Raw genomic sequence first — 48,007 nt, forward strand, 5'->3', positions numbered from 1 at the left:
TATCAAGATAAGACTTCCAAATGGCAAGGTGTGCTTCAGGACGCTCTACACATCTGCCCAGCACAAGGCCGTGAAGTCGCTGGTCGATGCCCTCGCGTGCGCGTATGAGCGCAAGGGTGACGCATAGTCAAAGTCAGGAAATGATGCCAAACGACACTGAAAGTGGTGCTACGAACCATAACACCACCGACAGTATCATTCTTGAAAAGGTTATGATATTTGCTAAATTTCTGAAAATCATCGAGTTTTTTGGCTAAAAGCTAGCTAACGGCTAATGGCTAACAGCTAACAGCTAAAGGCCAATAAACTCCGTAATCAGCTTGAACAGCAACTCGTAAGTCTGAAAATAGAAATGCTCAAAAGTGTCGTTGGCGGTGTGATAATACTGGAAAGCGTCGCCTTCTTCGTTTTCGTAGAAAATGCATGGAACGCCTTGCACGGCAAAAGGATAATGGTCGCTGTTGGCAGCCAAATCGCCACGGTTAAGCGACTGGAAATAATGCCTTTTCGCGTTGATGGCTTCCATTTCGGCAAAACCTTTCATGCCTTGCTCGCTGACTTCGCAATACTGCACGGGATTATTGTCGCCAATCATGTCGAGATTGAAAAGATATTTGATGTTGCTCAGCGGAACAATCGGGTGGTTGACATAATAGGTCGAGCCGCGCAGATTGGCATCTTCGCCTGAAAACGCGATGAAAATCATGTCGTATTTCGGCTTGTGCTGGGCATAATATTCAGCCAAAGTGATGATGGCGGCAGTGCCCGAAGCGTTGTCGTTAGCACCTGGGAAATAGAGTTTTCTGCCCAAATTGCCCAAATGGTCGTAGTGCGCCGTAAAGACAAAACAACTGTCATGGCTTTCACCATTGATTTTTGCAATCACGTTGCTGCTTTCGTAGTTTGATAAAAACTTGTTTTCAACATTCAGCTTGATGTTTTTCGCTCCTCTGACGGCTTCGGCAGTTGTCCAGACAATAGGTTTTGCGGCAATGTTTTCGCCGTAGGCCTTGTAGAATTTCAGGCCGGTTTCCCAAGTGTAGAGCAAACCTGCATTGGGGCAAGTCGTGTCGCTTTGCAGAATGGAAAACTCCTTGCCGTGTTTGTAAGGAAACCAGAAATCGCAGACGATGAAAGCGTTTTTGTATTCAGGCTTCTGCAAATCCTTGGAAATCTGTTCGAAGTCGAAGTTGGCCGTGTCAATGAAATAAAGCGGGAAGCTGCCTTTCACGCTGGGTGAATATTCGCGCATCACGAAATCATCGCCAGGAGTGAGTTTCCTGCCATCGACCCACATCTTCATTTTTCCAGGAAAAGTGTTAATGTTGATGGTGAAAGGTTGAAGAATGACTTCGTCAACGCCAGCCTTACGGAACTGTTTTTCAATGTAATCGCCCGCTTTCAGCACGCCATCCATAGCATAACCGCGTCCTTGGTATTTCTTTGAACTCAGTTCCTTTACGATTTCCTTGTAAAGCGGCGTGTTTTGCGCCGGCACCGAGAGTGCGAGCATCAGACAGACTAAAGTCGTGATTTTCTTGAATATGGAATTTGATAATCTCATAATGATAGGTTATTGAAAATGATTGTTTATTCGGTGATAGATATAATCGTCTCGTCGCCGCAGATGTTGCGGATTTTGAGGCGGAGGGGTTTCTCTTCGGTGCGGATGCAGCCGTCCCAGATGCGGGTGAACTTTTTGCCGTCTTCTATCACATAGCCTAAGCGGTCAATTTTGATTTCCTTGTCGCTGTGCCATGGGGCAGCCTTATCAGCTGTGGAGCAATCGGCCGAAATCCATTCTATAGTTTCCAAGCCCTCTTCGCTGATGCGGATAAGGCTGGATGCCTTGCCTTTGGCCAAGGCTTGTGCCTCGGTCTTGTGATTGTATTCGTCAATCTTGCGGCACACGCGGTCGCTGTGGAAGCTGTTGATGCTGACTTCCCAGCAAGGCAACAGTTCCTCGTTGGTTTGCCGGAGCGAGTAATCTACTTCGTCTTCCACCACCACATTGTCCAGCACCTGCTTCAAGTCGCGCAATTCCACTTCAGCCAATGAGGCATCGTTGTTCTCGCGGATAAAGGCCTCGATGTCCTGCTTGTCGGTGATGTCAATATAATACACCACCACCCTTTTCACATCTGTGGGCAAGTCGGGCATGGCCTCATGCAGAATGCGGTTCATCAGTGGGCGGTCTAATAGTCGGGTGGTGCCATCCATAAGGTTGGGCAGATACACAGGCATCATGCCATAGCGGCTGTCGTGGATGCTGCCCTCCCAGAACTTGTCGAGTTTGTCTTCGTTGCGCAGGCCTAGGATAAGGCTTTTCAGTTTCTCCATCGTCTGGATGGGATTGCGGTAGAGCGACACTCCATCCTTTACCTCCTTGATGTCGAAACTGGCTCCAACAGTCAACAGTCGATCGCGAGTAGTCTGTATGCTGTTGATGCCAATATCGTTGTGGATAAAGCGGCGACCCAACTTGTGAGCCACAGCAGCCGTTACGCCGCTTCCGCCAAAGAAGTCAGCCACCACCATACCCTCATTGCTGCTTGCTTTGATAATGCGTTCCAAAAGTGCTTCGGGTTTTTGAGTGGCGTAACCTACTGGTTCTTCCTTGTCTGCAGGCTGGAGCATAGACATTCTCCAGACATCATCAATTGTTTTTTCTTCAGATTCTTGGTATATTACTTTCCCATTTTCATCTTTTGCATTCACCAGTTTCTGAGTGGCTTTATCCCATACTCTTTTAATCTGTTTTACATTCTCTTCTCTTTTTTCTTTGACAGGACTGAAAACATAACTATCCGATTTTGAATATAAATAAATCGTGTCGTGATTGGATGCAAACCGATTCACATTGCCCTGCATTTTATTATAGTAATGCCACACTATTTCATTCCTGAAATTATCCTCACCAAAAATCTCGTCCATCAGGATCTTCACATAATGGCCGATATGGTAATCCAGATGCACATAGATGCTGGCATTATCGCTCATTACGCTCTTGATAGCCATCAGGTTTTCGTACATCCAGTTGAGGTAGCGTTCCTTGTCCCACACATCGCCGTACATCTTCTCCTCAAAGGCTTTCATTTCTTCCACATCCAACTCCGACTCGGCTTGAGAAATGGCCTCGGCCACTTTGGGGTTACGGCGCACATACACCTTCTTGGCATAGTCGGCTCCTGAAGCAAAAGGCGGATCGATATACACTAAATCCACCGTTATGCCCTTCTCCTTCAAGTAGGCACAAGCTGAGAGACATTCTCCCCGCATCAAGATATTGCCGTCAGGGTTCTCGCCCACACGTTCCACATCCTCCACCTCATACAGCGGCATTCCCCTCAGCACATGCTCCACCACCATATTATTATCTCTATAAGACAGCATCCTACGAGTTCGCACAAAATTATCGAGGATGGCTTGACCTTCCAAAGTGTTTGGGAAATAAGGTATATATTTTATTGCCATAGTATTAGTAACTTTTGCAAGTGCCAAATATGTTTTGGAAATTTCTTTCCCATGTTGCTTCGTTAACCACGAAAATCTTGTCTTGAGGTATTAATTCCTTTATCCACCGTTTAGGATTAGCTTTACCTCCAGGAATGAGCCTCTTTAGTTCCTTTTTGAAATAGGAATTTTCTGCATCGTCAAAGTTTGTCAAGCAAACATAAAGAATCGGTTTCTTTATTTTGTCTTCGCAATACCGATACAAGAAAGTATCTCGAAATTTTCCTTTGAAGTTTTTGACAAGATAGTCTTTAATATGATAATCATCACCAGCCTTTCTTTGGTCTTTTTCGTTTTTTAGATGCTGAATATCCTCTTCAGTGTACCCTTTTATTTCTATCCAAAGCTGGAACTTGTCAAACTCAGCCATAACATCAACCGCTTTCATCGGAGCACCATGGAATGTTGGAGACAAAGAATCACGCTCGTCAAATTTATACAGTTCTTTTGCCTTTGGGAAATCGAAACGATATCTTTCCTCTGTCAAATCCAATTTCATAACGTACTTAGCCCTTTCTGTATTTCATCGTCAACAATTCTTGCAAAAGTCTCATCAATAGCGTTGGGTTCCAATTGGTCAATATCGTAAGTCGAATTATGCTGTACAACACCTTCACTATCTTTGTAGAGTACATGGTAAAGTACGTTGTCATCTTTCGTTGCTGCTAATTCAAATTCTTTCAGAAGCACATAATCATGTGTAGAAATGAATATTTGAACTCCCATGCGTTGCAGTTCTAACAATATATTCACTACTGTTTGCATCAATTGGGGGTTCAAATTGGCTTCAGGTTCATCCCAGAAGAGCATAGTTCCTTTGGTTAAGGTCTCATTTTGAATTAAACGATATAAAAGTCCCAATTTCCTATAACCTTCTGCCAATAGAGAAAATTCTAATTGACCCGAAGCATTCTTTAGATAAAAAGTTTCTTCTTTTGTAACAACCTTTCCCGACATTGCCTTACTAAGTATCGACATTAGCTTCTCTCTTTCTGGACTTTGTTTCCCTTTTACCACTGGCGAATATGCTTTTGTGATAATATCTTGATACACTTCCTCAAAAGCCAACTTCTTCTGACTAACAAGAGAAAGAAAGCCTGGTGCGTTGGCCAGCATATCTTTGACAGGAATAAAAATAGCCTCTACTCGTTCGTCAACCCTCCAGTCATTCTCAATAGTTTCTGCTTTGTTTAACGTGGTAATTTCACATGTGATTGAACGTTCAATACTTTTGGGAGCATTTTTACGGAAAACGGAAACGCTACCAGAATTGCGCCCTTTTGCACGATGAACAAGTCGGCCTATTGTATTTGGCATAAAGACTCCATTGAGTTTTTGACCAAACGTCCGATCAATTTTCTTGTCTATTAAAGTACAGGCAGAGTACAAAGCTTTAAGTAAATGTGTCTTGCCAGTACCATTTTTCCCTATCAGTATGTTGATTCCTGAAGAGAACTCAATGTTCGCATCGGTGAACACTGTAAAATTTTGGGCTTTGATTTTAGTAATCATATTCTTGTGTTTAATAATTTATTTAGATAAACAACGGAGGAATCCTAGTCTGTTGCCGAGCATTTCTCGGTAACTTTGCACACAACTTTTGTTTTCCAAATGAACTTGTTCCGTTTTGGAACAGGTTGACATAGATTTTGCTGTTGTCCATCTGGTAGAGGACAATATTCTTCGGCTTATTATTTTGTACTTCTTTACTCATGAGTCTCTTGGTTTTTATTCCTCCTCTTTGAAAAAACTATTGATGGCATCGAAGAGTTTCTGCTTGCGTTTCTCGGGGTTGAGGGTGTCCTCAATATAAAGGAACTTGAAACGGCGGTAGCCGAACTTCTCGTTGTTCTGCTTGATGAACTGGGTTTCCATGAACTTACGACGGTCGGCAAACTTGGCTGCAAAGCCTTCGCCCTTGGTCTCAACGATGATGACCTTGTGGATGCCACCCTCGGCATTGCGGCTGAGGACGAGGAAGTCGGGCACATACTTGCCAATACGCACCCAGTAGCGACCATTGTGGCGGAAGCAGTCTATCTTGAACTCGGTGAGGGTGTCGTCGCCATTGTAATACACCTCCAACGGCTGGTCGCCGATGCAGGCCAACGCTTCCTTGAGATGATTTTTCTCCAGTGGGCTGTCGAATCGGTAAGGCAGATAATGGTAAGTATGGTGACGCTCAGGGTGATTCTCCTTGCCCTGCATGTAATCGGGGATAGGCATTCCTGCCGCCTTGAGGGTATCAATGGCCTTTTGCATTTCGGGCGTGATTGTGGAAGGCTGCTTGTCGTCATCCAATATGCTTTGCACTGTAGCCTCGTCGGGATGATAGCGGGTGTCGCCGAGATATGTGGTGACGGGCGAGGTGAATTTCTCTATCTGAAGAAGACTGGCCTCTGTGGTTATAACCTCCTCGCGGGTGGTGAAGTCACGACGAGGCACAAAGGATTGGCGCACGAGCGAGCGGATGCGCTGCTGGTCAAAGCATTCATTGTAATGGTGGCCGTCCTGATGAACTGTCGTAATTTTGTCGAAAAGTTCACGAAGCGGTGCTTCATATTTTTTCAACTGTGCCATTGTCAGCGTGCCAAAACTCTCTTTGGCGATGGTGTTGAGCCATTCGCGGAAAGTAACAGGGTCGCCTTGGTCAGGATTGATAGCATAGGTTTGGGTGATATTGCCTTCCAAGTCTTGCACCGAAACCAAGGTACTTGAACGCTCAACCAGGCAGTCTTCCTCCAAGCGACGCTGGGTGTCGGGCGACTCCTCTGTGGTAAGTGTATTATATATCACCTTGAGCTGATAAAACTGGATGGGCGGCACCTTCTGTACCTCCATGCGTGAGTAGCGGTTGATGTGGATAGGCTCTTCGGCCATCTTGGCGTTTAGCTCCTTGACCGAGGTGTTCTGTGTCTTTGACAGTTGGGCGTTGAGTGTATCGGCATTGAACTTGTTGAGCCAGATGACAGCCTCTTCGGCTTTGCCACGCTCTACTTGTCGGAGGCATCGGCAGCTGGTCTGCAGCACCATATTCTTGGGGCAGTCACCTTGTTGCGAAAGGATAACCCCCGTGAGACTGCGACAGTCCCAACCCTCCTTTCCAATCTGCACCAGCAACACCACTTGGATGCGCGACATGGCGGTGTCGAGTGCGGCAAAGGCGGCTTCGGCTCCTTCGGGGGCGGGGTACTGCTTGTTGCCGTCGTGGTATTTCAACACAGCCTCGGCAGGATTGATATGATGTGACTGAAGTATTTCGGAGACAAGTGGATATATACGTTCCTCCAGCGTCTCAATTTTGCCGCAATAGATGGCCAGCTTGGCGCAAAGACCACCGGGGTAGACCTTGTCCTTGAACTTGTCGAGGAAATGGGTCAGGCCGTTGCGGATGATAGTGTCGGCATCGGCATCAGCTGTGCGGATGTCGGGATATTTGAGGAAGTTGCCGATACCATCAATCAATGGATAGTGATACACCACATTGGAAAGGTCGGTATTGCTGACGGTGATGGTGTCGGTCATCTGAACCTTCTCGGCTTTCTCCAGATACGGTGTGCCGGAGAAGCCCAGCATACAGTTGAAATTCTTTGACTCGGCCCAATGTGTTACCACCTGACGCAACTTAATCTCACTGTCGGCGGCATGATGCACCTCGTCAACGAAAGTGGCAAGATGAGGAATCTGGCCAATGACATGTCGTAATTCATTGGCAATTTTCATCTTGTCAAGTTCTTCCTTGCTGAACGCTGTGAGGTCGGAGTCTTTGTCAAGCCTGTCAAGAATCACCTTCTCGGCATTGGTGACAGCCACAAGACCCATGAGACTCTCACCTTCAGAGGAGAGGTGCATGTTGATTTTCTGAGCATTGGGATTCTTGATACGGTTGCTCTTCATGGCACTCTTCTGCTCGTCCAGCACCTCAAATTTGATCATTCTGCGGATATTGGAAGCAGCAGGTTCTGGCAGTACCCATGAAGGGTCGAAATTCTGAATCTTTTTCAGCGATGGGATGATGGATGATTTGAGACCTGAAGGGGCTAGAATCATGAAGTTATGGGCAAAGATGGGATTTGATGGCTCGTTCTGCGCAAAATAGAGGTCGAGATAAATAAAGGCTGCCATCAAGTAGGTCTTGCCAGCACCCATGGGCAGGCTGAACAGATAGTCTGGATAATCCACCCCATAGAACAAATCGCGAAAGGCCTTTTCATAATCCACACTTGCTGGATTGCTCTTTATGGCCTTTGCCAACTCGGGGGCAAGCGATTTACCATTCTTGTTGGGCAGTGCGGCATACTGCATCAGGGCCAAGGCGGGGATGTTGCTGCCAATCAGCTCTCGTTCCGCACCAGTGAGGGCGATAGAATTGGGCGATGATAGTATGCCGTTGTGGAAAAGTTGCCAGAGCGATTTGTTCTGACAGCCAATCTTGAGAAATAGATATGTTTTGATAGCTTCAATCTGAGCATCACGCATCATACCCCTACTCTCCATGTAATCAACCACCGATTTGATGGGGCATGAGGGACTTTGTAGCCATGAGTTGCGCTTTATTTCAATCAGTTTGAAAAACATATCTATAAAAACAATTCAAATTGTCAATCCGATTGTCAATCCGACAATTTGCAATGCAAAAATAGAAAAATTGTTTCGACTTAAACAAATCAATAAATTGAAATTTATTACAGAGTTTGTTAAGTAAGCAACTGCTCAGAATTAAACAACACACTTTAAATCAATACAGGCTTCATTTGTTCTCTTCAAAACATGTCCTCATAACGCACTGAAAGTATGGAAACGCACAAATAATTTTCCCGTTTTTTTATATCTTTGCAGCGCAATTCCGAGAGACGCTAATCCCGAAGGAATCCCGAAAGCATCCCGAAGGCATCTCGAAGAAATGAGGCAAAGCCAAAACAAGAAACAAGGAAAATTATGGCAAGAGTAATACCTATCAACATCATCAAAGGCATCAGCGGAAAGTATGGAAAAGATGCCGACTTCTACTTTGCCACCAACACATCAAGCGGCAAAATACGCATTTCACAACTCCCCAAGCCGAGCCATCGGCCTCCTACCGAAAAGCAAAGGAAACAGCGTTCGAGATTCGCCGCCCGACATGCTGCAATCGCCGCATGGCTCAATGCGAACAAACCCAACGAGTTGAATGGACCAAAAGGAACCGAAGCGTATCGGCATGTACAGCGGCTGAAACGTCAATTGGGTCTTAGCCTCATGAACCAGGTGCTATTGAAATACATGGATGAAAACAATGTCATCAGGCTCCCCGAAATGAAGGAACAACAGAGTTACAATCCTCAGAAGCCCAAGAAATTATGGAAACAAATTTCTTTAGAAAGCACAAGGACATTCCATAAAGGAAAAAACAGACCATCTTTTCTGTCTCACAACAATGCGAAAACAAAAAGATTACCCACAGTCAATTGGTTAGCTAATTTTGTAAACCAAACATGCTCATCTGTTTATGAAGAATCGCACAGCATCGGGATTTTGACATCAAAAAACTTCTACAAATTCAAATCAGTTGAAACATTTCAAAAAAAACGAATCTGTAAAATTCAAATAATCCAATAGCTAACAGCTGAGACAAATCACTTACTCCCCATCCAAACCAATTCATATTTCCGGTTTCCGAGTCCAATTTTCTCACCATGAATGAGTTGTGTCTCCCATTCCGATTCGGGTGTCGTGTTTTTGAAATGATCGTGGTGGTCGGAGAAACCTTCCTGATGCAGATGGTCGCCAAGCACAGAATTGCGGATTGGTTCAGCTTTCAGACACATATCGGCGCAGGCTTGGTCGAGGGCGACTGGGTCGAAGGAAGCGAACATGCCAATGTTGGGCAGAATCGGGGCATCGTTTTCGCCGTGGCAATCGCAGTATGGCGACACATCAACGATGAGCGAAATGTGGAAATTGTCGCGACCCGAAATGACGGCTTTGGTGTATTCCGCCATCTTGGCATTCAGCACGCTGATAGCTTGGTCTTGTGCAAAGTCGACGGCATCGAAATTGCAGGCACCGAGGCAACGGCCACATCCCACGCAGTTTTTCTGGTTGACTTGCATTTTCTTGGTCGTTTCGTCAAACACGAGGCCATTGTTGGCACATTCGCGCAGGCAGCGTTTGCAACCACGGCATTTCTTGGCCTTGATGATGGGTTTTCCGTTGGAATGTTGGTCTTTCTTGCCGGCACGCGAGCCACAGCCCATGCCGATATTCTTAATGGTGCCGCCGAAGCCTGTCATTTCGTGACCTTTGAAGTGCGTCAAACTGATGAAGACATCGGCATCCATGACGGCGCGGCCAATCAATGCTTCCTTGGTGTATTCGCCGCCTTCAACGGGCACGGCAATGTCGTCGGTGCCTTTCAGGCCGTCGCCAATGATGACCGGGCAACCGACGGTGAGCGGTGTAAACCCGTTTTCCCAAGCACATTCAAGATGTTCGAGGGCGTTTTTGCGCGAGCCAGGATACATGGTGTTGCAGTCGGTGAGGAAAGGCTTCCCGCCCAATTCCTTGACGAGGTCGACGATGGCTTTGGCATAATTCGGGCGCAGATAACTAATATTGCCCAATTCGCCGAAGTGCATCTTGATAGCGACGAATTTGCCATTCATGTCGATGTTTTCAATGCCGGCAGTGCGTGCCAACCGCTTGAGTTTTGCAGGCATGCTTTCTCCGAAATAGCCCGTGCGGAAGTCGGTGTAGTAAACTTTTGAAGTGTTCATATTGAATTGAATTGATTTTTAATGATATTTAATATAGTTCAAAAAGTTCAAATTGCGCTTTGCGCGTTCAACCCTTTGAACTTTTTGAACTTTTTTGTCTTTTTCCCTTTCTTTTCAGCGAGTAAAAGTAATACATAAATCGCTACGGGCGGCAAATTGGCGTAGATTTTCGTCATGTAGACCAACGATGCCAAAATGTATTAAGGCACGATGTTATCCATTTGATTTGTAATAAACGGGTCCTTCCTCGCCATATTGTCCTGAAAAAAGGAATCCTGCCCGTTGAAGGACTTTTTTCGATGCTTCGTTTTCCTCGGTAGTCTCAGCAATGACTTTCTTGACCCCATCTTGTTTCAACGCCCATTCGGAAACCGACAGCAAAGCCTCTGTCATGTAACCGTTGCCACAAAAGCCTTCCCTGAGGCCATACCCGATTTCAACCGTTCCGTCATTGCCAACGCCCTTGAAACAGAAATCACCGACTATAGTCCCTGGATTTTCCTTTAGTTCCATGAACCACACGGCATACCACATCCGTTTTTCGGGATGGTCGAGGCAGCCTTGCAGCATCTCACTGTAGGCTTGCCGCAATTCTTCAATCTTTTCGTTTTCAATCAGATCGCGCATCTCATCATTGCTGATGGGAAACAGATTCAGTCGTTTGCTTTCAATGTTCATTTTCTTATTTGTAGTATTTTTCAATGCCTCCGTAACCTTTTATCAATTTGTTGGCTTTGGTCTTGCCGATGAAATTTGCAAGACGTTTGCGAAACTCATCGGGCCGTTTGCGTGCCGCATCGATGTAGGCAACCCGAATGCGGCGGTAGGAATCCGAAAATCGTTCGAAGTTTGTCCAAGTCTCTGGGTCTTTCTTGATTTCAGCCAAAATATCCTCCGGAAAAATGAATGGCTCATTGATGATAGGCAGCACCAATGGCCTGACTTTTGGATGAATCATTCCCTGCCCATCGAGCCAAATCAGGCGTTCGATGTTGGGGCGTGAATAAGGGCTTCCTTCCCGCCTTGGTGTGAAGCGTCGGATGCCGTGGGTGCTGTCGAGTGTGCCAGCCTGACCGTCAATCCAGCCGAAACAAAGCGCTTCCTCGACGGCATCATTGTATGAAATGCTTTGCTCGCCAGCTACCTTTGTAGGGAAAACGAACCAGATTTCTTTCTCCGTCTCGAAATGCTCGCTGAGCCATCTGCGCCATTCGGCGCGGTCGTTGGCTTTAAAAGTGTTCATCGTTTTTGCTCCCATTCTTTTCGTGTCAGCCTGGTAATGTGCTCGGTACGAATGTCGTCCATCAGTTTCCAATAGATGTCCTTGTTGGTGTGATGATAGACGAAACCACATTTTTCCTGCACGCGTTTCGATTTGGCGTTGCCTTCAAAATAGCCGCACCAAAGCGTTTCAAGATTTAAATCTACAAAGGCGTGACGGATCAATTCTTTCGTAGCTTCGGGAATTAATCCCATACCCCAGAAAGGCACGCCAATCCAGTAACCGATTTCGCCTTCCGTTTCGGGCAAATCGAGGTTGCTTTGTGTGCCAATCATCAAGCCAATGCTACCGATGGCCTTGTTGTCCGTTTTCAAGCAAACGGCGTATGTCTCATTGACAGCCAGTACATTACGGATAATTTCACGGCTGTTTTCAACGCTGGTATGCGACGGCCAGCCCGCAATAGGACCAACCGCAGGGTTTTTGGCAAAGGCAAACAGATTCTCTGCATCATCTTCGCACCACGGACGCAATATCAGTCTTTCCGTTTCCATGTTCATTTCATCAATTCGGCCCACACCTTGCCTTGGCGGCAAAAAACGGTGTAAATCTTTGTACCTTTCACTTGCGCCACGCGAGCTTCAGCAGCCTGCTCGGGAAAGAGGCGGATAAGCCCGACACGGTCGTAACGCTCCACCACGATAGCAGCAATGAAGTCGTCTTTCGTCATCGGGCATGCATATTCCAGAAGGTATTCGCCATCCATCTCGGTGATGGTAGGAACTACATTCAAGTTTTCAATAGTTACGGGTTCGATTTTGCTTCCGCAACATTCAATCGCCGGTTTGCCGTAGGCTATGCCGACATTGCCGCATTTCGGGCAATAATAAATGTTTAACTTATTCATTTTTAATTCTTCATGATTTTTGCGGCCAAACCTCCATATACGATATGTATCGGACCATTGGCTACAGGTTGCCAGAATTTGACCATATCGGTGAGCTGATTAGGAAATGCGTATGCCGGAAAGCCATGCCCCCAATCAAGTTCGCATGCGCGGAATTTGAGTTGGTTGTTGATGTAGATGGTCTCGGGATCTGAATTATTCATATTGGAGGCATCGAACATGAAATAAGGAAGACCATGCTTTGATGCACAAACCGAAAGCTTCAGCATTTCCTCAGGCAATCCGGATGAAACAAACTGCCTTGTTTGATTTGTAAATTCAACGGCCAGCTCTTCAACACTTTTTGACAAGTCAAAATCACCGCCGATTAGGAACGCCTGCGACACATTGCCCATGAAACGCTCGTCAATTCCTTCGCATCTGCCGCGCATATCCAAAATGGTTATATATTTGAATGTCTTGTGTTTGGGTAGGTGTTCATAGAACTTTTTTGCCGCAATGGCGGTGAGGATGCCATGTGTGCCTGCGCCACTTTTCTTTTTGTAAGTCTCAATTTCGTCTTGCGGCACAACGATGCTGAAAGTGTCCTTGACGGTTTCGTTTTTCCTTGCATACCACAGCATTTTCAAGATTTGCTTGAGGCCTATTTTCGCCCAACCTTGTTGGATTATTTTGGATAGTGTTTCTTCTTTTGACCATGCATCTGGCGATGGCAGCACACTTTGGTCAAGGACCATTGGAGTAATGTCGTTGCCTTTGCAAAGATCCGCCCATTGCCCGATAATTGTGTAAAAGGTATCGGCATCCATCAAGGCATGTGCGGCCTGAACGTAGAGCGCGAATCCATCACTGAGGTGCGCCAAAGTTACTGCAAACGGCTGGCTATTACCTTTTTTGAAGTTATTGATGTCAAAAGGTTTCACAATCGACCATGCGAGTTTTGGATTACCGCAAACATCGGCCATGCTGTGCCTTGTGCCGTCGATTTCTTCAAAAGGGATTGTGCCAACGGCATTTTCATCCCATTCCATTGCCTTTGTCTGAGGATTGTATCTTCCTGTAAGGTATGGGTAGGTCGCAGCAATCTGCGCAAGCGCTTCTTTAAGTTTGCCAACTTCAGGCATGTTTTCGTATATCCATGCTCCTTTTATCGTCAAGCCCAATGAAAACAAGTCTGAAGAAGATAATTTCCAAGTATTCATATTTCAATGTTTTCACATGTTGTTTTGAGAAGCTGTTTTGAATTTTTGTCAGGGATTGCCTTCGGCAAAAAATCTTCTGAAAATCGAATTCAAAAATCTTTGTTTTCCAGCCAAAATGGATATTCACGAGAAAACAAGCTCGGATTTTTGAAAGATTTTAAATGAAGATTTTTGAAACATTTCTCGGCGAAGCCGACCCTTTCGTATTTTCATTCAACAAAATCAAAACAAGCTATTAATTTATTGGTTTTCAAGATTTTGCTGTGCTTCGTCGCTGTTTTCCAAAACGGCGCTAATAATCTTGCAACTGTTCATTTCGGCGCATTTGCCGCAACTTTCAAGTTTCTTGCTCATGGCACACTTGCGTATTTCGCACAAGTCGCTGCAATAATAGGTTTTCGGGCTTTCGCCACGGCATCCCAAGCAGTTGATGTGTTCGGGCAGGATTTCAATGTTGTTCAATTTGCTCCACTTGTCAGCGACCTTTTTTCTCAAATTGTTGTCGTCGTTAATCGTTGCGATGCGGGCTTCGCATTTTTCGCAATCCAGTCCGCAAAATGCTATCATCTCTTTCATTTTCAATTTGTTATTTGGTTATTTATACTTGTCTTATTATTTCTTATTGAATGCAAATCGGCTTTGAAATGATTCCGGTCTCGGTCAATACACGGATGAGATAAATGCCTACATTTGAACTTTCCAGATTGACTTCATAAAGTTCATTTTCAGCATTTTCCGATTTGATGCATTGCCCCAAGGCATTGAATATTTCAATGTGTTTCATACCTTCCGCTTCAATGATGAAATGTCCGCTTGAAGGATTCGGATAAATACTGACAGAAGGTGACACTTTTTCGTTCACTTTGGTGTCATATTTCGGAATGATATTCAGGATGATGCCTTCCAATTCGGTGAGGTTGTAGAAGAAATCTGGGTCGGGAATGAGGTACCAGCCATCATAACTGCCGCCATAGCCGAAATTCATGTGGAAATAGCCGTCGTCGCGGTAGCCGTCAACCACCACATTGTGACCGTTTTGCCCGTCGGGACTTTCCACGGCGAGATGAGCCGGGTAACCGTTTTGCAGGTTGTCGATGAGCAACTCGTACATTTCATCACAAGGGTCTTTGTAGAGCACGCAGTCATCGAAACCGAAACGCTTGTAGGCATCGTAAGCTTGCTCAACATAGAATGTGCCCGAACCGCTTGAGGTATAGACTTGCGTGCAAGCCGTGCCACAAGCAAACACGATGGCAGCAGCCAAGTCGTTAGTGGCATCTTCGCCTATGGCAAAGAGTTCATCGGCTTGGTCAAGGTATTGGTTCAAAGTTTCAAATGATGGAAAACCGATAGTCTCCCAGTCATCATCGATGTCGTAGTTGCGTCCGGCATAGTTGTGACGGTAGTCGTCGCTGTCATCAAAGCGTGTGCCTTGCGTAGTGCGCAGATAGTTGATAATCTGTCCCATGGCAACGGCTGGGCAGCCGGCGTAGCTATTCGAATTGGTGAGAGGATCGCGAGGACACATTCTATTATAAGGCGCGTCTTGCGTCCAGTGTGAGGTCATCAGGAAGTCACCCCTGACATTTTCGGCTTTTGCCTCGGCCAAAGCCTTTGGAAGCGGACTGATGTTTTTTGCAGGTTGTGCATAAATGTTTAATGCACACAGAATCAATAGGAAAAGAAATGCTTTTCTCATTTTGATTATAATTTATTGTTGTTTTTCCAAATATTCGATAATGTTTGGTGTAATTTCGTTTTCGGCACGGAGATGTGGGGTCGGACTGACCAGTTTTTTCCCGGATTTGAGGAACGACAGCGTGGAGGCGAATTGCAACGAAATCATCTCGCTGACGACTTCATCAGAATAGAGTTTTGCATCATTGCTGCTCAGCAATGCCAGTCCGCAAACAAAGGCCCACAGTTGGATGAAGAGCCTATGGGATTGTTCTTTTGTGATGCCATAATCACTACAGATAAATTCCAGACATTCAAGGGCTTTGGGGTGAATCTTGTTTGCAACGTTAGCATCCCTGTGGAAGGCAAGGAGATCGAATAGGTTCTGCTCTTCGTGGGCGAAACGGACCAATCTCAATCCGAATTCCTTAAAGGCTGGCGTATAGTTGTTTACATCGGCGACATAGTCTGAAAAAAGTTGCTGTGCGGCTTGCTTGACCGCTGAGGCGACTTCTTCCATGCTATTGAAAACGGTGAAAATTGGCCGAGATGAACAGCCTAAGGCGGTGCCTAACTCGCGTGCTGTGAGGGCCTCAAAACCCTTTCGCCGCACCAAATCGAGGGCCTTTTCTACAATTTCTTCTTTCGTAAATAATGCTTTCCTTGGCATAAGATGTTGTTTTACAACGATAAATATAAAAACATTTGTTTTGCAACAAGTGTTGCAAATATAAATGTTTTTCTTTTATGCCAAGAAAAATTTGGGGGAATGTTTTTTGATAAATGCAAATTTCCCGATTTCTTTCCGATTTCCGCCGACATTCCGAAAAACATTTCTATTTTTGCAAAATTGAAAATAGAAACATTCAATTTACAATGTCGAAAAAGGACAAAGACATAACGGAATACTTGGTCGTGTTTGTAGCCGAATTTGCAAAACGTTTCGGATTAAAACTGACACAATCATTCAATTACCTGAACCAATATGGCGCCATGCTTTTGCTGGAAGAGCAATACGGCTATGTCCATACCCAGTCTTTTGAGTCGATAATCGATGAAGTGTCTGATTATTGCCAACGGAAAGGAGGAAATTTGAGATGATTCTGTATCATGGTACAAATCAGGAATTTGATGTAATCGATTTTTCGAAATGCCATCGAGGAAAAGATTTTGGCTGCGGATTTTATCTTTCCGAAAACCGTCATCAGGCTGTTGAAATTGCAGAAAACAGAGTGAAATTCCAAGGCGGGAAAGTCGTTGTTCAGGAATATGCTTTCGATGAATCGCTGCTTGGCGGCTTACTGTTGTTCCGCAAATTCGATTCCTATACGAAAGACTGGGCGGAATTCATTTATGCCAACCGCAAGAATCTTAACACCGAAAACATTCACTTTTACGATGTTGTTTATGGACCTGTTGCCAATGACAGAGTTGGGCTTCAAGTCCGCAATTTGATTGAACACAATATTAATAATGAGGTCTTTCTTGAAAGGCTCAAATATATGAAAGGCATCACTTCTCAGTATTTTTTCGGAACGAATTTAGCTGTAAACCAACTGCATAGATTATGATTAGCCAGAAAGACATCGATTACATGAACGAATGTACCACCCGTGATGTGATACAATTGCTTGTCGATGAAAAAAAGATGAGCATCAACGAGGCTATGGATTTTTTCTACAATTCAAAAACCTTCGGCCTTCTTATGAATCCCGAAACAGGGTTGTATTATCAAAGTCCGGTTTATGTTTTCGATATTTTGGAAAATTTAGGTTGATTTTGGCGCAATTTCTAAGAAAAAATGAAGAAATCAATGAAGACCAGATAAGACAATGCTTCAACGAGATCATTTTCTCGGAATTGGATAAATTCCAGCAACTTTACGACACGCTTTCCGAAAACCAGTCGCTGCTGCTGCGTGCCATTGCCAAGGAAAAGTACGTGAATGCCATTAATGCTTCCGGTTTCATCAAAAAATACAACCTGAAAACCGCCAGAGCGTCAACACGGCACTCAAACATTTGATTGACAAGGATTATGTGTACAAATCAAAAGACGGCTATGCAGTAAGCGACCACTTTATGCGGCTTTGGCTACCGACTTTGCCTTGACCTGTCATCGAAATCATGCTCTCCACTTCGGCTCCCGCTTCTCTAAAAACGCCTTCATGCCTTCCTGACCAGCCTCGGAAATGCGCTGGTCGGCAATGGCAGAGGCAGTGTAATCGAACAGACTGTCGTAAGGATTGGCCAAACCCGACATCAAGCGCAAAAGGCTCTTGCAGTTGGCCACGGCAGCGGGCGAGGCTTGCAGGAAATGAGCGATGTATTTTCGCTCGGCATCAATCATTTCCGATTCATCGACCACTTCGTTCACCAGTTTGAAAGCCTTGGCTTCGGCAGCCGTAAAAGCTCGTCCCGTAAGCATCAGTTCGCGTGCCGCAGCCATGCCGCAACGTTGCACCACGAAAGGCGAAATGGTGGCCGGCGTGATGCCCAGCTTCACTTCGGAAAAGGCAAATTTCGTGTTGGTCTCGGCAATCACGATGTCGGCGGCTGCCGCAATGCCGTTGCCACCGCCAATGCAGGCGCCGTGGACATCGGCAATGACCGCCTTGTTGCAGAAATAAACGGACTTGAACAGATCCGAAAGCCGTTTGGCATCGTTGAAATTCTGGTTGCGGCTGTAGGTCGCCATCTCCTTCATGTAGTTCAAATCGGCGCCGGCGCAAAACGACTTGCCATTGCCTTTGATAATAATGACACGGATGTCGTCGCGACTGTTCAACCAACCGAAAACCTCGGTAAGTTCGGCAATCATGGTGGGATTCATGGCGTTACGCACCTCCGGTCTATCCAGATTGATCCATGCCATGCTCTCGCCGAGTTGTATCTTTAGGGTTTGAAAATCCATAATCAATGCTTTTGAAAACTGCAATATTCGCAAATTTTTGCCAAATTGACACGCTTTTTCGCAAAAAAACATTTCCTTTGCATTTGGAACGGATTTTGAACGTAACTTTGCACACGCAAAATGAACAATTGATATGGAAGACGAAAATTTCAACAACGAATTAGAGGATTTGCTCAACATGCTGAAGAAACTGATGGAAAAACAGGACCTTTCGAGCGTCCCCGGCGTTGACCCGCAGCAATTGGAACAACTGAAAATGTTCATGTCGCAATTCGATGAACTGAAGGACGACATGAAGATTGAGATATACAAACTCGACCCTTTCACCAAGAAAATCGTATCGGTCATCGTGGGCGAAATGAAAGACAAATTGGGTCCCGACTTGGGCTTTGAACCACAAAAACCTACCGCCGAAGAAGTCGTCACGCGCAAGGAAAAGGAGCTGAAAGACATTGCCGACACCAACGAGCGCTACGATTCTCTGTTATCCACCATCGACGAACAACTCCGCAACCCGCAACTCTCGGAAGACGAAATCGACGCCCTGCTCGACAAACGCGCTGAGATTTTGGCACGTCGCAATGGATGATAAGAAAAGCAAATTATCACAAATGTCTCGATAATGAAACCGTTTGTTTTGCCGCGGTTTTTTGGCATGTAGAGATGCACGGCCGTGCGTCTTTACGTTCCATTGATAATTACCATCTATTTTGATAGACTTGCAAAAGTTTTCGATAAAATCGAAATAGTTACATACTCTAAAATTTACTAAGAATTTACTTGCTCCGCACCTTTACGGAACGATTTTTTTCAAAAGTACAATTCCATTAATTACCCGTTAATTATTTGATAACCTGATTTATGAATAATTTGTGAGAGATTGCGTTTACCAAACAAAATCACTTTTTTTCAGATTTTCCTTGACTCGTACCTAAGGGCATAGACTAATTTTGCAGCCTGATTCAGAAATAGCGCTATCATGAAAGTAAACAACAAGTTAAAAATCAAAGAGTTTTCCCTGCTCTGCGGAGTGACGGTCAAGACCTTGAGGCACTACGAGAAAATCGGCCTGCTGCAACCTTTTGATGTGGATGAATGGACAGGCTACCGTTATTACAACGTGAGCCAGATGCAAACCATGGAGAACATCCGCCGACTGAAGGAAATGGGGTTTTCGCTCAATGAAATCAGTGAGATGTTCGCATCGGGCAGCCTGAAACCCACCCTTCAGACCCTTGAAAAGAAGATTGCCGAAAGTGAGCGAGAACTTCGCAAGCTTCAGCAACGCTGCACCATGCTCCGCAACTTGGTTGACTCGCAAAACAAGATTCAAAAAATGGAACAAATTAGTATTCAATCTCTTTCGGAGATTATCGTCGCGTCGCACCGCGAAATCATCAGTTCGTACAACGATTTAGGCCGCCTTTGCTGCGAGGTCATCGGCCCCGAAATGGCACGTTTAGGCTGCAAATGCCCCGAACCCGGCTATTGCTTCACCCTCGAACACAATGAATACCGCCCGACCAACATCGACATCGAATATTGCGAACAGGTCGAGGAAATGGGCAAAGACTCCGAAATCATTCAGTTCAAGAAGATTCAGGCAGTCGAGAAAGCAATTTGCATGAAGCATTACGGCCCTTACGAAAGGCTCTACCAAAGCTATGTCGAACTTTTCAAATACATTGAACAGCAAGGCTATAAGGTCATCGGAGCGCCTCGCGCTAACTACATCGACGGCATTTGGAATCAGGAAGACCCCGAAAAATGGCTGACCATGATTCAGGTACCGGTTGAGAAGGCATAAAATCTTTAGAGACGTTGCACGCAGTGTCTCTACTGAAATTATTCAAAAATTTGCACAGAAAATAAAGAGTATTCTTATTTATTGTGCATTTTTTGTATTTTTGCAGTCCAAACGAACAATGAAATGATTATTGACAGACTGAAATCCATAGCAAACACACCGATTTATACTGGCGAACTTGCAGCTTTGCTCGATGGTTACAAATCTCCCGAAATGAAAATCACGGCCATGGAGGGGAACAACGAAATCATTCGGCTAAAGCGTGGAATGTATGTTGTCAATGGCAATGCTCCCATTTCAAGAGGACTTTGTTCGAACCAAATCTATGGGCCTTCTTATGTCTCGCTACAATGGGCTTTGAGTTACTACGGGCTTATTCCCGAAAGAGTGCGTGTGCTGACCGCCATCACCACCAAGCGAAGCCGCAATTTCAAGAATTCATTGGGATATTTCACTTATCGCCAAGTGCCGAAAGATTATTTCCCAATCGGAATCAGTTTTGCCCAGGAAGACGGAATCACATTTCTGATGGCCTCGCCCGAAAAAGCATTGTGCGACATGATTCTTGCCGACCCCTATTTGCCAGCTAAATCCATCATCGGATTGGAACGCTATCTTTTAGAGGATTTGCGTTTCGACACAGATGCTTTTGCCGATTTCAATATTTCCATCATTGAAAATTGTGCCGAGCAAGGCAAAAAGAAAACCATTCTTGAAAATCTAATCAAAATCATAAAGCGTTATGAACATTTTTGAAACCATGGTAGAGCAATATCATCCTGCCAATGAGGAAGAAAGAAGCAATGCGCAACGGGAAACCATGCAGAAAATTGCACTTGCAGGTTTGAAAAGAGGAGGATTTTTCGACCATGCCGCTTTTTACGGAGGAACTTGCCTACGTATTTTTCATGGTCTGAACCGCTATTCCGAAGACATGGACTTTTCGTTGACTGAGAAAAATGGCAATATCCATTTGGAGAACTATTTTCCGTCTATCATCGATGAGTTTCATTATGTCGGTCTTGATGTCGAAATTGACAAGAAAGACAAAAAGACTTTCGGCAGGGTAGAATCGGCTTTCCTGAAGGAGAACACTGAAGCATACGACATTAAGTTTCAAACACGCAAAATGATGAAGGTAAAAATTGAACTTGACACCGACCCACCACTTTGTTTTAATACCGAGCAAAAACTGTTGAATCAGCCTTATTCGTTTTCGGTACGTTGCTTCACCTTGCCCGATTTATTTGCCGGCAAAATGCACGCTTTAGTCTATCGCGCTTGGCAACGCCGCATCAAGGGTCGCGACTGGTATGATTTTGAATGGTATGCAAAAAACCAAATTCCGCTGGATTTCAATCATTTGCACGAACGCATCCTTGAATTTAGCGGAAACGACGTGAGCAAAGAAGAATTCATGGAAGCTTTAAAAGAAAAACTTTCATCAACTGACATTGAATTAGTAAAGCAAGATGTTTTTAATTTTGTAGATAATCCTCAAGACCTCGAAATCTGGTCCAACGATTATTTCCTGCGACTGGCTGAAACATTAAGATTCCAATAAAAAGAAAAATAGTTCAAAATGGTTCAAAAGCTAAAATCTGATAATCGCATTTTGGACTTATTTGTCAATTTTGAACTATTTTCTGTCGCGCAAAGCGCATTTGAACAATTTTTGAACCGCATTTAACAACGTTATTATTATGAAAAAAGTGAAAATCACCGTCATCAGAATGGCTTGCTACAAAGACCTAATGGCACAGTACGAAAACCCAATCGAACACGCCTGCGAACTGAAAGAAGGGCAAGTGTTTATCGCCAACGGCTGGCAACGTCCCGATGGACTTTGCGAAAGCGCCTGGGAGACCATGTCGCCTTTCGTGATGGCTCTCGCCCACGGCGGCGAAAACTTCTACGACGGCTGGATGAAAAACCCGAAGTCAGCCATGATTTCGTGCAACGACGGTTTCCGGCCAGTAAGTTTCCTTATCGAAGCAATGGACGAAAATGCCGATTGATTCTGATAATCTGGTTTTAGAGACAGGATTTATCGCGTCTGAAAAAACATTCCCTTTTTTGTGAAGTTGTTTATCGTACAATTCCAATCGGGTAAATCATATAATTTTTGTCGAAATACGGCGATTGTTCGTAGAACCAATTCATAATGGCGTATTGTGATGGTTTTTCCGTTTCAGGGAATGATGCCATCCAGTCGTCAAACTGGTTTTGCAGGAATGGGTCTTCGACGAGCATCTGCTTGGCGAGTGGTTCCATTTTGTAAATTTCAAAATATTCAACACGCTGTAATACAGTGTTGAAGAAACCCCATTCGAACAACGAACCTTGCATTTCGGGTTCCAAAAGATTCATCAGCAGACGAACACCATTTTGTGAAGTCTTCACCACGGCTGAACCTTTCGGGGAAGTCATTTCCTTGCTGATTTCTTCCGGCTCAAAACGGCACACACGGCTACGGCCTTCGTAAGGTGTCTGATAAAATTCAACATGCTTGAAATGATAGGTGTTAACCGTCATGGTCTTTTCTTTTTTCAAGTATTCAATTTCAAAGCCATGAGCCTTCACAATGTCAATGACTTTATCATATTGCGCCGGAATGATGTATTCCTTTGGCACTTGCAAAACCTTTTGGGGTTCGTCGTCACGGAATTTCATCACTTTACGCGTTTCGGGTTGGGTCGGGTCGTAGGAGTAATACCAGCCGCCCGTCAAGTCGCTTTGGATGGTATCGAATTTATAACCAAGGAAATCGACCCACAGCGTATCCTGATAAGATGGGTGCAAGTTGATTGGCAATTCCTTCATTTCCAAATCGTTCTGTCTTGCTTTTGCAATCACTTCCAGGAAACCATCCTTGTCTTCGTTGATGATTTTCATCGTTTCGAGAATCATGTAATAGGTTGAAAAAACGCGGTCCTTGTAAGGTTTCAGCATGTGCGTTTCGAGCAAAATACCGGGGCAATTGCGTGCCATGGCATAACTCTCGGAGAACATGGCTGAAAACGAATTTTCGCTCAAAGCCGCCGTAGGGTCGCCCCATGGATTGAATTCGATGTAACGTGTTACAGGCATATCGTGCCTTGCCATGGCTGTTACAATGCGCTTTTCCCAGGCTTCGCTCAGCCAAAACGAAAGGGCATGGTCGTAATTGCCGAAATCCTCAATGGAATAAGTCGTAACATATTGGTAATCTGCTCCATCAGTAGCGTGCGTGTCGAAGAAAATGTCAGGCTGCCACTGGTTGAAAATGTTGACAAGCGCACGCAATTCGGGTGAATCCAATTTGGTGAAATCGCGGTTCAGGTTCAGACCTTGTGCCGTGACGCGCCAACCCATTTGTTTCGGTCCATTCTGATTGATGCGGTTGTATGGCGAAAAATTGGCCAAGCCATCAGGACTGACGACAGGTAAAAACACTATTGAAATGTTTTTCAGTAAATTAGCATTCGTTCCATTGGCCAGCATATCGCGAATCATCATGAACATGGCATCTTTCCCGTTCGGCTCGCCAGGATGAATACACGACTCGACCCAAACAATGGCTTTGCCTTGCTTGCGGATTTTCTCAGGCTTTGTATAGCCGTTTTCATCCACGATGAGCATTGGAATGTCACGGCCAGCACCCGATTTTCCAATCACTTCATAATTGACTTGCTTGAAACACTTGGCCAGTTTTTGGGCGTAATCTATCGTGCCTTCGTAATTATCCGTTTCCAAAAAATCCGATTTTTCAAAAGTCGTTGGTTCCATTTCCTTTTTGCCGCATGAAGCTAAGACAAACAAAATCAATAAGAAAGACAAATACCTTTTCATCTGATTGCGATTTGATTGCGTACAAAAGTAGCGGTTTTTTCATTCCATAAAGCAATTTGTTTTATTTTAGCACTTTCAAATTCATCAAACTATGGAAACATATTCAATAGGAATTGACATAGGCGGCACCAACACCGACATCGGACTGGTGCGCAGCGACGGCGTCGTGATTGGCCGTCAGAACTTACCAACCAACAAATATTTTGATGCAGACGTTTATGTATCAGATATTTGTGACAAAATCAAGCAACTGATGGCAGACAACAAGGTTGCCGCCATTGATGGCATCGGCATTGCGGCCCCTGCCGGAAATTTCTATACAGGTTGCATCGAAAACGCCACTAACCTCAATTTCAAAGGCTACACCGACCTTCCGAAACTGGTTCACAAGCACCTTGATGTGCCGGTCGTCGTCTCCAACGATGCCAATGCAGCTGCTTACGGCGAACTGGTTTACGGCGGTGCCAAAGGCATGAAGCATTTCATTATGTTCACCTTAGGCACAGGTGTTGGCAGCGGCGTTGTCGTCGATGGCAAGCTGGTTCACGGTAAGACCGGCGGTGCGGGCGAACTTGGTCACGCCATCTTGATTCCCGAAGGAAGAGAATGCGGCTGCGGCCGAAAAGGCTGCCTTGAAACCTATTGCTCGGCAACAGGTATCCGTCGCACAGCTCTTGAAATGCTGGAAGAAAACCCTGATTACAACGGCATTCTTGCCCAAACGCCAAAAGATGAACTCACCAGTAAGACCGTTGGCGATGCAGCACAAAGCGGTGATCCATTGGCACTTAAAGTGTTTGAAAAGACAGGCTATCTGTTGGGCATTGCCCTTTCAAACGCTGTGACTTTCAGTGGTCCCGAAGCCATTTTCCTGATGGGCGGCCCTGTAAAGGCGGGCGAAGTTTTGCTGAAGCCTTTGCGCGAATCGTTCTACAAACATTTGCTTTTCACCTTTGAAAACAGTGTCGACATCCGCGTTTCGGAACTTGGTTCCAACGAAGTTGCCATTTTAGGTGCCGCTGCTTTGACGAAAGCAAAGATCTGAATATCATAAACATATAAAATAAAAGCGTTGCAATCTCATCAACTTGCAACGCTTTTTAGTTTTAAGTATCTATTCAAAATAAAACTTCAATATGGATTTCAAGGTTGCGAGACTGCGAGAATCTGCTCCCTGACATCTTTCTTCTAAGGTTCGATGACATCGCCAACTACCTAATATTCGCCTTTGCAAAGTGCTAAGTTACAGCAGAATCGCGCATTCAGAATGTTGTCGGTGACGACAATGTTGTCAAGTATAATCATGGGGCAAAAATAGCGTTTTTTATCAAAATGAGTTTCCGATTTTCCACAAACAATGACAATATAAACTGAATAAATCTGATTCATCAACCATAATTCCGAAAACATTTCTATTTTTGCAGTGTTAAAATTTTAGCCATGTCAGAGAAAACCATTTGGAAAATACAATATATCAACCTTTGCATCTCGGAATTTGGCCGAAAGCATCATCTTTCAGCCCAGTTGGCCTATCGTTACCTGATGACTTACCAAGGTTTGGCTTTCCTTGACAGAAATTATGAAGCGGAACACACTTTTGCTCTTCAAGATACTTTGGAAAGTTTGCAAGTCATTTGCCACAGAAACGGAGGCAGTATATGATATTGTATCATGGAACCAATATGGATTTTGAGACCATTGAACTCTCGAAATGTCAACCGAACAAAGACTTTGGAAGAGGCTTTTACGTAACTCCTATTCAAAGGCAAGCTCAATTGAGGGCTGCCGACAAATGTGAAAAAGAAGGAAAAGGCATCCCGACAATCATTTCGTATGAATTTGACGAAGAAAGACTTAAAGAATTGTCTGTCAAGACTTTCCAAAAGACTGATGAAGCATGGGCAAGATTTGTTTTGGCTAATCGAAACAGACGAAACAAAGAAAAACATGATTTTGACATTGTCATTGGCCCAGTTGCAGACGATGGAGTCATTGCTTCCATCAGTTTATACGAAAGTCATGTAATTGACATGCAAACACTTATCCAACGGCTGAATTATGCCAAGCCTAACATACAGTGTTGTTTTTGCACGGAACGTTCAATCAAGTTGCTGAAAAAGATATGACCCAGGCCGAATATCAATTTGTTATTAACCATTGCGTTGATGGGATGGTGCAGTTCCTTATGGAAGACTACCAAATGCCCATGTTAGAAGCTTTTGGCAAAGTATATGAGTCAGAAACTTATCAGAAACTGCAAAACAAGCGGACTGGGCTTTATTTGAGAAGCGCCGCCTACACTTACGAATATTTGAAGAAGGAATTGGGGTTGTCATAAAATCTCAAACAAAAACGAAGCCCGAGAAAATTCCCGGGCTTCGTTCATTCTTATCAAATTGTCAATTCTTATTTGAAAGCGTTCTCGCTCAAGCCTTTGCCGCTCAAAGCAAGATCCTTCATATAGCCTGGAACTGGCTTGCCAAGGTATTTATCTACATAAATCTTAGCAAGATACTGACCGAGCATGAAACCGTGGCCGCGCAAGCCTGTCAGCATACCGACTTCCGGGTCGACGATGTAGCGCGGTTCCATGTAGTAGCCTGACCAAACGGCGTGGAAGCCAACGGATGCAAGGTTTGGAATCCAGTCGGCGAAGACTTCGCTCACCACCTGCAGGAATTCCTTGCTGTTGTACTTCAGGTTCTGACGTGCCTCGAAAGCATCGCAGTCAGGCGAAGCGCAACCGATGATTTGTCCGGTGTGCAGGAACTGCTGTCCGTAAACGGCTGAGAAGCCTTTGTAATGACGGCGATCGATAATCATATCCAACGAATCGCCCTTGACGCCCATATTCGGCAAACGGCGTGTGATGAAAGCCTGGTGCTTGACAGGATACAATTGAGTATCAATGCCTAACATGTCGGTAAACTTTTCAGCACCCCAACCCATTGCATTAACGAAATGGTCGCAGCAGAATTCAATGTACTGCTTGTCGTGGGTGCGGACCAAAGCGTAATATTTGCCGCCTTGCTTGCTCACCGAAAGCAGTTCGCAGTCTTCTATCAGGCGGCCACCGTTCTGAATAGCGATGCCACGGATAAAATCGATGGTGCGGCCTGGCGTTGCCTGCCAGCAGTCGTTCGAAATCAAGGCGTGCGAATAGACATTGCTGTCCATGTTCCACAGTGGCGAAATCTCGTTGCGGAAATCCTTCTTGTCAATCATATAGGCATCACTCCATGCGCGAGAAGCATCCAAAGCCTTATAGGTTGCATCATCATGAACCAGATTGACATAGCGTGTCATCTTGAAGTTGATGTTGTGGACGGCCTGTATTTCCTTGAATATCTCAAGGTTATGGTTGGCAATATCGGAAATGTCAGGGTTGGAGAAAGCAGGACGACCACCGCCGATGCAACGCCATGACGAACCTCTGTCGTAGTTGACCAAAACAGGTTTCTTGCCCGCCTCGGCGAAATAACGGAAAGCACCGCTACCGGCAATACCGCCACCGGCAATCAGCACTTCAACCGTTTCCTTCTTGACATCGTTGTTGGTCGGGAAAACATAGACTTCCTTGGCATTAGGATTGTAGACATCGCCCAAATTCACCTGACTTGCCAAAGGAGCGCGCGGTGACGAATCGCCGATGACTTCAATGCCATACGAACGCAAAATCTGCTTGGCTCTCGGCACGCAGCGTTTGCCACGGCATGGACCCATACCCATACGGGTGATGTGTTTCAGTTCGTCAACGGAAATGTATTTGCGGTCACCAATGACATCAAGGATGGTCTTCAGATCAATGTCTTCGCAGTGGCAGACGTAAGTTTCGCTTTCCACATCGTGAACCGACTTGAATTCCAATGGTTTCGGATATCTTTCCTTTAAGATGAAGCCACGGGCGGCAACCAATTCCTCGCCGCTGATGGTGGTAGCCTTCACACGGACGACATTGGTCTTGTTATCTTTCTTCAAAACCTTTTCAATCATGCCTTCGCCAACTTTCTTGCCGTTGTTGTCAATCAGGAAGACTTCCTTGCCTTCTTCAACTTCATATTCGACAGGCAGGAAGAGCGTGTTCTTGTTCAAATCGTAACCGAAAATGGCCAAACCCGGGCAATGGTTGACGCACTGCATGCAGCCGATGCACTTCGTGTAATCGACGATAGGCGTGACATTGGTGCCTGCCTTGGTGATGGCACCTTGCGGGCAGCTGAACGAGCAAGGGTTGCAGGCAAAACCATAGAGGCAGTCGAGTTGGACAAACGGCTTTGCAAACATACGGTCACGGTCAGGCAGATTCGGCTTTTCGAGCACGCGCACCGGACGCTGTTGAGAGTCGATATATTGTCTTGAAATTTCAAGATATTCGTCATAATTGAAGCGGATGCCAAGGTTCTGGGCCACTTCGAAAGCAGCCTGCTTGCCGCGCAACACGGCACTTGTGCCTTCGCCGATGCGGATGGCATCGCCACAACCGTAAGTGTTCAGGCCAAATACCTGCTTGCCTTTGGTAAGCAATTGGTCGTCAGGAATCAAGCCGGTGCAGATGTTGATGATGTCGATGTCGTCGATGATTTTTTCAGTGCCTGGAATTGGCTTGAAGTTCTGACATTCGGCAATGACAGCACCCTTGATGCCGCTGTAATCTTCGTTCGGAATGGCTTTCAGCAAAACGTGTGAAGTCATAATCGGGATACCGAGACGGCGCACACGGTTGGCCTGAACCGGGAAACCGCCTTCGTGATCCATGCCTTCGATGATGGCCTTGATGGTTGCGCCAGCCTGCATACCTTGGTATGAGGTCAGATAACCGATGTTACCAGCACCCACAGTGAGGACTTTCTTGCCCAGCAAAGTATGTTCCTGATTCATCATCTTTTGGAAAACAGCAGCGGTGTAAACGCCAGGCACATCGTCGTTTTCGAAGGTCGGCATGAACGGAACGGCACCTGTTGCCACAACCAAATGTTCAGCATCGACATAACTGATTTCCTGCGTGCTGATGTTTTTCAGGGCAATGCGTTTGCCTTCGAGCAAATCCCACACGGTGTTGTTCAGCAAAATGCCTTCGCGGTTGTCGCCGGCCAAAGTCTTGGCGATATCGAAGCCACGCATTCCGCCGAATTTCTTTGCCTTCTCGAAGAAGAAGAACTGGTGGGTCTGCATGTTGAACTGACCGCCGATGGTGGCGTTGTTATCGATGACCATGTTCGGGATGCCGAGTTCGATGAGTTTTTCGCGGCAAGCCAAACCAGCAGGGCCGGCACCGATAATGGCCACGGTGGTCTTATATATCTTGACTTCCTTTTGCGGATTGGCTTCCACATCGGGCTGATAATCCTTTGGAATTTCGCGCACTTCCTTCACGCCATCGACTTTGGTAATGCAGATACGGCGAATCTTGCCATCGACAAGCATTTCGCAAGCACCGCATTTGCCGATGCCACATTCAAGGCTTCGGTTACGGCCATCGAGGCTGTGGCTGTGAATTGGGAAACCGGCTTGATGAAGGGCGGCGGCAATGGTCTTGCCACGCTGACCTTTTACGGTCTTGCCTTCGTATTGGAACTCCACAAGGTCTTCCTGCGGGATTTCAAGAATTGGATGTTTTTCGATTTTATACATAATACAATGAATTTGAGTTAGTCATAAATAGAAGCGCAAATGTAGAAAAAAACAATTTTTGATTGACAATATTTTTTTGTTAAAATGTTAATCGAACTGTAGATTTCTTATATTACGTTGATTGTTAATAAATTATGGATTAAACAGATTGCACTGAAACTATAAATGCGCAAGTGCATAAAATAATACAGATGGGCTGGCGCATAAAAAAATTTACTCTAAAATTTACTCCACATTTCTTGTCTCTCGCCAAGGGCGGAAAAGATTTATGGCAAGATTAAAGACAGCTTCCAATTTTACTCATCTATTTTATGAAAAAGAATATTACTTTTGCCACACGAATAACCGTCTTTTTGGCAGATGCAATTCAATGAAATTAGTAATGGTTTAATCTATTCATTATGAAGAAATTACATTTATTCATCATCATTGTTTTCTTGAGCAATTTTGCTTTTGCGCAAGCACCTCATATTTATGAACACACCTATCCGGCGGTGACAGAGGAAAATCCGCAAATCCGTGCTTTAATGGATAAGGTTTCCATCGACAGCCTTTCGGCCACCATCGAACATTTATCCTCTTATCACACGCGTCGTTACGACAGTCAGATGATTTACGAAGTGCAGGACTGGCTTTTCGACACCTACCAATCGATTGGCCTTGATTCGGTCTACAAGCACGATTTCAAGTTGGAAAACTTAGGCATTACCGAGACCGCCGATAATATCATCGGCATTCAGTGGGGCACGAAATACCCGAATGAGTTTGTGGTTTGTGGCGCACACTACGATTCATACAATGGCGATGGCTCTGACCCTGACACCATTTACGCTCCAGGTGCTGACGACAACGCCACAGGCTGTGCAGGAATATTAGAAACGGCAAAAATCCTAAGTAGCTGTTCCTTCGACCGTTCCATTCTGTATTGCGCTTGGAGTGCCGAAGAATGCGGTCTGGTTGGAAGCACTGCTTTTGCCAAGGATTGCGCCGACCAAAGAATGGATATTGTGGGCTATTTCAATATGGATATGAATGGCTATTTAAAGGAAGGTTCCGACATTCATGTGAACCTGATCTATGTTGACCAAGATTCGACTTTTGCACAATTTTTCTACGATATTTGTCACACATATTATCCTGAAATGCCTATTCGTCAGGCTTGGATGATTGGTGGCGACAGCGATTTTTCTTCCTTCAACCGCAACGGCTATCCGGCTTTGCATCCTTTCGAAGATGTCCATGCTCCGTCGCCTTACATCCATTCCAGATTGGATGTTTTAGGCCAAAGTGTCAATAACATGGAGCAATCCAAACGCTTTGCCGAACTGAATTTGGGTGCGGTGGCGACATTGGCCGGCATCAACAATGCGGCGGTCGACGAAACCGAGGTCCAAGAAATCACCTTGTTTCCAAATCCTGCTTCCGACAAGATTGTTATCAAAGCAGAAGGACTGCAAAATGTTACAGTTTACGACATGATGGGACAAAAAATTGCATCAAAACTGACAACATCCGATGATTTTGAGATGGATGTAAATAATTTAAAATCAGGATTGTATCTGTTTGTCGTTCAATTAAAGAACGGAAAAACGGCAACACGGTCTGTCATCATTCGATAGTTTCTTCCACTTCCTCCATTTCGATTTCCATTTCATCAGCATTGACGGACACCACATAACGTGAATCTTTCTTGTGCATCTTCAAGGTCGACAAATCAGCTGTAAACACGTTGATTTGTTCCATCGGAACGCCTTTCGTCTGATTCAAATACTTGATTAAAAGTGCGTTGCGTTTATCCATGATGCCATTCATAAGTTGTGCGGAACTTGTTTCGTAGTGCTTTGCGGCCACTGCTTCCAAATCGCGAGGTTTCACCTTGTAGCCTTCGTTGAATTGTGCGGCAAAAGCCAAAAGTCTTTCGTCCCTATTGTTGATGTTGTGAATGTCGATATTTGTCAGTAAATCAATAAATTGCGCGTTTTGTTCCGGGTGTATCGAAAGATAAAAATCGCGTTTCAGTTGTGCTAATGAAAGCAGGTTTATCGCTTTTTCATAATTCTGTTGCAACTCAAAATCGACTTTCATGTTCGGATGTTCGAGCAATGAAGCGGCAATTTCGTCCAAATGCGAATAATCGGCGGCGGTGAAATCGTTTGCAGTCAAATCGATGGGCATGTAAGAAACGTTGCCATCTTTTGAAAGTGACGGGAATGGACTTGTTACAATTTTCACCATCAGGCTGCCCAAGACTTGGAAGATGGCTTTCTTGTACGAAAATTCGGGGTCGTTAATGTTGCCCGAAACTGGCAAATCCAATGCAACCTTATGGTTTTTGTCGGTGAGGCAATACATGCCGAGTTTCAGCGGAATGTGCTTCATGTCAGGCTCAAAATTCTTGATGCGGTCACCAACAAAGGGGTCAGCCAACTGCAACTTGTTGATGCCTTTCAGTTCGCCGCCTTCAACAACATTCTGACTTTCAAAGGCTAAAGTGCCATTTTCAAGCGGAAAGCCGAACATCTTAATGCAATATGATGAAAAATCGCTGAGTTTCAAGTTGCGCAAAGTCAAGGTCAAATTGTGGTCGTTGAGACTACGCGGATTGCCTTTCCAGAAGGCTTTCAGTTCGCCGAGTTTGTTCAGTTTTGCGCTGAGCATCACGGAGTTGAAGCCATCCATGTTGAAATCACGCGATTTGACGGAAAGGTCTTCCACTTCGTAATGGAATGGCTCAGGCAAAGTATTGTCTTCGTAAACAAAGTCAATGTCAGCAAGTTGCAAATCGTCAACAAGGATTCGGAAAGGCGTTTTGTCCTCTAAGGTCTCCTTGCCGAGGAAAATCGTGTCGGTGGTGATTTCTTCAACCAAAGTATCAACAAACTCTTCGGTGGATTGCATCGTAAGATTGTTGAAAATGGTGTGACCATTCTGGTCGATAATGTATTGGGTACGGATGCCGTACAGACTAAGACGGTTCAGTTCCAATTCCTTAGCGAAAGCACTGAAATGCCTGACATCCACATCGATAGTATCTACCCAACTGATGGCCATATAAATCCTGTGCGGAAATGTCCCACAATCTGACGAAACCGTTGAGGTCGAATTCTAAAATGTGGTCGGTTAGACCTTCGGCATTCAAGTCAAGCGAGGCTTTACCCTTGATGGAATCCAAGGCCATTTCGTTTTTCAGATATGGCTCAAAGATAGGGATGTTTAAGTTATTGATTTTCAGATTTAATTTATAACTTTCAGCATTTTCCGACAAATTGATTTTGGTGTGCAACAGGCCGCCATCAGGCAGACTTAAATCAAGCCCGACATCGGAATTGAGCGTTGTCAAATCGATGAAAGGGATGTTCAAGGCAATGTTATGCTAGGCAATATCGCTGCCAAGCACCACATCATTATATCGAATGACACTCTCAGAAATATTTATGTCATTGAAAATCAGACCAAAATTGGAAGAGCTTTCCTTCTCTTCTTTTGGCTCGTCGGAAGCAAAGTGATTGATTAAGGAAGTGAAATTGAAAATGGAATCGTTTTGAATTACGTTGACATTCAGACCTTCGAGATTCAAGTAATTGACCCACAGCCGATTGTCAAGCAAGTCGCGCAACTTGATGCCAGTCTTGAAATTATCAAAGCTGACGAAAGATGTCTTGGCATCATCTTCATACAAAGTGATGCCACCCAAATTGACGCTTCCCGCCAACAGATTGATGCGCAATCGGTTGATACTCAACTCACGGCCAATGAGTTCCGTGTCGTGCTTCTCGACATACCATTTGGCAATGGGCGAGACAAACAATAGCACGAATAAGACCAGACCCACGATAATTCCCAAAACGGTAAACAGGATTATGCGGCTCGTGTGCTTGCGCTTCTTTTTGGGCTGTCGCGTTTCAACGGTTTCAACCGGTTTTACGCTGTCATCAATGTTTTCACTCATATTTCGACTGATACTGATTTCATTTTTCCACCCAAAGGTGGGTTGAGTTTCCTGACTTTCACCCTCACCTGTTCGACAGAAGGATATTCGTTTAAAACCGCCGTCTTGATGCGATAAGCCACATTTTCAAGCAGTTTCGATGAGATGTTCATCTCCCTTTTCACGGTGAGATACACCTCGGCATAGTTGACCGTTTCGTCGAGATTGTCGCTTTTTTCGGCATTTGCCGTGTCGACCATCATCTCCAAATCGACCTGAAACCAAGTGCCCACTTTGCGTTCCTCCTCGAAGCAGCCGTGATGGGCGTAGAATTCCATTCCTTCTATCGTTATCTTTGACATTTTCTTATTGCTTTTGGCTATTGGCTTCTGGCTCAATCATCAGTGAATTTTAGATTCTGCCTTTTTCCAAGTTACAACCTATTGCTGTTTATTTTGCTTTTGGCTGCTGGCCTCTGCCTATTGGCTTACTGGTTCAATTGATCATAGTTTTTACCTTAATAATCAAAGGCATAAAGCCAATAGCCAGAAACTCTTATTCTGTTAATGTTGCAATAAACGATCCAATACGTTTTTGAAGACTAACGATTTCTTCGTCTGCTTTTTCAAAATCAGCATCGGAAATATACTTCCGTCTATGCGCAATAATCAGCTGCGTTTCTAATTCGTAAGCTGATCCTAACGCAATATCAAGAAAACGAGCAAATTCAATATCGGAACGCCTACCTGCTCCTTCGGCAATATTGGAAGGTATGGAAACTGCTGCACGTTCCATTTGACTTTCCAATCCATAAACTTCTTTCTTTGGAAAAGATTCACACAAATCATAAATGACATCCGTGATTTCTATTCCGTCAATCCAAATTCCATAATTCTTAAAATTACGCATAATAGAATCTCTTTAAAAATCAATAATTTATGTTTTATGACAAAATGTGCCAGAAGCCAATAGCCAAAAGCCAGAAGCAATTACATTTATCCCAAAACCTTCACTCCCGCATCAATGCGCTTCAAGGCTTCTTCCTTGCCGAGCAATGCGAGGATTTCGTGGATGTGTGGTCCCTTGCCGGCACCTACGAGCATGAGACGCAAACCGTTCATAACCAAACCCATATTGAGTTCGTTGCCCGTAATCCAGTCGTTCAAAGCCTTGTCGATGTTTTCTGCTGAGAAATCTTCGATTCCGTTGATGAATTCGGCAGCTTTTTTCATCATTTCAGCTGAATTTTCCTTCCAGCGCTTCTTGACGGTAACTTCGTCGTAAGTGGTTGGAGCCTCAAAGAAGAAGAAACTCTGATCCCACAATTCCTTGACGAAGTTCACTCTATCTTTCACCAAACCAGCTACTTTGATGGCAAAATCAAGGTCAACATCAATGTCCTTTTCGGCTTTCAGCCAAGCCTGATAATCCTTGCCGACTTCCTCTTCCGACTTGCGCATCAGCCATTCGTGGTTAAACCACTTGGTCTTTTCGACATTGAATTTTGCACCGCTCTTGCTGCAACGGTCAAGTGAGAAAGCGTCGATAAGTTCTTCCATCGTGAAGATTTCCTGCTCGGTGCCAGGATTCCAACCCAGCAAAGCCAGCATATTGATGAAAGCTTCCGGATAATAGCCCGACTGCTTGTAGCCCGATGCCGTGTCGCCAGTTTTCGGGTCGACCCAATACATTGGGAAGACAGGGAAACCAAGGCGGTCGCCATCACGTTTGCTGAGTTTGCCGTTGCCATCAGGTTTCAGCAGTAACGGCAGGTGAGCAAACTGTGGTGCTTCCCAACCAAAAGCTTCGTACAACATGACGTGCAAAGGCATGGAAGGCAACCATTCTTCACCACGGATGACGTGAGAAATCTTCATCAGATGGTCGTCGACGATGTTGGCCAAATGATAGGTCGGCATTCCGTCAGACTTAAAGAGAATCTTATCGTCAAGAGTGTTGGTCTGCACGTGGACTTCACCACGAATCAGGTCGTGCATGACGATTTCGCGGTTCTCCGGAATCTTGAAACGCACCGTGTAAGGTGTGCCGTTGTTTATCAAGGTTTCAACTTCTTCCTTGCTCATTGTCAAGCTATTGCGGAGATATTTGCGGCTCTCGCAATTGTAGATGAAAGTCTCTTTCTTAGCTTCGGCTTCCTTGCGGTATTTGTCGAGTTCCTCAGCGGTATCGAAAGCAATGTAGGCGCAGCCTTTTTCAAGGAGTTCGTCGCTGTATTGCTTGTAAAGGTGCTTGCGGTTGCTCTGTTTGTAAGGGCCATATTCGCCGCCGACATAGTCGCTTTCGTCGAACTTGATGCCGCACCAATCCAATGATTTCACAATATAATCCTCTGCGCCCGGCACGAAACGGGTCTGGTCGGTGTCCTCGATGCGGAGGATCATCTTGCCACCGTTCTTCTTGGCAAACAGATAGTTGTATAAAGCCGTTCTAACGCCCCCGATGTGCAAAGGTCCGGTCGGACTTGGGGCAAATCTTACTCTTACTTCTTTCATTATGTTGAATTGTTTGTTGTTGAATCGTTTAATTGTTGTTGGAATAAGCGGCAAAAATACGCAAATATTTGGCTGATTTGGAAATCTTATTGAATCGGATTTTGATGGATGAAAAGCAATCAGGTGTGCTGGTTTTTCCCGTTAATGACGATTTGGAGCCAATATATTATAGGTGATTACTGCCTGAAGCGCAATGTTGTAATAATGGCCGAATGAATAAAGCGGCACATCGCCCTTTATGCGGATGGGTGTCAAGGAGTTCATGGAACGCAAGCCTAAGCCCCAACGTTCCGACAAATCGAAATGAACCCCCAAATTGCCCGTAATGGAGAAAAACAGCCAAGGTGCATGTTCGTTAGGCGAATAGGCGGTCTCGTCGCGGTAGCTCATTAGGAAATCGAAACTGGGACCTATTTCCAAAGAAATGAAATCGAGGCTTTTGCCACTTATTGAAAGTTTCGACAATTTATAGCGGAACATGACAGGCATTTCGATGTAATGCAAACGCAAATTGTAGAAGTTTTTGCCAGCCATTTCCTCTTTCACATCGGAATGCGATCCGAAAAGCGCGTATTTTAACTCAGTTTGCCACAACCAGTTTTGGCCTATCGGCAAATTGACGTAAGCTCCCGCCGTCCAACCTAACTGGTGGAAACCGCCATAGCCGTCGCCATTCACTTGTGAAGTGACGGCTCCGGCCATAAGGCCGCCATTAAATGATTGAGCCTCAGTCTTCAGACCGAAAAAGAAGGTCAAGATAATAACAACAAAAAGGGATTTTTTCATATAAATTCAATTTTCAATTTACTAAAGCGCGATAATGTTCATAACGTTCCATGACCTCATCGACAAAACGATAGGTTTCTGTTCCTCGGAGATAACCGTTTCTGCAGCAAGTATCGTTATAATATTGCGATTTCGACTTGTTTAGGATGAAATAATCTACATTGTCAGTCCAGACATTGGGGTCTTTGCCGTATTTTTCGGCGAGGCGGCGGGCGTCGTAAATGTGACCCAAGCCTGAATTGTAGGCAGCCAATACGAATTTCACTCTTTCCACGCTATCGACAACCTTGTCTGCCAGACACTTGTCGAGATAATGTATCAGTTTTCCGCCAGCGACAAGCTGTTCTTCCGGCGAGGAGTCGTAGTCAATTTCGTATTGTTCCATAGTGACCGGCATGAGCTGCATTAGGCCAAATGCACCTTTGTCACTTTCGAGGTCGGCCTTGAAATGCGATTCCTGATAGATGATGGAAGCCAAAAGACGCCAGTCCCAGCCGATGTTTTTCGCCACCTTGCGTATGGCTTTGTCGTATTCGCAAATCCGGCCTTCGGGTGCTGCTTTCGATGACATGATGCTGTTGCCGTTTTTCACATAACGCGCCAGCACGCGACGCATGTTCCTTTGTTCGTAATTGTCAATCCAATTGTTGATTGCAATTAATAAAGAGGAGTCGTTGCCATTTTTCTTCATGGCCCAGCCCAAAGGTTGCTCAATGCTGAGGGCGAGCTTGGTGTCCAATCCGCTGAAATAGGCATCGGCCATTTGCGCCACATATTCCTCCACCACCGTATAGTCGATTTTGCTTTCCGAAACCTGACGCACCAAGTCGAGGCTGTTGAGCGAATCGTTTTCAATGATGATTATGGTGTCGCCAATCACATTGGAAAGATGATGCAACACCTTTACGTTGTGGCTGCCTTTGGGCAATACGATGGTTTTTCCCGCCAAATCCAAAGGTGAGCGAAGCAATTGGTTCTCGATTTCATTTCCAGTCGACATGTCGTGCCAGCGTTTCGGCATACGTTGCACCAGAACGCTTCTTTGCATCAAAATCGGCGATGTGAGCAGATAACGCCGTTTCATGGCCTTGTTGGTGCTTACACCTGTGGCTAACAAGTCGATTCGGCTTGAATCAAGCAGTTGGAAGCATGAATCGATATTGTCGACAATCATCAGTTCGAGTTTCACGTTCAGGGAAGAACACAAATCGTTGAGCAGTTCATATTCAAATCCTGTCGGCTTTCCATCGGTCATGCGGTAATTGAAGACGCCACAATCGGTGACGGCGATAAGTTTTCCTTTTGCCAATAGCTGTTCAAGTGAGCTTGTCGAATTATCTGTTTCTGTAGTGTCAATGCAGATAATCTCTGTTTCTTCATTTTCCTGAATATCATTATTCTGACAGCTCGTCATGAACAGAAGAAAGAGAAACAGAAATGCGGTTTTATTATGAAAAACTATCATTTGGATTGAGTTTTAAGCCGTAAAAGTAGAAAAAAAGTTTTTGCATTCAGTATATTTCGTATTTTCGCACCCAAATTTCATCAAAAATGGCACGAAAAATACAGGATCCAAGTTTGTTTTACTCAATATTTCAGTTTTACGTCAGCACTTTTCACACCCGTCGTGCATACCGTCGTTTTGAAGTACATGGAGCCAAAAATCTTCCGAAAGACGGAGCTTTGATTTTTGGTGTCAACCATAGCAACACCTTGATGGATGCTTTGGTTTTGGTGGCTTCCAGCCGTTGCAAGAAAGTCTTTATCGCAAGAGGCGACATCTTTAAGAAGCCAATAGTGGCCAAAATATTGACTTTCATGGGCATACTGCCTATCTACCGTATGAGAAACGGCGTGGCTGCTGTGCGCAACAACGATGAGTCTCTCGACAAGGCTGTCGATGTGGTGCATGATCGCGTTGAGCTTTACATTTTTCCGGAAGGTATGCACCGCACCAAGCATTCGCTGCTGCGTCTGAGCAAGGGTATTTTCCACATCGCCATGGATTCGAACCAGAAGTTTGGCAAAGAAGAGCCGATTTACATTGTTCCGGTAGGCATCGAATACGGCGATTATTTCCGCTTCCGCAGTACGGCCATGATTCAATATGGTGAAGCTATCAACGTGACGGATTTCATCAAAAAATCCACGGAAGAAAATGAAGCCGTGGTAATCAACCAGTTGCGTGAAATGCTTTACGAACGTATTTCCGAACAGTTCACTTTCATCCCTGACGACGATGACTACAACGCCATTTGGGAAATCGTGAAGATGAAGAACATAAAACGCGCAGGCGGCCTTTTCAAGAAAATGCAGCGCAATCGTGATACGGTTGCCAAAGTGTTGAAATACAAGGAGGAACATCCTGAAGAAGCCAAGCAGTTGTTCGAAAAAGTCAATGAATTTGCCAAGGAACGTGTGAAGAACAAGATTTCGGTCACATCGACGGCGAAAAAGTTACCGTTCTTCAATTTCGTTTGGAAATTCCTTGTCGCCGTCATTGGCTTGCCTTACTTCCTGGCTTCGGCCATTGTCAATCTTCCCGTGTGGCTTGTAACGGATATTATCAAGGGCAAACTCAAAGATCCGGCTTTCGGCAACACGGTGACATTTGGTGTGAAATTCATTCTCTTCCCGTTGATTTTCATTGCCGGAACTGCCGTCATGTTTTCCAAAATGCCTTGGGAATGGGCTACGGTTGGCACGATACTGCTTTTGTTCTCTCATGATATTTTCACCGATTACAAGGAGCTGGTGCGCCGTTTCGTTTCCGATATTCGTTGGAGTTGCAAGGGCAAACTGCGCAAACTTTACAATGGCTTGCATCTGAATGATTTATTCTAAGTCGGTTCAGTCATGTCTTCACGCTGGATAGTCACCGATGTTCACGGCTGTGCCAAAACCTTGCAAGTCTTGGTTGAGCGACAGTTAAGGTTGGCAAAATATGATAAGCTCTTTCTTTTGGGCGATTACATCGACCGTGGCCCTGACGGAAAAGGTGTCATCGATTATCTCAGGCACTTGCAAAAAGAAGAATATGAGGTGCATTGTCTGAAAGGCAACCACGAAGACCTCTGTATCAAGGCTTTTGAGGCTGACCAAAAGAAAAAGCTGTTTGGGGCAAAGCATGCCGAACAAAAGGAATGGGAAGCTGTTGGCGCAACAGAAACGCTGAAAAGTTTCGGTGTGAAACATCCGCGCGAGATTCCGCAGGATTACATCGACTGGATGAATGCCTGTCCGTCATACATGGAGTTGGAAAATTACATTCTTGTTCATGCCGGCATGAATTTCAACATTGAAAATCCGTTTGAAGACGAACACAGCATGATGTGGACGCGGCATTTCAAGGTTGATTACGCCAAAACGCACGGTAAGAAAATCATTCACGGACACATTCCCGTTGATTACAGTTTCATTGATTTGGTCATCAACAATAATGAATCTTACGACTTCATAGCTCTTGACAACGGCATTTTCATCACCGACAAACCAGGGTTAGGCAATCTTTTGGCCTTCAATCCCGACACCAAGCAAGTGATGGCTCAGTCGAATATGGACATGTAGAATGTTTTCTCCCGCAGATTTCGCTGACTTTCGCAGACTCTCTATAAGATCTTAATGCTATTGATTTTGCATCGGTTTTCGCATTGGCGTTGAGACAAAACTTGCCAAGGCAAGCAGGCAGCAAGCCACGCTCGTAATCTGATTTCTGTAGGTGAACCACCAATGCAGATAGCTGTGGTTTGAAAGAACAAAATACCAGCAATATGGCAAAAGACCCACAATGACAAACAGCACCGCTTTTTTCCAGCCTTTTTTATTGAAGGAAACAATAATGGCAATCAGGATTAGAGATAGAGCGATGATAATCAAAGGGAAATTGAGCATTCCGAAGTTTTGACAGATGGCATCCCATCGTGTAAAGTCTTCTACTTCAAGTCTATAGACTGATTGTTCCCAAGCATCACTGAATATGTTTTCGCCCAAAACGATTGTTCCGAGCAACCATTTCGTAACCCATGTCAGGGCAAAGCCGGAAAACCAGGAAACGGAATGTTTGAAAATGGTGACAACATCTTTTTTGATTTCTGTCTGTTCATCAGGCTGCAAGGAAATCCAGACCAGAAGCGGGAAACCGAGTGTCAGCAAAGGCGTGGTGAGCAAATCGAAGAAACTTGTGATGGAGCCGATGATGAAGAAAAACAAGCCGATATTGGAATTGATTCTATTATTGTCGTTGCAAAGCAAGGTGGCACCGCCCAAAGTTATGGCCAAAACAGGGAAGAATTGCAAGGAAAACTGCATGACAAAAACATAACAGCTTAAAAAACTGGTTATCAATAGTAAAGTCTTCCAAATATTAGTCTTTCGGCTATATTTTATGGCAAAAAGAAAAAGCAAAACCGAACTAATGGCAAAAAGGAAAAACCTGAGTGTGGAATAATCCATGGAAAGGAAAAACGGCCTAAACACAAAAGTGGTTCCATGCCAATAACGAGCATACTGAGTCGATGAACCTGAATCGGTTTGCAAATATTCGAGTAGGGCGTGAGTCATGTTGACGTTATCGTTTTGCCTGTTGACCGTCATTGCTGAAATAACAGGCTTCTTGGAATCAATGCACGTCATCTGATTGAGTATCAAAGCGTCAGTAAAGTTGTCCATCTGGCATTGCGTTGTGTTGAGCAATGCTTTCGGATAGCATCCTTCCTTATCTAATTCGATGGCCGATTTCGTAACAAAATATTTGATTCTCTCATTTGGAATCATGCTCGACAAAACGCAAAGCACAAAATACGAGGCAATCAAAAGGACAAATATCTTTATGTAGGAGAGTGTTTTCATTTGGCGATTCTTTTTCATGTTGCATTTAGCTTCTGGATTTTAACCAACTGATTATTTGCAATTTAGTTTTTCATTTATTGATTTACAATGCCAAAAGTCAGCAGCAAATCATGGACTTCCCATTTCATTTTTTCTGACAGAAATTAATCACTTTCAGTTCATAGTTTTTTCTTTCGTTTTGTGCTATGACATCAAGGCAAAGGCCCGTGAAAAAAGAGACCATGCCGCCCAAGGCAAGGAAAGCCGAGACAAACAAAGTTGGGAAACGCGGCACCAATCCGGTCTGGAAATATTCCGAAATGACCGGGATGATGAGTATTGCAGAAATCAAGATAAAGATAAGCGAAAGCATGCCGAAAAAGCGTATCGGTCTGTAGTTTTTATAAAGCGAAAAAATGGTTTTCAGCACTTTGCGTCCATCCTTGAAAGTCCTGAGTTTTGAAACGCTGCCTTCCGGCCTATCCTTGTAGCCGCATGGTATTTCCTTGATATTGAACCTTTTGTCCAAAGCGTGAATGGTCATTTCGGTTTCAATTTCAAATTCGGAAGTCATCACGGGAAACAACTTGACGAAACGATTACTGAAGGCTCTGTAACCTGTCATGATGTCGTTGACTTTTTCTTTCCAGAAGAAATTTATGAACCAGCGCACGAGTTTGTTGCCGACATTATGAAAATGGCGCTTGTTTTCCTGAAAATAAGAGGTCGAAAGCCTGTCGCCAATGACCATGTCAACATCCTCCTCGAGGACAAGACGAGCCATTTCGGCGGCGTTGTCGACTATGTAAGTGTCGTCGCCGTCAACCATCAGGTAACAATCGGCATCAATTTCGCGGAACATTTTTCTGACTACGTTTCCTTTGCCTTGCTTTGTCTCTCTCATAATGATGGCTCCGGCTTGTTCGGCTTCGGAAATGGTGTTGTCGGTGGAATTGTTGTCGCAAACGTAAATGACAGCTTCGGGAAGCAAGACGCGGAAATCTTTGACCACTTTTGCAATGGTCAGTCCTTCGTTGTAACAAGGTATAAGAACTGCAATCATTTTTAATTCATTTACAGGGCAAAAATACAAAATAAAAGTTCAGTTTCATCTTTTTTCTTAGTTTTGCATCGGAAAATATAAACATGGCATTCAGGTTGTCGGACATCATAGGGGGAAAAACTGCTGGCGAATTCTTTCGCTTTGCCATTGTCGGCGTCATTGCGACAATCATTCATTATGGTGTTTACTATTTGCTCAAAAGCAACATCAATGTCAACATTGCTTACACCATAGGTTATGTGGTGAGCTGGTTGTTCAACCTATTGCTAACACTGAAATTCACTTTCCGCAGCAATTTTTCATGGAAAAAAACAGCAGGATTTGCTGGTTCACATGCCGTAAACTACGTTTTGCACATGTTGTTTCTGAACTTATTCTTATGGCTTGGCTTTTCCAGTACTTTGGCACCTTTGCCGACCTATTGCTGTGTCGTTCCCATCAATTTCGTTTTGGTCCGCATGGTTTTCAAATCAAAACGGTTTTCATGAGACTAATGTAGGAGAAACAAAATCCCGAAAACCAATGTCAGCAAGAAGGTGTTTCGAACCTGTTTTGGAAGCAAAGGGTCGAATTGATACGTTTCAAGATTGTTTTTTATGGTTTTCAAATCTTTGGCAAACAAAGGGAAAAGCAGCCAGAACAGATGTGTGTAAAATACACAATGTCTGATGATTAAAAATGCTGAAAGGCAAATGAATCCGCCAACGATGAGAAATGCATGATAAGCAAATGCCTTTTTCAATCCTATTTTGACGACCAGACTGTTTTTTCCGCTTGCCTTGTCGCTTTCATAATCGCGCATGTTGTTGATATTCAATACGGCATTCGACATAAATCCCATGGCACTTGCCGGCAGTAAAACCGAAAAATCAAAGTTTTTTGTGGCCAAATAACAAGTGCCAGCCACAGCAGCCCATCCAAAGAAAATGAAGCAGAAAAGATCGCCTAAACCTCTGTAGCCGTAAGGGTGTTTTCCTAAAGTGTAGAATAATGCGGCAAGAATGGCTGCAATGCCAAGTGCTGCAAAAACATATAAATCGTGAAGGGTTGAACTTGTCAGTATTATGCAGATTAGAAGCATTCCGCCAGAAAGAAGGCATGCAAGCACGGCTATAAGAATGCCGATCAGCATTTCGCGTTTTGTGATGTTGCCGCTTTGCATTTCGCGTTTCGGCCCGATACGTTGCGTGTTGTCGATACCTTTAGTATAATCACCGTAATCGTTGGCCAAATTGGATAAAATTTGCAGCATAATGGCGGTAATGGCAGCAAAAATCAGGACAGACGGATAACAGATTTTCTCCTTTAAAGCAAGGAAACTGCCCATCAGAACGCCTGAAAAAGAGAGCAGCACCGTCCGCGGACGGGCTGCTCTTATCCATGATTTAACTGAAGCCATGATACTGATACTGTTTGAGTTATTAAAAGATTAACGGGATTCAGCTTTGCTGAAGAAATGCTTGCATTCAACGAAGTTAAGTCTCTCAAAAATCGTTATTTATAATCTTTCAAAAATCTGTGTTTGCATTCCAAATAAACAATCTTATTTGATTTGCAAACAATGACTTTTGAAAGATTTTTGGTTTTGATTTTAATAAGATTTCTTGCCGTTAGGCAATCCCATAAAAATCTTAAATCAGCATTTTATCTCCTTCTGCCTCCGCCACGGCGACGTGGTGAGTAGAAATCATCATCGTTGTTGCGGGCTGCGCCACGGCGACCTCTGCCCGATTCTTTCGATGCACTTCTCGATGAAGACTTCGACGACCTTGAAGAACTTGATGCTGAGCTTTTTGAACTGTTTTTCTTGGCACCAAAGCCTCTTTCGGCATTACGCTTTTTGCGGCTTGGACGCTCGTCATCGTCATCAAAGAAATCGATGTGGTTCTTCATGGCGAACCATTCGTCATCGGGAATCCATTCGCGGCCATCGCGTGAGCGTTCCACTTTTATTTTCGGTTCGTCATCCGATTTTCTCTTCTTCGATTTCTTTTCCCACATGTTGTCTTCCGACGATTTTTCACGGCGTTCTTCGCGTTCCTTGCGTTCTGGCTTGTCCTCACGTTCGGCACGGCTGCTGCGCTCGCTTCTTTCTTTACGTTCACCTCTGCCGCCACGTTCCTTGCGCTCGCTCTTGCTGCCTTTTTCGCGTTCCTCTCTCGAAGGTTGTTCCTTAGCGACTTCAACCACAATGCCTTTCGGGTTATTGTGTGGGTCGGCGAAACATTCCAAAATCATAGGGATAGCTGATTCCTCGACATCAACGAATGAGTAATCGTCAAACAAATCGATGCGTCCAATGCGAATGTCGCGTGTGTGAGTGACATCGTTGATTTTGCCAATGATTTTCTGTGGCAGAATGTGGTCGTTTTTACCTAGACCGAAATATAAGCGTTTCAGACCTTCATCGCGGTTGGCAAGTTCCTTTTTGCGTTCCTTGCGGTCGCGTTTTTCGTCTTTTTCGTCCACATTCAGGTCGATGGCGTTCTTGTAATAATCTAGGAAACGGTTGAAGTTCAGGGCTACCATTCTGGTAATCAGTTCTTCACGCGTCATCCATTCGAGCTTGCGGAAAATGACTGGCAGGTAATCGTCAATGTCTTCACGGTTGATGTCGACGTGCTCAATGCGGTCGATGTGGTTGAAAAGTTGCTTTTCGCAAACTTCTTTTCCTGTCGGAATGGTGGCTCTTTCAATCGGGCGGTTGACGATTTTTTCTATTTTCTTGATTTTGCTCTTTTCGCGCAAGTTAATCAGACTGAGGCAGATACCACGTTTGTCGGCACGACCGGTACGGCCACTGCGGTGAACGTAGGTCTCAATGTCGTCAGGAAGGTTGTAATTAATAATATGTGTCAGGTCGCTGACATCAATGCCGCGTGCGGCGACATCGGTGGCGATGAGCAGTTGCAGGCTCTTTTTGCGGAAATGATCCATCACGTTGTCGCGCATACCTTGCGACAAATCGCCATGCAAAGCGGCAGCATTATAGCCATCTTGAATCAGGTTGTCGGCAATTTCCTGTGTCTCTAACTTGGTGCGGCAGAACACGATACCATAAATTGATGGCGTGTAGTCGATGATGCGCTTCAACACCGAATAACGGTCCTTGGCGGCCATCATGTAATACTTGTGGTCGACATTGGCAGTGCCCGAATTGCGGCTGCCGACGGCAACTTTCACAGGGTCGGTCATATATTTGTTGAGGATGGCCTCGACTTCCTGTGGCATGGTGGCAGAGAACAGCATGGTGTTGCGTTCCTTGGGCATGTATTCCAGAATGTCGTCGACTTCTTCCTGAAAGCCCATGTTGAGCATTTCATCGGCTTCGTCAAGAATCAAGGTCTTAACATTACTGAAATCCACACGGTTACGGCGAATCATATCGCGCAGACGGCCAGGCGTGGCAACGATAATCTGCGGTTTTTTGGCTAAGTCTTTGAATTGAAGTTCAATGCTTGCACCACCATAAACTGGCACAATCAGGATTTCTGGAATGTACTTGGCATAATTGCGTAAGTCCTTGGTAATCTGCATACAAAGTTCACGCGTCGGACATAAAATCAAGGCTTGGACACAACGCTGTGTCGCATCGATTTTGTTCAGCAGCGGCAAACCGAAAGCAGCCGTCTTACCAGTACCCGTCTGTGCAAGGCCCACGAAATCAACATCTTGCTCCAACAAAACAGGAATCGATTGTTCCTGAATCGGCATAGGATTTTCAAACCCCAGCTCCTTTATAGCCTTCAACAGAGCGGGATTCAATCCAAAATCTGTAAATTGTGACATGAAATAATGTTTGTTGTTGATAAATAAGGCGGCAAAATTAGTAATAATTAGCGAATTACGATGTTTTTATTTCCGTTTTGACAAAAATTGTCGTTTTTAATCTTGCAAAATCCTTATCTTTGCTCCCCAATGAAAAACGGAATTTCCGCCATATTGTTTTCGCTGCTGGTTTTGGTTTCCTTTAGTTTTTGTAAAAGGAAACAGACTGATAATGAGCTGATAACACCATCGGTTTCAATTAATGTCGACAGCATTTTTGCCGATTTGGAAACGAAAGATTTGGCAAAAAAACACAAGACTGCCGATGCTTTTTTCACCAATCTGGCCAGATCGGGAATGAACGGCGTGGTTTTGTATGCTGAGCAGGGACAAGTGGTATATAAAAAGGCTTTCGGTGTGCGCGAACTCAATCGTCGGCATCCTGATTCGTTGCGTGTCGATGACCAGTTCCAGCTTTCTTCCGATTCGAAAATGTTTACGGCTGAGGCAGTTATGATTTTATATGCGCAGGGCAAATTGGATTACGATGCCGATGTGCGGACTTATATTCCTGAATTTTCCTACGAAGGAGTTACTGTTCGGCATTTGCTGAATCATCGTTCTGGTTTGCCGCGCTACGATGCCATGGCCGATGAGTTCTGGCCCGACCGATCCAAGCCTTTTTCCAACGAGGAAATGATCAAAATGCTTGCCGAGCGAAAGCCCGAAGTTTACGCATCTCCTGATGTGACTTTTTTCTACAACAACATCAATTACGCATTGTTGGCTTCAGTAGTTGAGCGTGTTTCGGGACAGCATTTCGAGGATTTCATGCGCGAGAACATCTTTGAGCCGCTTGGCATGGACCGTTCGTACATTTATTCAATGCGAAACGATTCGGTGGTTTCGCTTTACATGGATTGCCTTGTTCAGGGACATGAATTGTACAGGAAAGGCGCTGTCAAGGAACAAAACAATTATCTGAATGGCGTGATGGGTGATAAAATCATGTTTTCGACAGTCGACGACATTTATAAGTTCATGATGGCTTTGGATTGTAATCTGCTTTTGCCTGATAGCATTCAGTGTGAAGCTTTTAAGCCTGGTTCCGATTTTTGGAAACGGGGCGAAAACTATGGTTTTGGCTGGCGCATGAGCGAAAAGCATCCTGGTGCTGTGTATCATTTCGGCTGGTGGAAAGGCTATCGCAGTGCTGTCATTCGCAATGTGGCTCAAAACCGTGTCCTGATCATTCTGACCAACACGACCTACAATCTTCCTGGCGAGCTTCTTTGGGAATTTGTCACCGATTCGACTTATTGTAGTTTGCCCGAATCATCGTGGAATCCGAAAGTTGTGCGTCTCGAGTTTCAACAGACCATGGAGTGTGACGAATAAAAAAAGCCTTCCCCAATAGGAGAAGGCGAAAAAACATATTACCTTGTTAATTAGTCTTTTGTAACCAGTTTGAAGCCTACGCCGTGAACGTTTTGCAGTTCAACTCTTGGGTCTTCCTTAAAGTATTTCCTGACTTTGACAGCTGTTTTTTTAATGTTTGTAACTTGCTAAAAATCAATATTGTTTAAAAATCAAGATGGTGACGTGGGTGACGCAAGCCCGAAAATTCGTACCTTGCGGGCATGTTTGTACGCAGAAAGGTCAAC

General features: G+C 44.7%; 48 protein-coding genes. 19 read left to right on the forward strand and 29 right to left on the reverse strand.

Annotation, left to right across the window (positions count from 1 at the left end; genetic code table 11):
• Window positions 1-292: 292 nt before the first annotated feature.
• From AC06MN_RS09090 to AC06MN_RS09110, 5 genes are all read right to left on the reverse strand, one after another.
• Window positions 293-1,564, reverse strand: coding sequence for a M28 family metallopeptidase (locus AC06MN_RS09090; protein ID WP_475672051.1), 1,272 nt, complete (start codon window positions 1,562-1,564; stop codon window positions 293-295).
• A 26-nt stretch (window positions 1,565-1,590) separates the two neighbouring features.
• Complete coding sequence (locus tag AC06MN_RS09095; protein ID WP_475672052.1) at window positions 1,591-3,474, reverse strand: DNA-methyltransferase; 1,884 nt, start codon at window positions 3,472-3,474, stop codon at window positions 1,591-1,593.
• Between the two features lie 4 nt (window positions 3,475-3,478).
• Complete coding sequence (locus AC06MN_RS09100) at window positions 3,479-4,012, reverse strand: hypothetical protein (protein WP_475672053.1); 534 nt, start codon at window positions 4,010-4,012, stop codon at window positions 3,479-3,481.
• The gene (locus AC06MN_RS09105; protein ID WP_475672054.1) at window positions 4,009-5,025 is read right to left on the reverse strand and encodes an AAA family ATPase; all 1,017 of its coding nucleotides are present in this window, start codon (window positions 5,023-5,025) and stop codon (window positions 4,009-4,011) included. Before AC06MN_RS09105 ends, AC06MN_RS09100 begins: the two co-directional genes overlap by 4 nt.
• Before the next feature lie 216 nt (window positions 5,026-5,241).
• The gene (locus AC06MN_RS09110) at window positions 5,242-8,091 is read right to left on the reverse strand and encodes a DEAD/DEAH box helicase family protein (protein ID WP_475672055.1); all 2,850 of its coding nucleotides are present in this window, start codon (window positions 8,089-8,091) and stop codon (window positions 5,242-5,244) included.
• A 360-nt stretch (window positions 8,092-8,451) separates the two neighbouring features.
• On the opposite strand from AC06MN_RS09110, the gene AC06MN_RS09115 reads away from it, so the two are divergent.
• A complete protein-coding gene (locus AC06MN_RS09115) occupies window positions 8,452-9,111 on the forward strand; it encodes a hypothetical protein (RefSeq protein ID WP_475672056.1) in 660 nt (219 codons plus the stop codon).
• Between the two features lie 17 nt (window positions 9,112-9,128).
• On the opposite strand, the gene AC06MN_RS09120 is transcribed toward AC06MN_RS09115, so the two are convergent.
• The 9 genes from AC06MN_RS09120 to AC06MN_RS09160 all read right to left on the reverse strand — a co-directional run bounded on the left by AC06MN_RS09120 (window position 9,129) and on the right by AC06MN_RS09160 (window position 15,946).
• Window positions 9,129-10,268 (reverse strand): DUF362 domain-containing protein, encoded by a 1,140-nt coding sequence (locus AC06MN_RS09120; RefSeq protein WP_475672057.1) that lies wholly within the window; start codon window positions 10,266-10,268, stop codon window positions 9,129-9,131.
• A 213-nt stretch (window positions 10,269-10,481) separates the two neighbouring features.
• Complete coding sequence (locus tag AC06MN_RS09125) at window positions 10,482-10,946, reverse strand: GNAT family N-acetyltransferase (RefSeq protein ID WP_475672058.1); 465 nt, start codon at window positions 10,944-10,946, stop codon at window positions 10,482-10,484.
• Window positions 10,947-10,950: 4 nt separating this feature from the next.
• Window positions 10,951-11,511: a YdeI/OmpD-associated family protein gene (locus tag AC06MN_RS09130; protein ID WP_475672059.1), complete on the reverse strand. Its 561-nt coding sequence runs from the start codon at window positions 11,509-11,511 to the stop codon at window positions 10,951-10,953.
• On the reverse strand, window positions 11,508-12,050 hold the full coding sequence (locus AC06MN_RS09135) for a GNAT family N-acetyltransferase (RefSeq protein WP_475672060.1): 543 nt from the start codon (window positions 12,048-12,050) through the stop codon (window positions 11,508-11,510). The genes AC06MN_RS09130 and AC06MN_RS09135 overlap by 4 nt, the downstream gene beginning before the upstream one ends.
• Entirely contained in the window at window positions 12,047-12,397 is a 351-nt protein-coding gene (locus tag AC06MN_RS09140; RefSeq protein WP_475672061.1) for a hypothetical protein, read from the reverse strand. Before AC06MN_RS09140 ends, AC06MN_RS09135 begins: the two co-directional genes overlap by 4 nt.
• 2 nt (window positions 12,398-12,399) lie before the next feature.
• Window positions 12,400-13,599 (reverse strand): acyltransferase, encoded by a 1,200-nt coding sequence (locus tag AC06MN_RS09145; protein WP_475672062.1) that lies wholly within the window; start codon window positions 13,597-13,599, stop codon window positions 12,400-12,402.
• A gap of 240 nt (window positions 13,600-13,839) precedes the next feature.
• Entirely contained in the window at window positions 13,840-14,175 is a 336-nt protein-coding gene (locus AC06MN_RS09150) for a DUF3795 domain-containing protein (protein WP_475672063.1), read from the reverse strand.
• 43 nt (window positions 14,176-14,218) lie between these two features.
• Complete coding sequence (locus AC06MN_RS09155) at window positions 14,219-15,298, reverse strand: C10 family peptidase (protein ID WP_475672064.1); 1,080 nt, start codon at window positions 15,296-15,298, stop codon at window positions 14,219-14,221.
• 12 nt (window positions 15,299-15,310) lie between these two features.
• A complete protein-coding gene (locus AC06MN_RS09160) occupies window positions 15,311-15,946 on the reverse strand; it encodes a TetR/AcrR family transcriptional regulator (RefSeq protein ID WP_475672065.1) in 636 nt (211 codons plus the stop codon).
• A 206-nt stretch (window positions 15,947-16,152) separates the two neighbouring features.
• Here AC06MN_RS09160 and AC06MN_RS09165 point away from each other — a divergent pair, with 206 nt between their 5' ends.
• The 4 genes from AC06MN_RS09165 to AC06MN_RS09180 are packed head-to-tail and all read left to right on the forward strand — an operon-like array spanning window position 16,153 to window position 17,301.
• The gene (locus tag AC06MN_RS09165; protein WP_475672066.1) at window positions 16,153-16,377 is read left to right on the forward strand and encodes a DUF3791 domain-containing protein; all 225 of its coding nucleotides are present in this window, start codon (window positions 16,153-16,155) and stop codon (window positions 16,375-16,377) included.
• Complete coding sequence (locus AC06MN_RS09170; RefSeq protein WP_475672067.1) at window positions 16,374-16,847, forward strand: DUF3990 domain-containing protein; 474 nt, start codon at window positions 16,374-16,376, stop codon at window positions 16,845-16,847. Before AC06MN_RS09165 ends, AC06MN_RS09170 begins: the two co-directional genes overlap by 4 nt.
• Complete coding sequence (locus tag AC06MN_RS09175) at window positions 16,844-17,053, forward strand: hypothetical protein (protein WP_475672068.1); 210 nt, start codon at window positions 16,844-16,846, stop codon at window positions 17,051-17,053. The genes AC06MN_RS09170 and AC06MN_RS09175 overlap by 4 nt, the downstream gene beginning before the upstream one ends.
• A gap of 2 nt (window positions 17,054-17,055) precedes the next feature.
• Window positions 17,056-17,301, forward strand: coding sequence for a hypothetical protein (locus tag AC06MN_RS09180; RefSeq protein WP_475672069.1), 246 nt, complete (start codon window positions 17,056-17,058; stop codon window positions 17,299-17,301).
• A gap of 99 nt (window positions 17,302-17,400) precedes the next feature.
• Here the strand turns inward: AC06MN_RS09180 and AC06MN_RS09185 are convergent, their stop codons facing one another.
• The gene (locus tag AC06MN_RS09185; RefSeq protein WP_475672070.1) at window positions 17,401-18,189 is read right to left on the reverse strand and encodes an enoyl-CoA hydratase-related protein; all 789 of its coding nucleotides are present in this window, start codon (window positions 18,187-18,189) and stop codon (window positions 17,401-17,403) included.
• Window positions 18,190-18,322: 133 nt separating this feature from the next.
• On the opposite strand from AC06MN_RS09185, the gene AC06MN_RS09190 reads away from it, so the two are divergent.
• From AC06MN_RS09190 to AC06MN_RS09210, 5 genes are all read left to right on the forward strand, one after another.
• On the forward strand, window positions 18,323-18,778 hold the full coding sequence (locus AC06MN_RS09190) for a hypothetical protein (RefSeq protein ID WP_475672071.1): 456 nt from the start codon (window positions 18,323-18,325) through the stop codon (window positions 18,776-18,778).
• A gap of 390 nt (window positions 18,779-19,168) precedes the next feature.
• Window positions 19,169-19,996 (forward strand): MerR family transcriptional regulator, encoded by an 828-nt coding sequence (locus AC06MN_RS09195; RefSeq protein WP_475672072.1) that lies wholly within the window; start codon window positions 19,169-19,171, stop codon window positions 19,994-19,996.
• Window positions 19,997-20,119: 123 nt separating this feature from the next.
• Entirely contained in the window at window positions 20,120-20,752 is a 633-nt protein-coding gene (locus tag AC06MN_RS09200) for a type IV toxin-antitoxin system AbiEi family antitoxin domain-containing protein (protein ID WP_475672073.1), read from the forward strand.
• A complete protein-coding gene (locus AC06MN_RS09205) occupies window positions 20,739-21,560 on the forward strand; it encodes a nucleotidyl transferase AbiEii/AbiGii toxin family protein (RefSeq protein WP_475672074.1) in 822 nt (273 codons plus the stop codon). Before AC06MN_RS09200 ends, AC06MN_RS09205 begins: the two co-directional genes overlap by 14 nt.
• Window positions 21,561-21,699: 139 nt before the next feature.
• Window positions 21,700-22,014, forward strand: coding sequence for a TIGR04076 family protein (locus AC06MN_RS09210; RefSeq protein ID WP_475672075.1), 315 nt, complete (start codon window positions 21,700-21,702; stop codon window positions 22,012-22,014).
• Window positions 22,015-22,084: 70 nt separating this feature from the next.
• Here the strand turns inward: AC06MN_RS09210 and AC06MN_RS09215 are convergent, their stop codons facing one another.
• Window positions 22,085-23,827, reverse strand: a complete 1,743-nt coding sequence (locus tag AC06MN_RS09215; RefSeq protein ID WP_475672076.1) for a M14 family metallopeptidase — start codon at window positions 23,825-23,827, stop codon at window positions 22,085-22,087.
• 91 nt (window positions 23,828-23,918) lie between these two features.
• Between AC06MN_RS09215 and AC06MN_RS09220 the strand changes: the two genes are divergently transcribed.
• The 4 genes from AC06MN_RS09220 (at window position 23,919) to AC06MN_RS09235 (ending at window position 26,165) form a co-directional block, all read left to right on the forward strand.
• Window positions 23,919-24,872 (forward strand): ROK family protein, encoded by a 954-nt coding sequence (locus tag AC06MN_RS09220; protein WP_475672077.1) that lies wholly within the window; start codon window positions 23,919-23,921, stop codon window positions 24,870-24,872.
• Window positions 24,873-25,267: 395 nt separating this feature from the next.
• Window positions 25,268-25,489, forward strand: a complete 222-nt coding sequence (locus tag AC06MN_RS09225) for a DUF3791 domain-containing protein (RefSeq protein ID WP_475672078.1) — start codon at window positions 25,268-25,270, stop codon at window positions 25,487-25,489.
• The gene (locus AC06MN_RS09230; protein WP_475672079.1) at window positions 25,486-25,953 is read left to right on the forward strand and encodes a DUF3990 domain-containing protein; all 468 of its coding nucleotides are present in this window, start codon (window positions 25,486-25,488) and stop codon (window positions 25,951-25,953) included. The genes AC06MN_RS09225 and AC06MN_RS09230 overlap by 4 nt, the downstream gene beginning before the upstream one ends.
• Window positions 25,950-26,165, forward strand: coding sequence for a hypothetical protein (locus AC06MN_RS09235; protein WP_475672080.1), 216 nt, complete (start codon window positions 25,950-25,952; stop codon window positions 26,163-26,165). The genes AC06MN_RS09230 and AC06MN_RS09235 overlap by 4 nt, the downstream gene beginning before the upstream one ends.
• Window positions 26,166-26,233: 68 nt before the next feature.
• Here AC06MN_RS09235 and AC06MN_RS09240 read toward each other — a convergent pair whose 3' ends face one another.
• On the reverse strand, window positions 26,234-29,458 hold the full coding sequence (locus AC06MN_RS09240; RefSeq protein WP_475672081.1) for an FAD-dependent oxidoreductase: 3,225 nt from the start codon (window positions 29,456-29,458) through the stop codon (window positions 26,234-26,236).
• Window positions 29,459-29,859: 401 nt separating this feature from the next.
• Here AC06MN_RS09240 and AC06MN_RS09245 point away from each other — a divergent pair, with 401 nt between their 5' ends.
• The gene (locus tag AC06MN_RS09245) at window positions 29,860-31,077 is read left to right on the forward strand and encodes a M20/M25/M40 family metallo-hydrolase (protein WP_475672082.1); all 1,218 of its coding nucleotides are present in this window, start codon (window positions 29,860-29,862) and stop codon (window positions 31,075-31,077) included.
• On the opposite strand, the gene AC06MN_RS09250 is transcribed toward AC06MN_RS09245, so the two are convergent.
• The 8 genes from AC06MN_RS09250 to AC06MN_RS09285 form a co-directional block, all read right to left on the reverse strand.
• Entirely contained in the window at window positions 31,067-32,509 is a 1,443-nt protein-coding gene (locus tag AC06MN_RS09250) for a DUF748 domain-containing protein (RefSeq protein ID WP_475672083.1), read from the reverse strand. The genes AC06MN_RS09245 and AC06MN_RS09250 overlap by 11 nt on opposite strands.
• On the reverse strand, window positions 32,448-32,819 hold the full coding sequence (locus AC06MN_RS09255) for a hypothetical protein (protein WP_475672084.1): 372 nt from the start codon (window positions 32,817-32,819) through the stop codon (window positions 32,448-32,450). Before AC06MN_RS09255 ends, AC06MN_RS09250 begins: the two co-directional genes overlap by 62 nt.
• A gap of 12 nt (window positions 32,820-32,831) precedes the next feature.
• Complete coding sequence (locus AC06MN_RS09260; protein WP_475672085.1) at window positions 32,832-33,407, reverse strand: DUF748 domain-containing protein; 576 nt, start codon at window positions 33,405-33,407, stop codon at window positions 32,832-32,834.
• Window positions 33,404-33,748 (reverse strand): dihydroneopterin aldolase, encoded by a 345-nt coding sequence (gene folB / locus AC06MN_RS09265; protein WP_475672086.1) that lies wholly within the window; start codon window positions 33,746-33,748, stop codon window positions 33,404-33,406. Before folB ends, AC06MN_RS09260 begins: the two co-directional genes overlap by 4 nt.
• Window positions 33,749-33,941: 193 nt before the next feature.
• Window positions 33,942-34,295: a four helix bundle protein gene (locus AC06MN_RS09270; protein ID WP_475672087.1), complete on the reverse strand. Its 354-nt coding sequence runs from the start codon at window positions 34,293-34,295 to the stop codon at window positions 33,942-33,944.
• An 86-nt stretch (window positions 34,296-34,381) separates the two neighbouring features.
• Window positions 34,382-35,899, reverse strand: coding sequence for a glutamate--tRNA ligase (gene gltX / locus AC06MN_RS09275; protein ID WP_475672088.1), 1,518 nt, complete (start codon window positions 35,897-35,899; stop codon window positions 34,382-34,384).
• Window positions 35,900-36,040: 141 nt separating this feature from the next.
• Window positions 36,041-36,685, reverse strand: a complete 645-nt coding sequence (locus AC06MN_RS09280; RefSeq protein ID WP_475672089.1) for a porin family protein — start codon at window positions 36,683-36,685, stop codon at window positions 36,041-36,043.
• 13 nt (window positions 36,686-36,698) lie between these two features.
• Window positions 36,699-38,150: an MltF family protein gene (locus tag AC06MN_RS09285; protein WP_475672090.1), complete on the reverse strand. Its 1,452-nt coding sequence runs from the start codon at window positions 38,148-38,150 to the stop codon at window positions 36,699-36,701.
• 86 nt (window positions 38,151-38,236) lie between these two features.
• On the opposite strand from AC06MN_RS09285, the gene AC06MN_RS09290 reads away from it, so the two are divergent.
• On the forward strand, window positions 38,237-39,529 hold the full coding sequence (locus AC06MN_RS09290) for a 1-acyl-sn-glycerol-3-phosphate acyltransferase (RefSeq protein WP_475672091.1): 1,293 nt from the start codon (window positions 38,237-38,239) through the stop codon (window positions 39,527-39,529).
• 12 nt (window positions 39,530-39,541) lie between these two features.
• Window positions 39,542-40,252 carry a metallophosphoesterase gene (locus AC06MN_RS09295; RefSeq protein ID WP_475672092.1) on the forward strand — a complete coding sequence of 237 codons (711 nt, stop codon included), beginning with the start codon at window positions 39,542-39,544 and terminating at the stop codon, window positions 40,250-40,252.
• A gap of 57 nt (window positions 40,253-40,309) precedes the next feature.
• Here the strand turns inward: AC06MN_RS09295 and AC06MN_RS09300 are convergent, their stop codons facing one another.
• Window positions 40,310-41,533 carry a hypothetical protein gene (locus AC06MN_RS09300; protein WP_475672093.1) on the reverse strand — a complete coding sequence of 408 codons (1,224 nt, stop codon included), beginning with the start codon at window positions 41,531-41,533 and terminating at the stop codon, window positions 40,310-40,312.
• A gap of 124 nt (window positions 41,534-41,657) precedes the next feature.
• Complete coding sequence (locus tag AC06MN_RS09305) at window positions 41,658-42,575, reverse strand: glycosyltransferase family 2 protein (RefSeq protein ID WP_475672094.1); 918 nt, start codon at window positions 42,573-42,575, stop codon at window positions 41,658-41,660.
• 83 nt (window positions 42,576-42,658) lie between these two features.
• On the opposite strand from AC06MN_RS09305, the gene AC06MN_RS09310 reads away from it, so the two are divergent.
• On the forward strand, window positions 42,659-43,063 hold the full coding sequence (locus tag AC06MN_RS09310; protein ID WP_475672095.1) for a GtrA family protein: 405 nt from the start codon (window positions 42,659-42,661) through the stop codon (window positions 43,061-43,063).
• Window positions 43,064-43,065: 2 nt separating this feature from the next.
• Here AC06MN_RS09310 and menA read toward each other — a convergent pair whose 3' ends face one another.
• Together menA and AC06MN_RS09320 are read right to left on the reverse strand one after the other, a co-directional pair.
• The gene (menA, locus tag AC06MN_RS09315; protein WP_475672096.1) at window positions 43,066-43,974 is read right to left on the reverse strand and encodes a 1,4-dihydroxy-2-naphthoate octaprenyltransferase; all 909 of its coding nucleotides are present in this window, start codon (window positions 43,972-43,974) and stop codon (window positions 43,066-43,068) included.
• A 245-nt stretch (window positions 43,975-44,219) separates the two neighbouring features.
• Window positions 44,220-46,364: a DEAD/DEAH box helicase gene (locus tag AC06MN_RS09320; protein ID WP_475672097.1), complete on the reverse strand. Its 2,145-nt coding sequence runs from the start codon at window positions 46,362-46,364 to the stop codon at window positions 44,220-44,222.
• 129 nt (window positions 46,365-46,493) lie between these two features.
• Here AC06MN_RS09320 and AC06MN_RS09325 point away from each other — a divergent pair, with 129 nt between their 5' ends.
• Window positions 46,494-47,741 carry a serine hydrolase domain-containing protein gene (locus tag AC06MN_RS09325; RefSeq protein ID WP_475672098.1) on the forward strand — a complete coding sequence of 416 codons (1,248 nt, stop codon included), beginning with the start codon at window positions 46,494-46,496 and terminating at the stop codon, window positions 47,739-47,741.
• Window positions 47,742-48,007 lie beyond the last annotated feature (266 nt).

The organism is Candidatus Limimorpha sp., from assembly GCF_056203535.1.

Coding starts and splice junctions, on each gene's coding strand:
- AC06MN_RS09090 (WP_475672051.1), bottom strand. CDS start 1,564: ATGAGATTATCAAATTCCATATTCAAGAAAATCACGACTTTAGTCTGT.
- AC06MN_RS09095 (WP_475672052.1), bottom strand. CDS start 3,474: ATGGCAATAAAATATATACCTTATTTCCCAAACACTTTGGAAGGTCAA.
- AC06MN_RS09100 (WP_475672053.1), bottom strand. CDS start 4,012: ATGAAATTGGATTTGACAGAGGAAAGATATCGTTTCGATTTCCCAAAG.
- AC06MN_RS09105 (WP_475672054.1), bottom strand. CDS start 5,025: ATGATTACTAAAATCAAAGCCCAAAATTTTACAGTGTTCACCGATGCG.
- AC06MN_RS09110 (WP_475672055.1), bottom strand. CDS start 8,091: ATGTTTTTCAAACTGATTGAAATAAAGCGCAACTCATGGCTACAAAGT.
- AC06MN_RS09115 (WP_475672056.1), top strand. CDS start 8,452: ATGGCAAGAGTAATACCTATCAACATCATCAAAGGCATCAGCGGAAAG.
- AC06MN_RS09120 (WP_475672057.1), bottom strand. CDS start 10,268: ATGAACACTTCAAAAGTTTACTACACCGACTTCCGCACGGGCTATTTC.
- AC06MN_RS09125 (WP_475672058.1), bottom strand. CDS start 10,946: ATGAACATTGAAAGCAAACGACTGAATCTGTTTCCCATCAGCAATGAT.
- AC06MN_RS09130 (WP_475672059.1), bottom strand. CDS start 11,511: ATGAACACTTTTAAAGCCAACGACCGCGCCGAATGGCGCAGATGGCTC.
- AC06MN_RS09135 (WP_475672060.1), bottom strand. CDS start 12,050: ATGAACATGGAAACGGAAAGACTGATATTGCGTCCGTGGTGCGAAGAT.
- AC06MN_RS09140 (WP_475672061.1), bottom strand. CDS start 12,397: ATGAATAAGTTAAACATTTATTATTGCCCGAAATGCGGCAATGTCGGC.
- AC06MN_RS09145 (WP_475672062.1), bottom strand. CDS start 13,599: ATGAATACTTGGAAATTATCTTCTTCAGACTTGTTTTCATTGGGCTTG.
- AC06MN_RS09150 (WP_475672063.1), bottom strand. CDS start 14,175: ATGAAAGAGATGATAGCATTTTGCGGACTGGATTGCGAAAAATGCGAA.
- AC06MN_RS09155 (WP_475672064.1), bottom strand. CDS start 15,298: ATGAGAAAAGCATTTCTTTTCCTATTGATTCTGTGTGCATTAAACATT.
- AC06MN_RS09160 (WP_475672065.1), bottom strand. CDS start 15,946: ATGCCAAGGAAAGCATTATTTACGAAAGAAGAAATTGTAGAAAAGGCC.
- AC06MN_RS09165 (WP_475672066.1), top strand. CDS start 16,153: ATGTCGAAAAAGGACAAAGACATAACGGAATACTTGGTCGTGTTTGTA.
- AC06MN_RS09170 (WP_475672067.1), top strand. CDS start 16,374: ATGATTCTGTATCATGGTACAAATCAGGAATTTGATGTAATCGATTTT.
- AC06MN_RS09175 (WP_475672068.1), top strand. CDS start 16,844: ATGATTAGCCAGAAAGACATCGATTACATGAACGAATGTACCACCCGT.
- AC06MN_RS09185 (WP_475672070.1), bottom strand. CDS start 18,189: ATGGATTTTCAAACCCTAAAGATACAACTCGGCGAGAGCATGGCATGG.
- AC06MN_RS09190 (WP_475672071.1), top strand. CDS start 18,323: ATGGAAGACGAAAATTTCAACAACGAATTAGAGGATTTGCTCAACATG.
- AC06MN_RS09195 (WP_475672072.1), top strand. CDS start 19,169: ATGAAAGTAAACAACAAGTTAAAAATCAAAGAGTTTTCCCTGCTCTGC.
- AC06MN_RS09200 (WP_475672073.1), top strand. CDS start 20,120: ATGATTATTGACAGACTGAAATCCATAGCAAACACACCGATTTATACT.
- AC06MN_RS09205 (WP_475672074.1), top strand. CDS start 20,739: ATGAACATTTTTGAAACCATGGTAGAGCAATATCATCCTGCCAATGAG.
- AC06MN_RS09210 (WP_475672075.1), top strand. CDS start 21,700: ATGAAAAAAGTGAAAATCACCGTCATCAGAATGGCTTGCTACAAAGAC.
- AC06MN_RS09215 (WP_475672076.1), bottom strand. CDS start 23,827: ATGAAAAGGTATTTGTCTTTCTTATTGATTTTGTTTGTCTTAGCTTCA.
- AC06MN_RS09220 (WP_475672077.1), top strand. CDS start 23,919: ATGGAAACATATTCAATAGGAATTGACATAGGCGGCACCAACACCGAC.
- AC06MN_RS09225 (WP_475672078.1), top strand. CDS start 25,268: ATGTCAGAGAAAACCATTTGGAAAATACAATATATCAACCTTTGCATC.
- AC06MN_RS09230 (WP_475672079.1), top strand. CDS start 25,486: ATGATATTGTATCATGGAACCAATATGGATTTTGAGACCATTGAACTC.
- AC06MN_RS09235 (WP_475672080.1), top strand. CDS start 25,950: ATGACCCAGGCCGAATATCAATTTGTTATTAACCATTGCGTTGATGGG.
- AC06MN_RS09240 (WP_475672081.1), bottom strand. CDS start 29,458: ATGTATAAAATCGAAAAACATCCAATTCTTGAAATCCCGCAGGAAGAC.
- AC06MN_RS09245 (WP_475672082.1), top strand. CDS start 29,860: ATGAAGAAATTACATTTATTCATCATCATTGTTTTCTTGAGCAATTTT.
- AC06MN_RS09250 (WP_475672083.1), bottom strand. CDS start 32,509: ATGGCCATCAGTTGGGTAGATACTATCGATGTGGATGTCAGGCATTTC.
- AC06MN_RS09260 (WP_475672085.1), bottom strand. CDS start 33,407: ATGAGTGAAAACATTGATGACAGCGTAAAACCGGTTGAAACCGTTGAA.
- folB (WP_475672086.1), bottom strand. CDS start 33,748: ATGTCAAAGATAACGATAGAAGGAATGGAATTCTACGCCCATCACGGC.
- AC06MN_RS09270 (WP_475672087.1), bottom strand. CDS start 34,295: ATGCGTAATTTTAAGAATTATGGAATTTGGATTGACGGAATAGAAATC.
- gltX (WP_475672088.1), bottom strand. CDS start 35,899: ATGAAAGAAGTAAGAGTAAGATTTGCCCCAAGTCCGACCGGACCTTTG.
- AC06MN_RS09280 (WP_475672089.1), bottom strand. CDS start 36,685: ATGAAAAAATCCCTTTTTGTTGTTATTATCTTGACCTTCTTTTTCGGT.
- AC06MN_RS09285 (WP_475672090.1), bottom strand. CDS start 38,150: ATGATAGTTTTTCATAATAAAACCGCATTTCTGTTTCTCTTTCTTCTG.
- AC06MN_RS09290 (WP_475672091.1), top strand. CDS start 38,237: ATGGCACGAAAAATACAGGATCCAAGTTTGTTTTACTCAATATTTCAG.
- AC06MN_RS09295 (WP_475672092.1), top strand. CDS start 39,542: ATGTCTTCACGCTGGATAGTCACCGATGTTCACGGCTGTGCCAAAACC.
- AC06MN_RS09300 (WP_475672093.1), bottom strand. CDS start 41,533: ATGAAAACACTCTCCTACATAAAGATATTTGTCCTTTTGATTGCCTCG.
- AC06MN_RS09305 (WP_475672094.1), bottom strand. CDS start 42,575: ATGATTGCAGTTCTTATACCTTGTTACAACGAAGGACTGACCATTGCA.
- AC06MN_RS09310 (WP_475672095.1), top strand. CDS start 42,659: ATGGCATTCAGGTTGTCGGACATCATAGGGGGAAAAACTGCTGGCGAA.
- menA (WP_475672096.1), bottom strand. CDS start 43,974: ATGGCTTCAGTTAAATCATGGATAAGAGCAGCCCGTCCGCGGACGGTG.
- AC06MN_RS09320 (WP_475672097.1), bottom strand. CDS start 46,364: ATGTCACAATTTACAGATTTTGGATTGAATCCCGCTCTGTTGAAGGCT.
- AC06MN_RS09325 (WP_475672098.1), top strand. CDS start 46,494: ATGAAAAACGGAATTTCCGCCATATTGTTTTCGCTGCTGGTTTTGGTT.